The sequence below is a fragment of the Leisingera sp. F5 genome (genome assembly GCF_001593695.1).
In genome coordinates this window covers 168,580-216,109 of sequence record NZ_LUKH01000008.1, presented here as the reverse complement: position 1 = coordinate 216,109, position 47,530 = coordinate 168,580, and the positions used below count along the sequence as shown (strand labels likewise).

The 47,530-nt window shown below is 62.3% G+C and carries 47 protein-coding genes and 1 pseudogene (1 of these 48 cut by a window edge); 24 read left to right on the top strand and 24 right to left on the bottom strand.

The window, feature by feature from the left end; genetic code table 11:
• The 4 genes from A2I95_RS07425 to A2I95_RS07410 form a co-directional block, all read left to right on the top strand.
• Positions 1 to 1,007: aminomethyltransferase family protein (locus A2I95_RS07425; protein ID WP_291729150.1), on the top strand; the 1,007-nt coding region annotated here is incomplete at its 5' end.
• A 71-nt stretch (positions 1,008 to 1,078) separates the two neighbouring features.
• Positions 1,079 to 1,690 carry a dimethylamine monooxygenase subunit DmmA family protein gene (locus tag A2I95_RS07420; protein WP_291729149.1) on the top strand — a complete coding sequence of 204 codons (612 nt, stop codon included), beginning with the start codon at positions 1,079 to 1,081 and terminating at the stop codon, positions 1,688 to 1,690.
• A complete protein-coding gene (locus A2I95_RS07415; protein WP_291729148.1) occupies positions 1,687 to 2,652 on the top strand; it encodes a PDR/VanB family oxidoreductase in 966 nt (321 codons plus the stop codon). Before A2I95_RS07420 ends, A2I95_RS07415 begins: the two co-directional genes overlap by 4 nt.
• 11 nt (positions 2,653 to 2,663) lie before the next feature.
• Positions 2,664 to 3,707 carry a DUF3445 domain-containing protein gene (locus A2I95_RS07410; protein WP_291729147.1) on the top strand — a complete coding sequence of 348 codons (1,044 nt, stop codon included), beginning with the start codon at positions 2,664 to 2,666 and terminating at the stop codon, positions 3,705 to 3,707.
• Between the two features lie 299 nt (positions 3,708 to 4,006).
• On the opposite strand, the gene A2I95_RS07405 is transcribed toward A2I95_RS07410, so the two are convergent.
• The 7 genes from A2I95_RS07405 to A2I95_RS07375 all read right to left on the bottom strand — a co-directional run bounded on the left by A2I95_RS07405 (position 4,007) and on the right by A2I95_RS07375 (position 10,131).
• Positions 4,007 to 4,663, bottom strand: a complete 657-nt coding sequence (locus A2I95_RS07405) for an XRE family transcriptional regulator (RefSeq protein WP_291729146.1) — start codon at positions 4,661 to 4,663, stop codon at positions 4,007 to 4,009.
• A gap of 241 nt (positions 4,664 to 4,904) precedes the next feature.
• Complete coding sequence (locus A2I95_RS07400) at positions 4,905 to 5,450, bottom strand: tetratricopeptide repeat-containing protein (protein ID WP_291729145.1); 546 nt, start codon at positions 5,448 to 5,450, stop codon at positions 4,905 to 4,907.
• Between the two features lie 13 nt (positions 5,451 to 5,463).
• On the bottom strand, positions 5,464 to 6,171 hold the full coding sequence (locus A2I95_RS07395; protein ID WP_291729144.1) for an ABC transporter ATP-binding protein: 708 nt from the start codon (positions 6,169 to 6,171) through the stop codon (positions 5,464 to 5,466).
• Positions 6,161 to 6,928 carry an ABC transporter ATP-binding protein gene (locus A2I95_RS07390; RefSeq protein ID WP_291729143.1) on the bottom strand — a complete coding sequence of 256 codons (768 nt, stop codon included), beginning with the start codon at positions 6,926 to 6,928 and terminating at the stop codon, positions 6,161 to 6,163. Before A2I95_RS07390 ends, A2I95_RS07395 begins: the two co-directional genes overlap by 11 nt.
• Complete coding sequence (locus A2I95_RS07385; RefSeq protein ID WP_291729142.1) at positions 6,925 to 7,905, bottom strand: branched-chain amino acid ABC transporter permease; 981 nt, start codon at positions 7,903 to 7,905, stop codon at positions 6,925 to 6,927. Before A2I95_RS07385 ends, A2I95_RS07390 begins: the two co-directional genes overlap by 4 nt.
• Positions 7,898 to 8,767 (bottom strand): branched-chain amino acid ABC transporter permease, encoded by an 870-nt coding sequence (locus A2I95_RS07380; protein ID WP_291729141.1) that lies wholly within the window; start codon positions 8,765 to 8,767, stop codon positions 7,898 to 7,900. The genes A2I95_RS07385 and A2I95_RS07380 overlap by 8 nt, the downstream gene beginning before the upstream one ends.
• Before the next feature lie 74 nt (positions 8,768 to 8,841).
• Positions 8,842 to 10,131, bottom strand: a complete 1,290-nt coding sequence (locus A2I95_RS07375; protein WP_291729140.1) for an ABC transporter substrate-binding protein — start codon at positions 10,129 to 10,131, stop codon at positions 8,842 to 8,844.
• A 480-nt stretch (positions 10,132 to 10,611) separates the two neighbouring features.
• Between A2I95_RS07375 and A2I95_RS07370 the strand changes: the two genes are divergently transcribed.
• The gene (locus tag A2I95_RS07370) at positions 10,612 to 11,337 is read left to right on the top strand and encodes a FadR/GntR family transcriptional regulator (protein ID WP_291729139.1); all 726 of its coding nucleotides are present in this window, start codon (positions 10,612 to 10,614) and stop codon (positions 11,335 to 11,337) included.
• Between the two features lie 21 nt (positions 11,338 to 11,358).
• On the opposite strand, the gene A2I95_RS07365 is transcribed toward A2I95_RS07370, so the two are convergent.
• Complete coding sequence (locus A2I95_RS07365; RefSeq protein ID WP_291729138.1) at positions 11,359 to 12,660, bottom strand: ABC transporter substrate-binding protein; 1,302 nt, start codon at positions 12,658 to 12,660, stop codon at positions 11,359 to 11,361.
• A 163-nt stretch (positions 12,661 to 12,823) separates the two neighbouring features.
• On the opposite strand from A2I95_RS07365, the gene A2I95_RS07360 reads away from it, so the two are divergent.
• The 3 genes from A2I95_RS07360 (at position 12,824) to A2I95_RS07350 (ending at position 16,019) form a co-directional block, all read left to right on the top strand.
• Positions 12,824 to 14,170, top strand: a complete 1,347-nt coding sequence (locus A2I95_RS07360) for an NAD(P)/FAD-dependent oxidoreductase (RefSeq protein WP_291729137.1) — start codon at positions 12,824 to 12,826, stop codon at positions 14,168 to 14,170.
• 105 nt (positions 14,171 to 14,275) lie between these two features.
• The gene (locus A2I95_RS07355) at positions 14,276 to 15,280 is read left to right on the top strand and encodes a GlxA family transcriptional regulator (protein ID WP_291729161.1); all 1,005 of its coding nucleotides are present in this window, start codon (positions 14,276 to 14,278) and stop codon (positions 15,278 to 15,280) included.
• A gap of 7 nt (positions 15,281 to 15,287) precedes the next feature.
• Entirely contained in the window at positions 15,288 to 16,019 is a 732-nt protein-coding gene (locus A2I95_RS07350; protein WP_291729136.1) for a type 1 glutamine amidotransferase, read from the top strand.
• Here A2I95_RS07350 and A2I95_RS07345 read toward each other — a convergent pair.
• Positions 16,007 to 16,996, bottom strand: a complete 990-nt coding sequence (locus A2I95_RS07345; protein WP_291729135.1) for a sterol desaturase family protein — start codon at positions 16,994 to 16,996, stop codon at positions 16,007 to 16,009. The two genes, A2I95_RS07350 and A2I95_RS07345, sit on opposite strands and share 13 nt — an antisense overlap.
• 99 nt (positions 16,997 to 17,095) lie before the next feature.
• On the opposite strand from A2I95_RS07345, the gene A2I95_RS07340 reads away from it, so the two are divergent.
• Entirely contained in the window at positions 17,096 to 18,040 is a 945-nt protein-coding gene (locus A2I95_RS07340; protein ID WP_291729134.1) for a LysR family transcriptional regulator, read from the top strand.
• 35 nt (positions 18,041 to 18,075) lie between these two features.
• Here the strand turns inward: A2I95_RS07340 and A2I95_RS07335 are convergent, their stop codons facing one another.
• The 5 genes from A2I95_RS07335 to hpaR all read right to left on the bottom strand — a co-directional run bounded on the left by A2I95_RS07335 (position 18,076) and on the right by hpaR (position 23,939).
• Positions 18,076 to 18,657: a sarcosine oxidase, gamma subunit gene (locus A2I95_RS07335; protein WP_291729133.1), complete on the bottom strand. Its 582-nt coding sequence runs from the start codon at positions 18,655 to 18,657 to the stop codon at positions 18,076 to 18,078.
• The gene (locus tag A2I95_RS07330) at positions 18,650 to 21,661 is read right to left on the bottom strand and encodes a sarcosine oxidase subunit alpha family protein (RefSeq protein WP_291729160.1); all 3,012 of its coding nucleotides are present in this window, start codon (positions 21,659 to 21,661) and stop codon (positions 18,650 to 18,652) included. Before A2I95_RS07330 ends, A2I95_RS07335 begins: the two co-directional genes overlap by 8 nt.
• Positions 21,662 to 21,672: 11 nt before the next feature.
• A complete protein-coding gene (locus tag A2I95_RS07325; protein WP_291729132.1) occupies positions 21,673 to 21,960 on the bottom strand; it encodes a sarcosine oxidase subunit delta in 288 nt (95 codons plus the stop codon).
• A gap of 15 nt (positions 21,961 to 21,975) precedes the next feature.
• The gene (locus A2I95_RS07320; RefSeq protein ID WP_291729131.1) at positions 21,976 to 23,226 is read right to left on the bottom strand and encodes a sarcosine oxidase subunit beta family protein; all 1,251 of its coding nucleotides are present in this window, start codon (positions 23,224 to 23,226) and stop codon (positions 21,976 to 21,978) included.
• A 272-nt stretch (positions 23,227 to 23,498) separates the two neighbouring features.
• The gene (gene hpaR, locus A2I95_RS07315) at positions 23,499 to 23,939 is read right to left on the bottom strand and encodes a homoprotocatechuate degradation operon regulator HpaR (RefSeq protein ID WP_291729130.1); all 441 of its coding nucleotides are present in this window, start codon (positions 23,937 to 23,939) and stop codon (positions 23,499 to 23,501) included.
• A 114-nt stretch (positions 23,940 to 24,053) separates the two neighbouring features.
• Between hpaR and A2I95_RS07310 the strand changes: the two genes are divergently transcribed.
• The 7 genes from A2I95_RS07310 (at position 24,054) to A2I95_RS07280 (ending at position 30,975) form a co-directional block, all read left to right on the top strand.
• The gene (locus A2I95_RS07310; RefSeq protein WP_291729129.1) at positions 24,054 to 24,446 is read left to right on the top strand and encodes a 5-carboxymethyl-2-hydroxymuconate isomerase; all 393 of its coding nucleotides are present in this window, start codon (positions 24,054 to 24,056) and stop codon (positions 24,444 to 24,446) included.
• Entirely contained in the window at positions 24,446 to 25,957 is a 1,512-nt protein-coding gene (hpaE, locus tag A2I95_RS07305) for a 5-carboxymethyl-2-hydroxymuconate semialdehyde dehydrogenase (RefSeq protein ID WP_291729128.1), read from the top strand. Before A2I95_RS07310 ends, hpaE begins: the two co-directional genes overlap by 1 nt.
• Before the next feature lie 87 nt (positions 25,958 to 26,044).
• Complete coding sequence (gene hpaD, locus A2I95_RS07300) at positions 26,045 to 27,025, top strand: 3,4-dihydroxyphenylacetate 2,3-dioxygenase (RefSeq protein ID WP_291729127.1); 981 nt, start codon at positions 26,045 to 26,047, stop codon at positions 27,023 to 27,025.
• A gap of 102 nt (positions 27,026 to 27,127) precedes the next feature.
• Positions 27,128 to 28,540 (top strand): pyridoxal-dependent decarboxylase, encoded by a 1,413-nt coding sequence (locus A2I95_RS07295; RefSeq protein WP_291729126.1) that lies wholly within the window; start codon positions 27,128 to 27,130, stop codon positions 28,538 to 28,540.
• Positions 28,540 to 29,391 carry a fumarylacetoacetate hydrolase family protein gene (locus A2I95_RS07290; RefSeq protein WP_291729125.1) on the top strand — a complete coding sequence of 284 codons (852 nt, stop codon included), beginning with the start codon at positions 28,540 to 28,542 and terminating at the stop codon, positions 29,389 to 29,391. The genes A2I95_RS07295 and A2I95_RS07290 overlap by 1 nt, the downstream gene beginning before the upstream one ends.
• A complete protein-coding gene (gene hpaH / locus A2I95_RS07285; protein ID WP_291729124.1) occupies positions 29,388 to 30,188 on the top strand; it encodes a 2-oxo-hept-4-ene-1,7-dioate hydratase in 801 nt (266 codons plus the stop codon). The genes A2I95_RS07290 and hpaH overlap by 4 nt, the downstream gene beginning before the upstream one ends.
• Before the next feature lie 16 nt (positions 30,189 to 30,204).
• Complete coding sequence (locus A2I95_RS07280) at positions 30,205 to 30,975, top strand: HpcH/HpaI aldolase/citrate lyase family protein (protein WP_291729123.1); 771 nt, start codon at positions 30,205 to 30,207, stop codon at positions 30,973 to 30,975.
• Positions 30,976 to 31,162: 187 nt separating this feature from the next.
• Here A2I95_RS07280 and A2I95_RS07275 read toward each other — a convergent pair whose 3' ends face one another.
• The 4 genes from A2I95_RS07275 to A2I95_RS07260 form a co-directional block, all read right to left on the bottom strand.
• The gene (locus A2I95_RS07275; RefSeq protein ID WP_291729122.1) at positions 31,163 to 32,812 is read right to left on the bottom strand and encodes a DUF4139 domain-containing protein; all 1,650 of its coding nucleotides are present in this window, start codon (positions 32,810 to 32,812) and stop codon (positions 31,163 to 31,165) included.
• A gap of 103 nt (positions 32,813 to 32,915) precedes the next feature.
• Positions 32,916 to 33,263: a hypothetical protein gene (locus A2I95_RS07270; protein ID WP_291729121.1), complete on the bottom strand. Its 348-nt coding sequence runs from the start codon at positions 33,261 to 33,263 to the stop codon at positions 32,916 to 32,918.
• A gap of 133 nt (positions 33,264 to 33,396) precedes the next feature.
• Positions 33,397 to 34,419: an aspartate-semialdehyde dehydrogenase gene (locus A2I95_RS07265; RefSeq protein ID WP_291729120.1), complete on the bottom strand. Its 1,023-nt coding sequence runs from the start codon at positions 34,417 to 34,419 to the stop codon at positions 33,397 to 33,399.
• Between the two features lie 82 nt (positions 34,420 to 34,501).
• Positions 34,502 to 35,674 (bottom strand): MFS transporter, encoded by a 1,173-nt coding sequence (locus tag A2I95_RS07260; protein ID WP_291729119.1) that lies wholly within the window; start codon positions 35,672 to 35,674, stop codon positions 34,502 to 34,504.
• Positions 35,675 to 35,803: 129 nt separating this feature from the next.
• Here A2I95_RS07260 and A2I95_RS07255 point away from each other — a divergent pair, with 129 nt between their 5' ends.
• Positions 35,804 to 36,967 (top strand): DUF3095 domain-containing protein, encoded by a 1,164-nt coding sequence (locus tag A2I95_RS07255; protein ID WP_291729118.1) that lies wholly within the window; start codon positions 35,804 to 35,806, stop codon positions 36,965 to 36,967.
• A 3-nt stretch (positions 36,968 to 36,970) separates the two neighbouring features.
• On the opposite strand, the gene A2I95_RS07250 is transcribed toward A2I95_RS07255, so the two are convergent.
• On the bottom strand, positions 36,971 to 37,621 hold the full coding sequence (locus A2I95_RS07250; RefSeq protein ID WP_027256676.1) for a carbonic anhydrase: 651 nt from the start codon (positions 37,619 to 37,621) through the stop codon (positions 36,971 to 36,973).
• Between the two features lie 177 nt (positions 37,622 to 37,798).
• Here A2I95_RS07250 and A2I95_RS07245 point away from each other — a divergent pair, with 177 nt between their 5' ends.
• The 3 genes from A2I95_RS07245 to A2I95_RS07235 all read left to right on the top strand — a co-directional run bounded on the left by A2I95_RS07245 (position 37,799) and on the right by A2I95_RS07235 (position 40,455).
• Entirely contained in the window at positions 37,799 to 38,158 is a 360-nt protein-coding gene (locus A2I95_RS07245) for a hypothetical protein (protein WP_291729159.1), read from the top strand.
• Between the two features lie 85 nt (positions 38,159 to 38,243).
• On the top strand, positions 38,244 to 39,626 hold the full coding sequence (locus A2I95_RS07240) for a M17 family metallopeptidase (protein ID WP_291729117.1): 1,383 nt from the start codon (positions 38,244 to 38,246) through the stop codon (positions 39,624 to 39,626).
• Positions 39,627 to 39,630: 4 nt separating this feature from the next.
• Positions 39,631 to 40,455 (top strand): NlpC/P60 family protein, encoded by an 825-nt coding sequence (locus tag A2I95_RS07235; protein WP_291729116.1) that lies wholly within the window; start codon positions 39,631 to 39,633, stop codon positions 40,453 to 40,455.
• A 94-nt stretch (positions 40,456 to 40,549) separates the two neighbouring features.
• Here A2I95_RS07235 and A2I95_RS07230 read toward each other — a convergent pair whose 3' ends face one another.
• The 3 genes and pseudogenes from A2I95_RS07230 to A2I95_RS07220 form a co-directional block, all read right to left on the bottom strand.
• Positions 40,550 to 40,894, bottom strand: coding sequence for a DUF2794 domain-containing protein (locus A2I95_RS07230; protein WP_291729115.1), 345 nt, complete (start codon positions 40,892 to 40,894; stop codon positions 40,550 to 40,552).
• A 115-nt stretch (positions 40,895 to 41,009) separates the two neighbouring features.
• A complete protein-coding gene (locus A2I95_RS07225) occupies positions 41,010 to 41,699 on the bottom strand; it encodes a helix-turn-helix transcriptional regulator (protein ID WP_291729114.1) in 690 nt (229 codons plus the stop codon).
• Between the two features lie 73 nt (positions 41,700 to 41,772).
• Positions 41,773 to 43,268, bottom strand: a pseudogene (locus A2I95_RS07220) (DNA polymerase Y family protein).
• Positions 43,269 to 43,380: 112 nt separating this feature from the next.
• Between A2I95_RS07220 and A2I95_RS07215 the strand changes: the two are divergent.
• Positions 43,381 to 43,857 (top strand): cytochrome c, encoded by a 477-nt coding sequence (locus A2I95_RS07215; RefSeq protein WP_291729113.1) that lies wholly within the window; start codon positions 43,381 to 43,383, stop codon positions 43,855 to 43,857.
• Positions 43,858 to 43,909: 52 nt separating this feature from the next.
• Here A2I95_RS07215 and A2I95_RS07210 read toward each other — a convergent pair whose 3' ends face one another.
• The gene (locus tag A2I95_RS07210) at positions 43,910 to 44,527 is read right to left on the bottom strand and encodes a TetR/AcrR family transcriptional regulator (RefSeq protein ID WP_259988178.1); all 618 of its coding nucleotides are present in this window, start codon (positions 44,525 to 44,527) and stop codon (positions 43,910 to 43,912) included.
• A 137-nt stretch (positions 44,528 to 44,664) separates the two neighbouring features.
• Between A2I95_RS07210 and mbfA the strand changes: the two genes are divergently transcribed.
• Both mbfA and A2I95_RS07200 read left to right on the top strand, forming a co-directional pair.
• Entirely contained in the window at positions 44,665 to 45,639 is a 975-nt protein-coding gene (gene mbfA, locus A2I95_RS07205) for an iron exporter MbfA (protein ID WP_291729112.1), read from the top strand.
• A 349-nt stretch (positions 45,640 to 45,988) separates the two neighbouring features.
• Entirely contained in the window at positions 45,989 to 46,918 is a 930-nt protein-coding gene (locus A2I95_RS07200) for an AEC family transporter (RefSeq protein WP_291729111.1), read from the top strand.
• Here the strand turns inward: A2I95_RS07200 and A2I95_RS07195 are convergent.
• Entirely contained in the window at positions 46,915 to 47,256 is a 342-nt protein-coding gene (locus A2I95_RS07195) for a cupin domain-containing protein (RefSeq protein ID WP_291729110.1), read from the bottom strand. The two genes, A2I95_RS07200 and A2I95_RS07195, sit on opposite strands and share 4 nt — an antisense overlap.
• A 226-nt stretch (positions 47,257 to 47,482) precedes the next feature.
• Here A2I95_RS07195 and fghA point away from each other — a divergent pair, with 226 nt between their 5' ends.
• Positions 47,483 to 47,530: the beginning of an S-formylglutathione hydrolase gene (gene fghA / locus A2I95_RS07190; RefSeq protein ID WP_291729109.1), read on the top strand. The gene runs 786 nt beyond the window's last position; 48 of the gene's 834 nt are visible here — the first part of the coding sequence; the start codon lies at positions 47,483 to 47,485; its stop codon lies off the right edge, out of view.

The window sequence follows — 47,530 nt, the reverse complement described above, 5'->3', positions numbered from 1 at the left end:
TCCGCACCAAGGCGGGCCTGATGGACGTGTCCGGCCTCAAGAAAGTCCACGTCGTGGGTGAACACGCAGCTCAGGTCATCGACCGGGTCACCACCCGCAACGTCGAAAAGATCATGCCGGGCCGCTCTACCTACGCCTCGATCCTCAACGATCAGGGCAAATTCGTGGACGATTGCATCATCTACCGCCTATCAGTGAACAGCTGGATGGTTGTGCATGGCACCGGAACCGGCATGGAACAGCTGAACGCGGTTGCCGCAGGCAAGAATTGCTCGGTGATCTTCGACGACAACCTGCACGATATGTCGCTGCAGGGCCCCGTTGCGGTGGATTTTCTGGCCGAATACGTCCCAGGCATCCGCGATCTGGCCTACTTCGGCATCATCCAGACCAAACTATTCGGCTGTCCTGTGATGATCTCGCGCACCGGCTACACCGGCGAGCGCGGGTACGAGATTTTCTGCCAGGCCAAGGACGCGGTTCACCTGTGGGACAGCATCCTGAAAGAAGGCAAAGGCTTGGGCATCGTGCCGGTGCAGTTCTCGACGCTCGACCTGCTGCGCACCGAAAGCTACCTGCTGTTTTACCCGGGCGACAACTCCGAGACTTATCCGTTCAACGATGAGACCTGCGGCGACACCCTGTGGGAGCTGGGACTGGAGTTCACTGTTTCTCCGGGCAAGACCGGCTTCATCGGCGCCGAAAACCACTATGCCGCTGAAGGCAAGGAGCGGTTCAAGATCTACGGCGTCGTGCTGGAAGGCACCACCCCGGCGGACGAAGGCGCGGACCTGCTGCAAAACGGCGAAAAAATCGGCGTTGTCACCTACGGCATGTATTCCGAGGTCAACAAGCACAACGTGGGCATTGCCCGGATGCCGGTCGCCTGTGCCAAGCCTGGCACCGAACTGACGGTCCGCAATGGCGATGGCTCCGAGATTGCCGCCACCGCCGAAGAAATGCCCTTCTATGACAAGGACAAATCGATCCGCACCGCAAAGGGCTGATCCGGATCCCGGGCGCCCCCGCTTGGGGGCGCCTGCTTTCGTTCACCCGGACTGCAGGAAAAGCGACCCACATGTCTAAGACCGTATTCCCCCCTTCCATCAACAGCCGCCCCGTCTATGGCGAGCTTGAGGCCCGTCCCGGCAGCGGCCACCTGATGATTGCCGACGCCGAAGGCGCAGAGGCGATCCTTGACCTGGCCAAAGCCACAGACAAGGATTTCTGGGCCAAGGCCCACGTCATCTACATCCCCAAGAACACCGGCACCAAGTACAGCAGCCAGCTGGAACAGCTGGGCGCTGGCCAGTATTACGCCGGTCCCTCCTATGAAGCCGCGCAAAGCCGCATCCGCCGCGCCCTGCAGGACTGCCATATGGGCACCCAGGTCTATCTGACCGGCACCGAGAGCCTGATGGGCCAGGCCATGGCCGAGGCCACCACGGCCGGCATTCCGCATACCGCGATCCAGACTGAGCACCGCGGCTCCACTGCACGCCGCATGCAATGCGTGCACTGCAAGGGCATCACCGAGGACGTCACCACCGACCCGTTTGAATGCAGCCACTGCGGCCTCAGCCTGTTTGTGCGCGATCACTATTCGCGCCGCCTTGCGGCCTTCCAGGGAGTGCGGGTGGATGCCGAGGATCCGGGCAACATCCCCGAAAAAGTGGAGCTGTTCAAATGAGTGCTGGCACCGCAAAACTGAATGTCACCGTGGCTGAGGTCAAACCGATCAATGATCTTGTCACCCGTTTCAAATTTGTCCGCACCGGCGGCGGCGACTTGCCCACGTTCTCCGGCGGCGCCCATACCGTGGTCGAGATGCAGGATGGCGATATCACCCGGCTCAACGCCTACTCCTTGATGTCCAATCCGGCCGACCGCGGCGCCTACACCATCTCGGTCCGCCGCGACGACGAAGGCCGCGGCGGCTCCAAATTCATGCACAGCCAGGTGAAAGAGGGCATGGAGATGGTGATCTCCAATCCAGTGAACCTGTTCTCGCTGGATCTGCGCGCCAAGAAACACCTGATGCTGGCCGGCGGCATCGGCATCACGCCTTTCATGGCGCAAATGCATCAGCTCACCATGATGGGCGGCCAGTTCGAGCTGCACTATTCGGTGCGCAACGCCTCGCTTGGCACCTATGCCGAGGAGCTGGAAGCAAAATATCCGGGCAAGGTGCATATCTATCATGACGACCAGGACGAGGCGATCGACCTCAAAACCCTGATCGCCACCCAGCCACTGGGCACCCATGTGTATGTCTGCGGCCCCAAGGGCATGATCAACTGGGTGCATGGCACGGCCGAGAACATGGGATGGCCGCGCGAGGCGGTTCACTCCGAGGAGTTCCTGGCGCCGGCCTCTGGCAAGCCGTTTGAGGTAAAGCTGGCGGTTTCAGGCAAGGTGATCCAGGTCGGCGAACATCAGTCGCTGCTCGAAGCCATCGAAGCAGCGGGCGTCGACGCCCCCTATCTCTGCCGCGGCGGCGCCTGCGGCCAGTGCGAAACCAATGTCGTCGGTTATGATGGCAAGTTCCTGCACTACGACCACTGGCTGAACGACGAACAAAAGGCCGGCGGCAAACATATCATGCCCTGCGTGTCGCGCTTTGAAGGCAAGACACTGGTTCTGGACCGCTAAGGGAGAAAAAGATGACTATCCAATTCAACGACGAAACCTTCTACGGCGATTTCACCTTCAAGAACTCGGACTGGGCGATCAAACGCTTCCCCTTCCCGTTCCACGAAGACAGCTACATGTATTCCGTCAACATGGAGCCGCATAAATCCTACCGGCCAGGCTCGGTGTTCGAACGCACCTTTGATGTGGACGAGCACTATGTGGCGGAAATGAAGGACCGTGCCCGCGTGCTGGCCAACGACCCGCTGCGCTGCCAGTCGCTGCCGCATATGACGCTGGCCGGCTGGGATCTGGTCGAGCTGATCATGGAAGCCAAGGCGGCCGAATACCCGGATCTGTTCGAACTGCACAAGGACGGCAACCGCTGGCGCTGGGTGAACAAGCCGCTGGGCATCGACGATACCTTCACCTTCCTGGATGAAAGCACCCTGCCCTACGGGCCGATGGAGTACATCACCCGCCAGACCCAGGGCGATTTTGCTGTGCTGGACCAGCGCGACGACAACCTGTGGATGGATGCCGGCATGGTCACCACCCAGGCGGACTGGAGCCTCGATTTCGACATCGGCATGAACTTCTTTGAATGGCACGCACCGGTGCCCAAGGCGAATGAAATGGGCATCTTCGTGCGTGCGCTGAAGTTCCTTTTGAACATTCAGCAGGGCCAGCCGGCCCGGCGCCTGAATTGGACCATGACCGTCAATCCGCTTCTCGACACCTCCCCTGAGAACTACCACAAATGGGGCGTGATGAAGCAGGATCTGACGATGGAGAACATCGGCGAAAAGCAGCATCTGCGGGTCGAGCTGCAGACCTTTTTCCGCCTGCCCCGGTCCAACGCGCTGGTGTTCCCGATCCGCTGCTACCTGATCCGGTTTGAGGATCTGGTCACAGTGCCGAAATGGGCCCGCCGTCTGCACCGGGTGATCCGCGACCTGCCGGAGGAGCTGGCAACTTACAAGGGCTTCATCGACAACCGCCCGCTGATGGTGGAATACCTGTCGCAGTTCGACGATGGCAGCCCGACCTCGGATGGTATCTGGGCAGACGACTGATTCCGAAGGAACCCGGCGGGCCGCCCCTACCCCCTGTCATTAAGGCCCGCTTCACTGACTGCCGCCGCCTCTGGCCCGGCAGTTTTTTTTGAACCAGGGCACTCCCGCCCCAGCAAAAGACGGCAGGCACAGCCTGCCCTCTTTACAGCGTTGGGCCAGGCAGCGCGCTTCGCGCGCTGCGGGTGAAAAGCGGCAAGCCAGACGCCAAACGCAACAGCGCCGCGCTAGGCGCGGCGCTTGGCCCAACTGGAAAGGGGCATCTTCAGATGTTCCGGCACAGGCGGGAGGTCCGCCGCCGGTCAGCTTGACTGCGGATAAGAAATGATCGACAGATAGCGCGCAGGCAGTTTGATCAGCTGTTCCGGCCCATGCGGCGCGTCAGCGTCAAAAAACAGCGTGTCCCCGGGCTTCAGCGGAAAAACCTTGTCGCCATGCCGGTAATCCACCTCACCTTCCAGCATATAGAGCATTTCAACACCATCATGCTGGAAGGTCGGGAAGACATCCGACTTCTCGGTCAGGGAGATCATGTAAGGCTCCACCAAAACACCGGAGGCATTGGCGCCCAGATGCCCCAGCAACTGATACTGATGCCCCGCCCGCGTACCAGCACGTTCGGTTTCGACGCCTTCGCCCGATCTGGTATGCACCGCCTCGCGGGTTTCCTCGAAACGGCGAAAGAAAGACGTGATCGGCACGCTCAGCGCGTTGGCCAGCAGCTGCAGCGTGGTCAGCGACGGCGATGTATTACCGTTCTCGATCTTAGAGAGCATCCCGATCGACAGGCCGGTCAATGTGGCCAGGTCGGCCACCGTGATGCCCTGCTGGCGCCGGAACGACCGGACCTCGCGGCCAATGGCCACTTCGAGAACTTTTTCCGCGCCGTCGCGGACCCGGTGCGGATCTTGAGAAAGGTTATTTGCCACTGTGTCGCTATCGTCTTTGGGTTTAGCCACTGTGTTATCTTCCTTATGGACGGCTTCTGACAAGCGCGCAGCGGGCGATACGTAAAATCTTTTCTGGACGCAAGAAACCACGCGAAAATTATTTTACTGGCATTACCACTTTTTCCCAAGCCCTCACCGCCACAGGAAAGAAATTTGTTGCCGTGCCGCCAGCCCGGCAGGAGCGCAGACAAAGAAACCCGGACCATCTGGCCCGGGTTTCTGAATGCCGGCATTATTGACTTGGGTACATTCAGTCATCCAGCAGCAGCAAACAGGCGCCAAGAACCTTGCGCGTGCCGTCAAATACCACTGGTTTTTCGCCGCGCCAGCGGCTGGCATGGCGGTGGCCGACCGGCCAGCCGGAGGTCAGGCTGCGCAGGGTCTCACCAGTCTCCGCTGCGATCCGGCCCACCCGGGTTTTCAAATTGGCATGAAAAGTATCCCGGTGCAGTGCTTCCATCCGCAAATGAAACAGCGATGACCGGCTGCGCGGTGCGATCTGCATGGCGTCCACCTGCTCCGCCGCCCTGGCCCAGATCGCCAATGCACGGGCCTGCAGTTTTTCCGCCTCTTCCAGCGCACCGGCCCTGAAGTGCAGCCTTGCCAGATTGGCAGGCGGCGCTGCGCGGCGCAGATCATTTGCCGGCAAAGCAACCAGCGCCAGCAAATCTGCTAGCCGGAACAGCCGCATCGCCTTGCGCGGGCGGTTCTGTCCGGCCTCAGCCAGCGCCCGCTCCATCAGCCGCTCCCAGATCAGGTCGGCACGGGACCAGCCGGCCTCGCGCGCCAACCGCATTTCCGCGTCCCGCTTAAAGCCCCAGATACGCGGCGCGGACGTGTTCGTTTCCGTGAAGCTCATCTGCAGGTCCCTCCATTGCTGCATTCCCCGTTTCCAGAACATAGGCATAATCGGCCATCTCCAGCGCCAGCTCGGCGTTCTGCTCGACCAAAACCACGGATAATCCGTTGGCATTGATCTCTTCGATGATCCGGGCGATTTCCTCGACAATCACCGGCGCCAGCCCCATTGACGGCTCATCCATCAGCAAAAGCCGCGGCTTGGACATCAGTGCGCGCCCGATTGCCAGCATTTGCTGCTCACCGCCCGACATGGTCTTCGCCATCTGGGTGCGCCGCTCGCGCAGCCGCGGAAAGCGTTTAAAGACATCTTCCAGATCCTCCTCCACCCCATCCGCATCCTTGCGCAGAAACGCCCCGGTGCGCAGGTTCTCCTCCACTGTCATATCCGGGAAGATCCGCCGCCCCTCCGGCACATGGGCAATGCCGTTTGCCACCACTTTATGCGCCGGCAGGTGGTCGATGCGATTGCCCTCGAAAGTGATCTCGCCCGCGGTGATCGGCAGCATCCCCGACATTGCCCGCAGGGTGGTGGTCTTGCCCGCCCCGTTGCCACCGATGATAGTGACGATCTTGCCCTCCGGTACCGCAATCGAGATGTTCCGGATCGTGTTGATCTTGCCGTAGTTGACGGCGATGCTCTTCATCTCAAGCAACATGGCGCGCGCCTCCCAGATAGGCCTCGATCACCGCCGGATGGTTGCGGATCTCCTGCGGGCCGCCTTCGGCCAGGAACTTGCCAAAGCTCATGCAGGTGATGTTGTCGCACAGCCCCATGATCGCCTGCATGTCATGCTCGACAATCAGGATGGTGATGCCATCCGCCTTCAGCCGCTCCATCAGATCCATCATCTGCCGGGTCTCTTCCGGGTTCATGCCGGTGAACGGCTCATCCAGCAGGATCACATCCGGATGGCTGGCATAGGCCACCGCCATGCCCAGCGCCCGCTGGTGACCATGACTCAAGTCTCCCGCGCGCTCGTGCATCACATGATCCAGGCCGAAGAACTCCAGTGCTTCCTTGGCGCGCGCCTTAGCGCCGCTGCGGTCCTCCTTGTCCCAGCCGATGATCGCGGCAAAGATATTCGGGCGGAACGGCATATGGGTGCCGACCAGCGCATTCTCCAGCACCGTCAGTTCGGCAAACAGCGTCGAGTGCTGGAAGGTCCGCACCACCCCGCGCCGGGCCACCTCATGCATCTGCAGGCCGGAGATATCCTCACCCCGCAGCAGCACCTGCCCCTCTGTCGGCTTGTAGAAGCCCGAGATCATGTTGAAGGTCGTGGTCTTGCCCGCCCCGTTGGGGCCGATCAGGCCGTGGATCGTGCCATGCGCCACCTTGAACGACAGGCTGTCCACCGCCGTCAGGCCGCCAAACCGCATGGTCAAGTCTTTGACTTCCAGAAAATCCGTCATTCTGCCGGGCTCCGTTCCGGCGCGCCGCCTGCGGCACGTCTTTGAGTGAATTTCTGCACGATGCTTTCCAAGCCATTTGGCAGGAACAGGATCGACAGGATCATGATGGCGCCATAGATCAGCGGCCGCATCTGCTCGAGGCCGAGTTCTCTTAGTACAATCTCGTTGACAACGGTCAGCACCACGCAGCCCAGGATCGGCCCATAGAACGTGGCGGTGCCGCCAACGATCGCCCAGGTCAGCACATAGACCATCAGGTCTATATCAAAGGCATTGGGACTAATGGTGCCAATGTAATGCGCCAGCAATGCGCCGGAAATCCCGGCAAAACCCGAAGCAATGGCAAAGGCCAGCGTCCGGTAGGCCCGCACATTCACGCCAGAAGCCTGCGCCAGCTTGTCCTGCCAGTGAACGGCATGGAAGGTGAGGCCGACGGGCGACTTCTCGATCCGCCACAGGATCCACAGACAGACCGCCACAACGGCACTCGCGAAATAGTAGTAGGAGGTCGGCTCGAAGAAATCGAATTGGTAGAACCCGACCGAGAAATCCGGCATCGGGTCGATCCCCTTGATCCCCTTGGCGCCGCCAAACGGATCCCGGAACCGCTTCCACAACAGGCGGATGATTTCCCCCGCCGCGAACGATCCGATCAGGAAATAGAACCCTTTCATCCGGAACAGCGGGAACGACAGAAGCACCGCAATCAGCGCCGCAATCACCCCGCCCAGCAGCATCGAAACCGGCACATAAACGCCAAGTTTTTTGGTCAGCAGGGCCGAGGAATAAGCCCCCACCCCCATGATTACCACATGGCCCAGCGACCATTCGCCAGTCAGAGTCAGCAACCGGTAGCTGGCCACCAGCAGCACGTTGATCGTCAGGAACACCAGGATTTCCTGCTGCGAGAAGCTGAGCCCATGCGGCAGGGCAATCAGCGCGGCCAACGCCGCGACCCAAATCAGGAACTTAGGCACGGTCGGCACTCCCAAACAGGCCGGTCGGCTTCACGATCAGCACAACCAGCATCAGCGACAGCCCGACGATGTCAGCCAGCACGCCGTCATAGAAAGTGGTCACAAAGGTATGCACCAGCGCGTAAGCCACCGAGGCGACGATGGCCCCCTCCAGCGACCCGACCCCGCCGACGATGATGACGATAAAGGCAGTGACAATAACCGAATGGCCCATATGCGGGTTGACCGAAACCAGCGGCGCGGTCAACGCCCCGGCAATCCCGGCCAGACCGGCGCCGATGAACATGGCAATCCGCGCGGTCATGGTGATTGAAATCCCCTGCAGCGCCGCGGCTTCAGGATCCTGGGCTGATGCGCGCAGCGCCCAGCCGAATTTGGTCCGCTTCAAAAAGTACCAAAGCACCGACAGCAGCACGATTGCGGCGATGATCACATAAAGCCGCCCCACTGGCAGCCGCACCTTCTCCGTGAACACGATGACTTCTTGCGTCACTGGCGGGATATGCACCATCCGCACGCCGAACCCCATCACCGCCAGCGCCTGCAGGATCATCAGAAACCCGATCGAAGCGACCAGCCCGCCCAGTGGATTGTCCTTCAAAGGCCTGAACAGCGCCTTTTCCATCAGCAGGCCCAGACAACCGACAAACAACAGGCCAATGGCAACTGCGACAAAGAACGGCACGTGCAGCTCTGCATAGAGCGCCACAATCGCATAGGCGCCCGCCATGAACAGTTCGCCATGGGCAAAGTTGATCACCCCCATGACACCAAAAATCAGCACAAGCCCCACAGCAACAAGGGAAATATAGCTCGCAGCATACACGGCGTTAAGGCCGGTCTGCGCCAGAAGGTCCAGCATCGGATTGTCTCTTTATTCAATCGGTCTGCGGTGCGGGGAATTGGCCCGCACCGCGGGATGGCCTGGCTGAAAGGTCAGCTGCGCTGATCCCACATCTGATCATAGGCCTGCATGTGCTTGATCAGCAGATCACCGTGTTTCGCATACCAGTCAGGAATCGAGCGGAAATCCTTGATCCTGGCCTTACCGCTTTCGATCGCCACCACCGGCCAGTCGCCGACCAGCGCGTTGTCGATGCCGAACAGCTCAGTCCCCCACCAATCCGCGTCACCAAAGGCATGCTTGCCCTTGCCCTCTTTCATCGCCGCTGCCACCGCATCCGGGCTAGCCGATCCAGCTTTCTCTGCTGCAGCCTTCCACAGATCCATGATCGAGGCATATTCCCAGCTCACCGCGCCCCATTGGCCCGGGTGGCGGGTATTGAACTCCTCATAAAACCCGTTCGGATCAGTAAAATTGATGTTGTCGCCATTCAGCGCCGGATCGTCAAAATCCGGGAACTGGAAGACGAAACCTTCCATGAACTCTTCAGACGTTTTGGCGATCATCTGGTCATAGAAATCCGCGGTGCAAGAGATGATCTGCCCCTTGAACCCCTGCTGGAACAGCTGCTCGGCAATCGGATGCACATAGTCGCTGTAGCAGGTGTCGAGGCAGACGATATCCGGGTTCTTGCTGATCAGCCGGGTCACCACCGGTGCAAAATCCGTGGTTGCCGGGTCAAACAGCAGCGGCGCGTCCAGCATCTCGATCCCTGCCGCCTCAAAGGCCGCCAGATAGGTCGCGATCGAGGGCAGGCCAAGCGCATCGTCCTGCGCGCACATCACCGCTGTCTTCAGCTCCGGCTTGTTCTCGGCCAGCCACTCCACACCGGTCACATTGTAGATCGGGTGCACCTCAGCCGGTGCAATCAGCGTGTTTGTTTCGGGTGACAAGTCTGACGGCAGCAGGGTCGAGAACAGCATGCCGGTCTTGTCCGCCACCGGCTGCACACCGGGCCAGGTGTCACCGCCCAGCATCATGATAAAGCTCACACCGTCCTCGCGGATCAGCTTGGTGGCCCCGGTGCGCGCCTTGGCCGGATCGTATTCGTTGTCATAGGCTACGAACTCGACGTCATAGCTGCCATCGCCCAGCTTGATGCCGCCCGCGGCATTCACCCGCTCGGCCCAGATCTGGCAACCGTCCAGCCCGAGCTTGCCCCAGGCTGCAACTGCGCCGGTTAATGGCGCCAGAAAGCCGATCCTGATGGTATTGCCCGCCGCCAGTGACGCGGCCGGCAGCCCGGTACTCATCGCGGTGACCGCTGTCGACTTGAGGAACGTCCTCCGGGTCAGCCCCGATTTCACGATCTTGGAAATCATTTTCTTCTCCCATGTCGGACCCGCCTGTTTTTGCGGCGGTGTGTTCTGCGGGATGCGGTCCCTGTCACTGGCGTCCCTTGATTTCAGCTCAACACGACTGAACCAGTTGGGACAAATTGGCCCCACCCAGAACCAAGGCTAGCAGCGAGTCGGTTCACCGCAAAGAAATTTTCTTTCATGTCGCGAACCAAAAAGGCACCAATACAAGACCACTCACTTGGATATGCGGCAAAATTCACCCACAAAACGACACAAAAACATGATCTTGCGGCACATGTTATCCAAACGCCCGCGCAACCAATTTAAGAACCAATTTTTTCCAACTTTCTTGCCGCCGGGCAGAAGAATCGTTAGCCTTAAGACCAATCCCAGCTGTGTCAGACGGTTGCATTGAGGCCGTCAAAGCGGGTAATTGCACATCTGTCACAGCGATCAGGTGCAGGGGATTCCCCCGCCCCTCCGGCCCGGAAAAAACAGACCATGAGCTCAGCGGAAGACACCACCTCGCAAATCCTGACCACCCATTCGGTTGGCGCCACGGTGCAAGTCGTGATCGACACGCTGTTTGCCCGCATCAAGGCAGGCACCTACCCGGTCGATACCCGCCTGCCGTCCGAACGCACGCTGGCCTCGGAGCTGGGTGTTGCCCGCAACACCGTGCGCGAAGCCTTGGACGTGCTGACAGGCCAGGACGTGATCCATCGCCGCCCCGGGTCCGGCAGTTTTGTCAAATTCCGCTCTGATCCCAAACCCGAAACATCTTATTCTTCACTGGCCAAAGAGGTTTCGCCGCTGGATCATTTGGTGGTACGCGGCATTCTGGAGCCAGAACTGGTGCGCCTTGCAGTGATCAACATGACCCCGCGCCAGATCGAGGAGCTGGACCAGATCCTCTCCCGCGTCGAGGCCGTGCGCACTGATCCGGGGGAATTCATCGAGGCGGAGGAAGATCTCTACCGCAAGATTGCCGAGGGCACCGGCAACCCCCTGCTGCACTCCTGCTATGAGTTGACAATCGAGGCCTGCCGCCTGTCCTACCGCACTGCGCTGCGCCGCCGCCACCTGACGCCGCAGCGGATGCAGGAATACCAGAAACGCTACAACACGCTGTTCAACGCCATCGCCTCACGCGATGTGGAATCCGCGATGGAATTTATCAAACTGCATTTGATCGACGAGCAGAATCTGCTGCTGAAGGAGGTCTGAGCCCGGCCGGGCCCCGCCCGCTCAGCCCTTCACTGCGCGTGAGCTGACCTCGCTGCCAGGCGCATCGCTTTCCAGCCGCTGGTGCCACAGCTGCCCCAATGCCGCCATTTCGGATTTCAGCAAAGCGGAATGCTGCGCCAGCCAGCCGGGGATCGACTTGAAACCGGCAATCCGCGCCTTGCCTTCCTGGATGGTCACGACAGGCCAATCACCGACCAAGGCATTGGAAATACCGAAAATATCCTCACCCCACCATTCCGCATGGCCAAACGCGTGAGTGACATGGCCCAACTGTTTCATCGCTGCCAGTACCGATGGAGGTTCGACAGAACCAGCCTTCTCCACCGCGCTGTGCCAGATGTCGAGGATCGCCACATACTCCCAGCTTACCGCCGACCAGCTGCCTGGAAAGCGGCGGTTGTATTCCTTGTAGAACACATGCGGGCGGTTAAAGAAAAACGCCTTTTCCCGCAGCAGCGGATCGTCAAAATCCGGAAACTGGAAAACCACGCCCTCCATGAATTCGGGCGACGTCCGCTCCACCAGCTGATCATAGCCATCCATGGTGCAGCTGATGATCTGCCCCTTAAACCCTTTGGCATAGGCATATTCCGTCATCGCATGCACCATCGGCGCATAAGACGAACACCAGCACAGGATATCTGCGCCGCTCTCCAGCATCGGGCCTACCACCGGCCCCGGATCGCTGGCACCGGGATCATACTCCACCTCGCGCAGGATCGTTTTGCCTGCGGCCTTAAACGCTGCGCGGTAAACCGCCCGCGACGGCTTCCCAAGCAGATCTGCCTGGCTGCATAAAGCCACGGTTTTCAAACCCGGCTTGTTTTCCGCCAGCCAGGCCACGCCAGTCACGTTCTGGATCGGGTGCGCTTCGCTTGGCGCGATCAGATAGGGCGTATCGGGCGACAAATCGGATGGCAGCAGCGTCGAGGTCAGTACCTTGTTGCGCATCAGAAAATCGCGCACCGGCGCAAAGGTATCGCCGCCCAGCATCAGCATCAGCTTGACCTTATGCTTCTGCACCAGTTCCACCGCGCCCTCCAACGAGCGTTCCGGGTCATAGCCGCAATCATAGGAATGGATGCGGATCGGGTAGCGGCGGCCGCCAATCAGCACCCCGCCGGCCTTGTTCAGGCCGTCTTCCCAGATCCGGCAACCGTTCAATCCAGGCAGCCCCCAGCTCTCCACCGGGCCCGAAAGCGGGCCAAGAAAGCCGATATTCACTGATTCTGTCATTCCCACCGACAGCCGCGGCAGCGCCGCGCGGGCCGTCAGCTGGTGTACAAAACTGGTCGTCTTCATGGCTTGAATCCTAACAACAATTCTCTTCCCCGCCAGTCCAATCAGTGAAAAATCTTATTCCTTCAGTGAAAATATGTTGACTCTGCGGTGCAATTTTGGACCTAATTGGATCAGACCAAAAGAACCAAATGTAAATATTGGTCCGTACCAATGGGAGAGCCACATGACCAAGAAACGAATTGCCATCATCGGCGCCGGCCCCTCCGGCCTGGCTCAGCTGCGCGCATTCCAATCCGCCGCCAACAAAGGCGAAGAAATCCCGGAGATCGTCTGCTTTGAAAAGCAGGACAACTGGGGCGGGCTGTGGAACTACACCTGGCGCACTGGGCTGGATGATAACGGCGAACCGGTGCATTGCTCGATGTATCGCTACCTGTGGTCCAACGGCCCCAAGGAAGGCCTGGAATTTGCCGACTATTCCTTTGAAGAGCACTTCGGCAAGCAGATCGCATCCTACCCGCCGCGCGCCGTGCTGTTCGACTATATCGAAGGCCGGGTGAAAAAGGCCGACGTGCGCAAATGGATCCGCTTCAACTCGCCGATCCGCTGGGTCGAGTACAACGAGGATGCGGGCAATTTCACCGTCACTGTCCACGATCACGCCAAGGACAGCACCTACAAGGAAGATTTCGACCATGTGATCTGCGCCTCGGGCCATTTCTCGACCCCGAACGTGCCGTTCTACCCGGGTTTTGACACCTTCAACGGCCGCGTCCTGCACGCCCATGACTTCCGCGACGCCCGTGAGTTCAAGGGCAAGGACATCCTGATCCTCGGCGCCTCCTACTCGGCCGAAGACATCGGCTCCCAGTGCTGGAAATACGGCGCCAAATCAATCACCACCTCCTACCGCTCTGCTCCGATGGGCTTCAAATGGCCGGACAACTGGGACGAAGTGCCGGCGCTGGAGTCGGTCAACGGCAACACCGCAACGTTCGCGAACGGCACCCAAAAGGAAGTTGACGCAATCATCCTTTGCACCGGCTACAAGCATTTCTTCAGCTTTCTGCCCGACGATTTGCGCCTGAAAACCGCCAACCGCCTTGCCTCGGCTGATCTGTATAAGGGCGTGGTTTTTGCCAATAACCCCAAGATGTTCTATCTGGGCATGCAGGATCAGTGGTTCACCTTCAACATGTTCGACGCCCAGGCCTGGTGGGTCCGCGACGCGATCATGGGCAAGATCGAAATCCCCGCGGACAAGGACACCCTGCTGGCCGACGTGAAGGAGCGTGAAGCGCGCGAAGAGGCCTCGGATGACGTCAAGTACGCGATCAAGTACCAAGGCGACTATGTGCTGGAACTGATCGAAGAGACGGATTACCCGACCTTCGACGTGGCCGGCGCCTGCCAGGCGTTCTATGAATGGAAGGGCCACAAGGCCCAGGACATCATGGCCTTCCGCAACAACTCCTACAAATCGGTTATCACCGGCACCATGGCGCCTGTCCACCACACCCCGTGGAAAGACGCTCTGGATGACTCGCTTGAGGCCTACCTGCAGAACTAGGATCTGCTTGCTTTGGCAGATCCGCCTGCGCCGTTTTCCTTCCTGGGCGGCGCAGGCACCTTTCGCCGCTGTGCGAATCTCTCTTCGCAAGCTAATATCCACCTTATGCAGCGCGATAACACCATGACACTTGGCTTCCTGATTTTTCCGGGCTTTCCAATGGCCTGCCTAACCTCGGCGATCGAACCTTTGCGGGCCGCAAATGAAATTGCCGGCACTGAAACCTTTCACTGGAAACTGGTCTCGGAAACCGGCGCCGGCGTGAATGCCTCTGCCAATGTGGCCTTTCAGCCTGACTGCGCCCTGGATCAGGCCGAGGACATCGACACGCTGTTTCTGCTGTCCAGTCCGCAAGGCAAGTTTGAAGACCCCAAGGGCTCCAACGGCAAGCTGCGCCACCTGGCCCGCCACGGCACCACCATGGGTGCGGTTTCCGGCGGGGTGTTCCCGCTCGCCCGTTCCGGCCTGCTCGACGGGCACAGCTGCTCGGTCCACTGGTGCTACAAGGCTGCCTTCAGCGCGGAATTCCCATCGCTTGCCACCGTCGACGATGTCATCGTTCTGGACCGCCGCCGCTTTACCGCCAGCGGCGCTGCGGCAATGTTCGATCTTTCGCTCAAACTGATCGAGCAGACCATGGGCGACGCGGTGATGACCGAGGTTGCCTGCTGGTTCCAGCACCCGATGGTCCGGGCCGAGGGCGTGCGACAGAAGATCCCCGCCTTCAAGACCGACAGCACCGCCGACAGCCTGCCGCCGCCGGTGGCCAAGGCGGTGGAGCTTTTTGCCGACAACCTGGAGCATCCGGTGTCGATCCGCGACGCTGCCAGCGAAATCGGCGTCTCTCCGCGGCAGTTGGAACGCAGCTTCAAATCCGCCACCGGGCAAAGCCCGGCAATCTATTACCGCACACTGCGAATGAACGCGGCCCGGCAGCTGGTGATGTACTCCCGGGATTCCATCACCTCGATCGCCAATGCAGTTGGCTATGCCACTTCCTCAACCCTATCGCAGCACTACCGCGACAGTTTTGGCGTCACCCCGCAGGAAGAGCGCCGCAAGGTGAACCTGTTCCGGGTCCAGGACAACCGTCCAATTCCGTCAGCATGAGGCCGAAATGCGTTTTCTGGTTTTTCAGCACCTCAATTGCGAGCACCCCGGATCTTTCCGCGGCATGATGCGCGAAGCGGGCATTGACTGGACAACGATTGAGCTGGACCAAGACCAACCTATCCCGGACCGGGAACAGCTAGCCGCTTTTGACGCCTTGTGGGTCATGGGCGGTCCAATGGATGTCTGGGACGTAGCCGAGCACCCTTGGCTTGCTGCTGAAAAGCAGGCCATACGCTTTTGGGTACAAGAATTGCAGAAACCTTACCTCGGCCTGTGCCTTGGACATCAGCTTTTGGCAGATGCGCTTGGCGGCACTTGCGGCCCCTTGCGCCCAACGGCTGATGTCGGTGTGACACAGGTTGAACTGACCCCATCCGGATTGATGGATCCCTTGCTCAAGAGCCTGCCGAACAGCCTTCCGGTTCTGCAATGGCATGGCGTTGAAGTTGCACAACCACCCGAGAGCGCAACTGTTCTTGCCAGTTCTCCCAAGTGCGCGGTCGAAGCCATGCGCATCAATTCGAATGCCTGGTCAATGCAATTCCATATTGAAGCCGAAGCAGACACCATCAGGAACTGGCACGCGATTCCGGCCTACCGCAACGCACTTGTTGCAGCTTTGGGCGAAGACGGGGTGGACAGGTTCCAATCCAGATTTGATACCATCCAAGGCGCTATGCATGAAAACGCCCGCCAAGTGTTTACGAACTTCTTGGACACCGTTCAGCCCGGCTGATCAGCCATAATCTGTTTACGTCTCTCCTTCATAACCGCATCCGCCTCCACCGTGCCATCATGGAACGAGCCGAAAACCTTATCCCAGGGAACCTCAAGCGAGCCATAGTTGCACTCGAAATACCGGTGATGCATCTGGTGGTGAAAGGCACCCAGATTCAGCCGGTTCTTGTTCTTCATCAGCAAGCCCTCGAACCCTGTATGGGTGGTTGCCGCAGTCAGCGCGTTGAATTGCAGATGATACAGGATATGCACTGGATGCGCCGCCGCCACCCAATGGATCAGCACCGAACCGAGGAAGATCAGATGCTCCACCGGATGCATCGACATGCCGGACCAGGGGCCGACGTTGATGTTGCGGTGATGCAGCGCATGAACGTGTTTGTAGAAGAACGGCACATGCAGTAGCCGGTGAATCCAGTAGAAGTAGAAACTCTCCCAGATCGGGATCAGCCAGAACAGCGCAATGAACCACAGCGGGTTTGCGGCCCAGGTGATCACCGGCGCATATCCATTGGCCATCGCCCAGAACATCAGCACCTCATAAGCGGTCCAGAAAAACACGCCGCTGGTCATCGTCCAGAACATGTTATCCCGGATTTGCCCGCCTAAGGTGAATTGGCGGCCGTTCTTCATCAGCGGACGCGGGTCGTACTTCAGCCGCTTCCCTTGCGCCGTGAAGCCGTAGAAATAGAGATGCAGCAGCCCGGCCACGCCGCCCATCAGCACCAGATTGCGCAGATACATCGGCACAATCCAGTTGAGCGACAGGCTCTGGCTCTCCTCCAGCGGCGGCTGAAACCAGTAGAAAGAGATCAGCGCAATCGCCGCGATGATCAGCTTTTCAGAGATCAAGAACCAGCCGTTCAGCCACCATTTCAGCGCCGCAACGGGGCGCGGCGGCCATTGAAACAACGGCGAGGTCTGCAGCGGCAGCGCCGGCAGGTGGTTCCAGCCTTTCAAGCCCTGGTCGCTCATCGTCATCCCTCCCTTCTGGGTCACCTCAGCCTGGCGCGAATTTTCATCTTTGAAAAACAGATTATTTCGGTAATCTTCATCTGAAATTCCGAGGAAGAGATGCCCGTTACGCTCAAATCCATGCGCTATTTCACCGCGTCCTTGCAGCACGGCAGCATCAGCCGCGCCGCAGAGGAGCTGAATGTGGCGGCATCCGCCGTTTCCGCCGCGATCGACCATATTGAGGCGCAGTTTCAGCTTCAGCTCATCACCCGCCACCGCGCCCGCGGCATTGAACCCACCCGCGCAGGCCGCGAAATGACCCGCAAGTTCACCCGCTTGCTGGAGGACTACGACACCCTTCTGGCCGAAGGCGCCGAGCTGAAGCAGGACTTCACCGGCAGCTTCCGCCTGGGCTACTACGCACCCGTCGCTCCCGGTTTCCTGCCGCAGATCCTCGCGCCTTTTCTGGCGCCCCGGCATCAGGTCACGCTGGAGCTGGAGGAGTGCCACAACGATGCCGCCCAGGCGGGCCTGCAGGACGGGCGCTATGACGCGATCCTGTTTGTCCCCGACGGAAGCCATCCGCAAATAGATTACGAGGTGCTGCTGCAGGCGCCGCCCTACGCGCTGCTCCATCCCAGCCATCCGCTGGCCCAGAATGAGGTTCTCAGCCTCGCCAACCTGGCCGCGGAACCGCTGATCGCTCTGAACCGTCCGATGGTGACTGATTATCAGCTGCGCCTGTTTGCCAGCCTTGGGCGCCGGCCGGAGACCATAGTGCAAGCCAACACCACCGAAATGGTGCGCGCCATGGTGGCGGCCGGCCACGGCTGTGCCATTCTGAACATGCGCCCGGCCACCGGCCTCAGCTATGGCGGCCAGCCGTTGGTTACCCGCCCTATCGCTGACGGCGGCACGCCGTTGCCGCTGGCGGTGGGCTACAACCGCACCAACCCGCGCCACATCACCAGCGCATTCGTCCAAGCCTGCAAGGACTGGGCTGCCAGCCCCGCCGCAGCGGAGTTTCTGGTGCTGCCGCCAAAGGAAACAGGCGCCCCCTAAGCGGGTGCGCCTGCCAAATTCCCCAATCTAGAGTCTCAAATCGCTGATTGCGCAGCAGCTACCAGCGCGTGATGCAGCGACCCCGCAGAACTCCGCGGCCCCACGATGGAATAGCGCTGCCCGGGCTCGCGGCACAGCAGGAAAACGCCCAGATGCTCCATTGAGGTGCGGGTGGCCTCGCCCGCTTTGCCCGTGCGGATATTGGCGTTGCACAGCCGCTCCAGCACATCAAAGCAGCGGCTGCCTTCCATGTCGAAACGGCACCAGCCGTCGGTTTGCTCCACCACAGAGCCCGCATCGCCAACCGCTTCTTTCAGCTCAGCCGCCAGCAGCTCATGGCTGTCATGCGGCGCCGAGACCATCCACAGATCCGGCCCCATCCACCAAGCGGCAAAGTCGCCGCTGGCGGCCCAGCCCGCGACCTCAGGCAGCGCCCCGCCCAGGTAGGACGCAGCCGCGGATTTCACCGCGTCTTCGTTGCCCTGGCGCGCGGCCAGGGAGGCCAGCGTCCGGTCCGTTACTTCCCGGATCAGCAGCCCGGCAAAGGCATCCACCTGCGGTTCATGCCTGCCCAGCGGAGAGATGGCTTTCAGGCCATGATTATCGAACTTACCCACGGAGACGCTCCCCTTCCGGATCCACAAAATGCGCGCTGACAACTTCGACCCGGGTTTCCTTGCCTTCCAGCGGGTTGACCGCGCGGATCACCTCGCCCTTGCGCGCATCGCCGCTTTTCAGGAACCCGATCCCGATCGCGCAGCCCAGCACAGGCGAATAGGCGGCTGAGGTGATATAGCCCTGATCAGTGGCGGCGCTGACCTCGCCATCCGCATTCATCAGGTGCGACCCGGCCGGCACCGGATCAGATGCATTCACCGGCTTGAAACCAACCAGTTTAAGCGCGTCCTCCCGGTTCATGCCCTCGCGTTCGCTCAAGGTGTTGCCGATACAGTCCTTCTTCTTGCTGACCATCCGGCCCATGCCGAGGTTCAACGCGGAAGTGGTCCCGTTCAGCTCGTTGCCTGCTGCATGACCCTTCTCGATCCGCATGACGCCCAGCGCCTCGGTGCCGTAAGGCACAGCACCGAACTCCTCGCCCGCTTCCATCAGCTTTCGGATCATCGCATCGCCATACCGGGTCGGAACCGCGATTTCATAGGCCAGCTCGCCCGAGAAGGAGATCCGGAACAACCGCGCCCGGCAACCGCCCGCCACGGTGACTTCACCGCAGCCCATGAACGGGAACGCCTCGTTCGAGATGTCGAACTCGGGGTCCACAACCTTTTGCAGCAGTTTGCGGGCATTCGGACCCGCCACCGCGAACTGCGCCCAGGCCTCGGTGGTCGAGATCAGCTGCACATCCAGATCCGGGAACAGGCACTGGCGCGCAAATTCCATGTTGCGATAGACCAGAACTGCGTTGGCGGTGGTGGTGGTCACCACGAAATGATCCTCGGCAAAGCGCGCGGCGGTGCCGTCGTCATAGGCAATGCCATCCTCGCGCAGCATCAGACCATAGCGGACCTTGCCCACCGGCAGCTTGGCAAAGGCATTGGCATACATCTTGTTCAGAAACGCCGCCGCATCCTTGCCCTGCACGTCGATCTTGCCCAGCGTGGTCACATCGCAGATCCCGACCGAATTGCGGGTCTGCAGCACCTCGCGGTCGACCGACTGGCGCCAATGGGTTTCGCCCGCCTTGGGGAACCACTGCGCCCGCAGCCACTGGCCCACCTCGACAAATACCGCGCCCTGCTCCTCAGCCCATTTGTGGCTGGGGGTCTTGCGAGTGGGGCGGAACTCCTCGCCGACCGAGCGGCCGGCCATCACGCCAAAGGACACCGGCGTATAGGGCGGGCGGAACATGGTGGTGCCGACCTCGGGGATCTGCTTGCCCGCCAGTTCGGCCATGATTGCCAGACCGCCCATGTTGGAGGTCTTGCCCTGGTCGGTGGCCATGCCAAGAGTGGTGTAGCGCTTCAGATGCTCGACCGAGCGGAAGTTCTCCTGATGCGCCAGTTTCACGTCCTTGACGGTGACGTCGTTCTGCTGGTCCAGCCAGGCGCGGCCCTTGCCTTCCTTGACGTACCAGAAGGGGGTCACATTGACGGGGGCGTCTTCGGCCTCCGGCAAATCAGCAGCTTTCGCCGTGATCCCCAGCTCCGAAAGTGCAGCCACCGCGCCCTCGGCACCGGCGCGCAGGGCGGCAGCGGTGGAGAAATCGCCATTGGCAGCACCGGCCACGGACATATTTTGCGGCAGTGTCCCCGCGGGGACAAAGGCAGCAATGTCTTCGCGCCAGGCCGGGCGGCCGCGCTGATGACAGGTCAGATGCACATTCGGATTCCAGCCGCCCGACACCGCCAGCGCACCGCAAGGCACGTCGCGGGTGGCGCCATTGGCCAGACGCAGCCGCGCCATTTCCAGGCCCAGCCGGCCTTTGGTGTCGATCACCTGGGCACCAGCAAACAGCTCTGCCCCTTCAACCTTGGGCGCATCGGCGCGGGTGTCGATCACCGCGGCCACATTCACGCCTTTGGCGATCAGGTCCGCAGCAGTGCGGTGGCCGTCGTCATTGTTGGTGAAGACCGCAACACTCTGGTCCGGTGTCACTGCCCAGCGGTTGGCATAGGCACGCACCGCACCCGCCAGCATCACGCCGGGACGGTCGTTGTTCTCAAACGCGATCGGCCGCTCGGTGGCACCTGCCGCAAGCATGGCCCGCTTGGAATAGATCCGCCACAGGATCTGCCGCGGCTTGTCCGCCTCCGGCGCCAGCACGTGGTCTGCGGTGCGCTCCACCGCGCCATAGATGCCATGATCATAGGCACCAATGATCGAGGTGCGCGGCATCACCCGCACGTTCGGCATCGACGCCAGCTCCGCCTGCACCTGTTCGACCCAGGCCGCACCGGTCAGATCACCAATGCCAAAGGTCTCAGCATTCAGGCGCCCGCCCAGCAGAAAATCCTCATCGGCAATGATCACCTGCGCACCAGCCCGACCCGCGGTCAGCGCTGCCATCAGGCCGGTGGGACCAGCGCCGATCACCAGCAAATCGCAATGCAGGAAGCCCTTGTCATAAGCGTCCGGGTCATCCTCGAAACTGATGCTGCCCAGACCCGCCGCCTTGCGGATGATCGGCTCGTAAATCTTCTCCCAGAACGCGGCCGGCCACATGAAGGTCTTGTAATAGAAACCCGCCGTCAGGAAGTTCGAGAACCGGTCGTTGATCGCCATGAAGTCATGCTGCAGCGACGGCCAGCGGTTCTGCGAATTTGCCTCCAGCCCCTCATACAGCTCTGCCGTGGTGGCACGGGTGTTCGGCTCCTGCCGCCCGCCGCTGCGCAACTCGACCAGCGCGTTCGGCTCCTCGGAACCAGAGGTCAGCACGCCGCGCGGACGGTGGTATTTAAAGGACCGGCCCATCAGCCGCACGCCATTGGCCAGCAGGGCCGAGGCCAGCGTATCGCCCTCAAACCCCTTGTAGCGCTTGCCGTCAAAGGAGAAGGTCAGCGTCTTGCTGCCCTTGATCAGCCCGCCATCCAGGCGGTTGACCTGCACGCCTTTGCGGGCGCCGGTGCTGCCGTCTGCCTGAAAGGCCACGCGGCCGGCATTCATTAGTGCATCAGTCATTTGCTGCGCCCCCTTGCCCGGGCCACATCGCGGGCCAGTTCGACAGTCAGGATTTCATGGGTCACGGTATTGCGGGTCACCACCAGCCAGGAGCGGTCGCCCTGCTCGTGGAACCACAGCTCGCGGTGCTCGCCCGCCGGGTTGTCGCGCAGGTACAGGTAGTCGTGAAACTGCTCTGCCGCGTCATCACTCTCCCAGTCGGGACGGTCGATCAGAGTCGCGTCGCCCAGATAGGTGAACTCCTGCGAATCTCGCGGCCCGAGGATGGGATGGTTGATAATCATCGTGTGCTCCTTTCCTCAGTGCAGGTTCGGCTGGGCGCCCTGGCCCTTTTCATCGATCATGCAGCCGCGCCGGAACCGGTCGAGCCGGTAGGCCGTGGCCACCTTATGCGGGGTATCGGTCGCCAGCAGATGCGCATAGCACCAGCCCGACGCCGGGGTCGCCTTGAACCCGCCATAGCACCAGCCGCCATTGAAATAGAGACCGTCCACATGGGTCTTGTCGATGAAAGGGGAGCCGTCCATCGACATGTCCATCACGCCGCCCCAGCTGCGCAGCATCCGCACCCGGCCCAGCGCCGGGATCAGGGCCATGCCGCCTTCCATCACGTCCTCGACCACCGGCAGATTGCCTCGTTGCGCATAGGAATTGTACATGTCCAGATCGCCGCCAAAGACCAGCCCGCCCTTGTCCGACTGGCTGCAATAGAAATGACCCGCGCCAAAGGTGATCACCCCGTCCAGAACCGGCTTCAGCCCTTCAGACACAAAGGCCTGCAGCACGTGGCTCTCGATCGGCAGGCGCATGCCAGCCTTCTCCATCACCCGGCTGGAGGAGCCTGCAACGCAGCTTGCCACCTTGTTGGCGCCGATGAAGCCCTTAGTGGTTTCCACACCCAGGCATTTGCCGTTCTCGATCTTGAAGCCGGTGACTTCACAGTTCTGGATGATATCCACCCCGCGCAGGTCCGCCCCGCGGGCATAGCCCCAGGCCACCGCATCATGGCGCACCGTACCGCCGCGGCGGTGCAACAAGCCGCCCTTGATCGGGAAGCGCGCGTTGTTGAAGTTCAGGAACGGATACATCGCCCGTACGCCGTCCACATCCAGCAGCTCCGCGTCCGATCCGTTCAGGATCATCGCATTGCCCCGGCGCCGCGCCGCGTCGCGCTGCGCATCCGAATGCACCAGGTTCAGAATGCCGCGCTGGCTGACCATGGCGTTGTAGTTGAAGTCCTGCTCCAGCCCTTCCCACAGCTTCAGCGACAGCTCGTAGAACGGCTCGTTGCCGTCCAGCAGGTAGTTGGAACGGATGATCGTGGTGTTGCGGCCCACGTTGCCGCCGCCGATCCAGCCCTTCTCGATCACCGCAACATTGGTGATGCCGTGTTCCTTGGCCAGGTAATAAGCGGTCGCCAGCCCGTGGCCGCCGCCGCCGATGATCACCACATCGTAGCTTTTCTTGGGTTCCGGATCGCGCCAGGTCGGGCGCCATCCCTTGTGGCCCGTCAGGGCCTCCTTGATCACTTTCAGGCCGGAGTACCGCATGATGTCCTCATCAACTGTCCCCGGCAGATTGAGTGAGAAATGCGGCACATCACAGGGGGATTTCGGACATCGACAGCGCTATATGCGTCATTGGCGGAAAATCACCTTTGCATACGCAGCATCAAGCATGTTGACAGGGCGGCTACTTTCAAGCGTATATAATTGATAGTAAATAAAAATTACAGGTCACCATGATCTTATTGCTCGAACGCGCCAACTGGCCCGTTTACGTCACGCACTCCGGCATCCGCGCCAAATGCGGCAAAGCCGACTCACTCGGACAGTTCGATCTGGTCCAGCTCGTTCAGCAGGTCCAGCAGCGCCTCATACCGCTCCACACCCATCTTCCGGCGCGTCTGCTCCATCAGCTCCAGGCTGGCCTCCAGATTATCGGCAATGACCCTCTCCCCTGCAGCCGCAATCCGCACCACTTGGCGGCGGCGGTCTTCCTGGTCGCGCTGCCGGCTGATCAGCTGCTTCTCTTCCAGCTTCTGCAGGATCCGCGTCAGGCTGGGCAGCAGCAGGCAGGCCTTGTCGGCGATCTGGGTCGGATCTATCGGCCCGCTCTCCTGCACCACCCGCAGGACACGCCATTGCTGTTCGGTCAGCCCCGCGCCGCTCAGCAGCGCACGGATCGGTCCCATCACACGCTCCCGCGCCCTAAGAAGGGCAATCGGCAGCGAGCGGTCGGTGGAGGGCATCATCCTGGTCATGCCCGATTATCACCCCGCTTCCGGCTAAACGCAATTGCCGCTTGGGTTTCTTCTGCTTGACTCACGGCACTATAATTGCTACACATGTTAAGTAATTTAGGAAAGGTACCGGACATGCCGCACATCGCGCTGGACTACTCGGCCAATATGGAGGCGCGCACAGACATCGCTGCGTTGTGCCGCCATCTGCGACAGGCCGCAGCGGAGACCGGCGTGTTCCCCCTGGCGGGCCTCCGGGTGCGCGCCTTTGCGGCCAGCCACGTCTCGATTGCTGACGGCGATCCGCAGCACGGCTATATCGACATCTCCATCCGGCTGCGGGCCGGCCGCGATCTGGACACCCGTAAACGCGCCGCGCAGGCCGTGTTCGGCGCCGCCCAGGCGTTCCTTGAGACAGCCATGCAGCATCACTCCATCGCCCTGTCGCTGGAGATGCGCGACATCGATCCGGAGCTTTCTCCGAAATGCGGCACCATCCGCAACCACATGCAAAAGGCGGACCAGTGATGAGCGATCTGACCACCAATATCGAAACGCTGAACAGCCACCTGACCCGTTTCCGCGGGACCGGCATTTTGAACCTGATCGGCGGCGAAAGCCGCCTCGCCGCTTCCGGCGCTACGTTTGAAACCGCCTCGCCCGTGGATGAAAGCGTGATCTGTTCTGTTGCTAAGGGCGGTGCCGAGGACATCGACGCAGCTGCCAAGGCCGCCAAAGAGGCCTTTCCCCCTTGGCGAGACATGCCGGCGCTGGAACGCAAGAAGATCCTGCACCGCATCGCCGACCTGATCGTGGAACGCGCCGAGGAAATCGCGCTGTGTGAATGCTGGGACACCGGCCAAGCCTTGCGGTTCATGTCCAAGGCGGCGCTGCGCGGTGCAGAAAACTTCCGCTTCTTTGCAGACAAGGCCACATCCGCCCGCGATGGCCAGCAGCTGCAGTCGCCGACCCTGATGAATGTGACCACCCGGGTGCCAATCGGTCCGGTGGGCGTGATCACCCCCTGGAACACGCCCTTCATGCTGTCGACCTGGAAGATTGCCCCGGCCCTCGCCGCCGGCTGCACCGTGGTCCACAAACCGGCCGAGTTCTCCCCCCTCACCGCCCGCATCCTGGCCGAAATCGCCCATGAGGCCGGCCTGCCCGCAGGGGTCTGGAACCTGGTCAACGGATTTGGCGAGGACGCGGGCAAGGCGCTCACCGAACACCCGGATATCAAGGCCATCGCCTTTGTCGGCGAGTCCAAAACCGGCTCGATGATCATGAAGCAAGGCGCCGATACCCTGAAGCGCGTGCATTTCGAACTGGGCGGCAAGAACCCGGTGGTGGCCTTTGACGACGCCGACCTCGACCGGGCGCTGGACGCCGCGATCTTCATGATCTACTCGCTGAACGGCGAGCGCTGCACCTCCTCCTCGCGCCTGCTGGTGCAGGAGAGCATTGCCGATGATTTCGAGGCCAGACTGATCGAACGCGTGGGCAGCATCAAGGTCGGCCACCCGCTGGACCCGGCAACCGAAGTTGGACCACTGATCCACAAGGTGCATTTCGACAAGGTCACCTCCTACTTCGAGACCGCCAAACAGGACGGTGCCACCATCGCCGCCGGCGGCACCCGTGCGGGGGACAAGGGCTGGTTTGTCCGCCCCACCTTGTTCACCGGGGCAACCAACGACATGACCATCGCCCAGGAGGAAATCTTTGGCCCGGTCCTCACCGCGATCCGCTTCAAGGACGAGGATGAGGCTCTAACATTGGCCAATGATACGCAATACGGCCTCGCTGCCTACGTCTGGACCAACGACCTGAACCGCGCCCTGCGCTTCACCAACGCACTTGAGGCAGGGATGATCTGGGTGAACTCGGAAAACATCCGCCATCTGCCCACCCCCTTTGGCGGGGTCAAGGCCAGCGGCATCGGTCGCGACGGCGGCGACTGGTCGTTTGAGTTCTATATGGAACAGAAACACATCGGCTTTGCCCTGGGCCACCACAAAATCCCGCGCCTCGGCACCTGACCCCTTCTTCTGGCCCAAAATATCCCGGGGAGCGCGAGGGGCCGGCCCCTCGCTCCCGCCCGCAACTGCAAGTGAAAGGTTCAAACCATGCCCGTCCCCGCCCCGAACCTCTATCCGCCCTTCAACATCGTGCGGCTCAGCCACGTCGAATACGCCGTCACCGACCTCGCCGCCTCCCGCGCCTTCTATGTGGACACGCTGGGCCTGCAAGTGACGCATGAAGACAATAGCCGCATCTACTTGCGCGCAATGGAGGAACGCGGCCACCACTGCATCGTGCTGGTCAAGGCAGACACCGCCTCGGTCGGGGTTCTGGGCTTCAAGCTCTATGATGAACCGGACCTGGACAAGGCGGCGGAGTTCTTCGCCTCCAAGGACTTGCCCGTGGAATGGGTGGACCGCCCCCATATGGGCAAAACCTTACGCACCCGCGACCCTTGGGGCATCCCGCTGGAGTTCTACGTCAAGATGGAGCGACTGGAGCCGATCCACCAGCAGTACAGGCTCTACAAAGGGGTAAAACCGCTCCGCATCGACCATTTCAACATGTTCTCGGCGGATGTGGATGCCTCAGTCGCCTTCTACAACGAGATGGGTTTCCGCGTCACCGAATTCACCCAAGATGACGACAGCGGCAAGATCTGGGCCGCCTGGATGCACCGCAAGGGAGGCGTGCATGACGTGGCCTTCACCAATGGCCTCGGGCCCCGCCTGCACCACACCGCTTTCTGGGTGCCGACGCCATTGAACATCATCGACCTACTCGATCTGATGTCGGCCACCGGATATGTGGACAACATCGAACGCGGCCCCGGCCGCCACGGCATCTCCAACGCTTTCTTCCTCTATGTCCGCGACCCCGACGGCCACCGGATCGAGATTTACTGCTCCGACTACCAGACCGTTGATCCGGATCTGGAGCCGATCAAATGGTCACTCACCGATCCGCAGCGCCAGACCCTCTGGGGCGCCCCCGCCCCGCGCAGCTGGTTCGAGGAAGGCTCCGTCTTTGATGGGGCCACGCCGGCCCCCAGCACCTTGGACGCGCAACCGATTATTGCACCCTGACCCAACGCAGGACAGCGCTGACCTTGGGGAGGCGTGAAGCGCCTTCCCAGGGGGAAGGTCAGGCGCTGCCCGTGCCGATGGCACGGACAAAAGGAATACAAAATGAAATGGGATGAATTCTCCGAATGGGGCCGCCGGGTCGCGGACTGGACGCAGGACTACCACCTGACCGTGGGCGAGCGACCCGTCCGCGCCCAGACAGAACCCGGCGAGGTGCTACACGCCCTGCCCCAGACCCCGCCCGAGGCCGGCGAGGGGATGGAGGCAATCTTCCGCGACTTCGAGGACATCGTGATGCCCGGCATCACCCATTGGCAGCACCCGCGCTTCTTTGCCTATTTCAATTCCAACGCCGCCGCGCCCTCGGTGCTGGCGGAATTCCTCGCCTCCGCCATCGCACCGCAGTGCATGCTGTGGCAGACCTCGCCCGCCGCAACCGAGATGGAAACACGGATGATGGACTGGCTGCGCCAGGCGCTGGACCTGCCGGACCAGTTCCAGGGCGTCATTCAGGATTCTGCCTCCTCCGCCACCCTCGCTGCCGTTCTGACCATGCGGGAAAAAGCACTGAACTGGCAGGGCAACCAACAGGGTCTGTTCGGACAGAAAACGCTGCGCATCTACTGTTCCTCCGAGGTTCACACCTCCATCGACCGTGCGATCTGGGTTGCCGGCATCGGGCAGCAGAACCTGATCCGGGTGCCGATCAAGGGCGATTGGCGCGGCATGGACCCGGACGCGCTGGAGGCCGCGATCCAGGCCGACCTCGCTGCAGGCCATCAGCCCGCGGGCGTGATCCTCTGTGTTGGCGGCACTGGCGTCGGCGCCACGGACCCGGTGGATCAGGTGCTGGACGTCGCCGGGAAATACGGCCTCTACACTCATGTGGATGCAGCCTGGGCCGGCTCTGCCATGATCTGCCCCGAATACCGCCATTACTGGCCCGGGGTTGAGCGCGCCGACAGCATCGTCTTCAACCCGCACAAATGGCTCGGCGTGCAATTCGACTGCTCCGCACATTTCCTGAAGAACCCGGCTGGCCTGGTCCAAACCCTCGCCATCAGCCCTGAGTATCTGAAGACCCACGGCCACGATGGCATCGTCAATTATTCCGAATGGTCGGTGCCGCTTGGCCGCCGCTTCCGCGCGCTGAAAATCTGGTTCCTGATCCGCACCTATGGCCTCGAAGGCCTGCGCCAGCGCCTCAGGAAGCACATCAATTGGTCGAATCAACTGCACGAAAAGCTCAAGTTAGAGGCCGATTTTCAGATCATGACCCCGCCGATGTGGTCGCTTTGGTCGTTCCGTTACGCCCCCGAAGGTGCGGCAGACCTCGACGATCTGAACCTGCAGCTGGTGAACGCAATCAACGACGATGGCCGCATCTACCTGACCCAGACCCGCGTCGACGGCCAGCTGGTGATCCGCTTCCAGGCCGGCCAGTTTGAAACCACCGAAGCAGACGTGATGATGGGCTTTGACGTCATCACCGAAATCGCAAGGAGCCTGACCTGATGCGCTTTGCCACCTACACCGCGAGCGACGAAACCTTTTATGGCGCGGTGACGGACGCCGGCATGGTCGCCCTCTCGCCGCAGTTCCCGGACTGGCCCACGATGCGCGACGTGATCGCGGCGGACGGCCTGCCCGCGCTGGCACAGGCCGCTGAGGACAAACCCGTCACCCACTCGGATTTCACTTATGAAATCCCAATCCCCAACCCGGAAAAAATCATCTGTGTCGGTGTCAACTTCCCGGACCGGAACGCGGAATACAAGGACGGCTCATCCCAGCCCAAGCACATGTCCCTGTTCCCGCGCTTCCCGCGCTCTTTCACCGGTGCAGGGCGCCCGCTGATCCGCCCGCCGGAAAATCACACGCTGGATTACGAGGGCGAGGTCGCCGTGGTGATCGGCAAGGCAGGCCGACGCATCAAACCCGAAGACGCTTACGATCATATTGCGGCTCTAACACTGGCAAACGAGGGCACCATCCGCGACTGGGTCCGCCATGCTAAGTTCAATGTGACACAAGGCAAGAACTGGGACAATTCCGGCGCCATCGGCCCCTGGCTGATGCCCTTCACCGACGCCGCCCAGCTGGACGGCGCCCGCATTATCACCCGCGTGAACGGAGAGATCCGCCAGGACGACACCCTCAGCCGGATGATGTTCCCGATCCGCGAGGAAATCGCCTATATCTCCACCTTCACCACCCTGCAGCCCGGCGACGTGATTATCACCGGAACCCCCACCGGCGCAGGCGCGCGGTTCGACCCGCCGAAATACCTGAAGCCCGGCGACGTGGTCGAGATTGAGGTCGAGGGCATCGGCACCCTGCGCAACACGGTTGAGGATGAGAAATGACCCCGGGACAGCACAGGGAGGCCGCTGACAGGCTGTTCAAGGCTGAGCAGACCGGCCAGCAATGCGGGCTGCTCTCACTGGCCTACCCCGGCATGACGCTGTACGATGCCTATGCGGTGCAACAGGCTCTAATAAGTCAAAAACTGGCCTCCGGGCGCAGAAAGATCGGCTGGAAGATCGGCCTCACCAGCCGTGCGATGCAGCAGGCGCTGAACATCACCACCCCGGACAGCGGCGTGCTGCTGGACGATATGCTCTTTGAAAATGGCGCCACGGTGCCAGCCAGCCGCTTCATCCAGCCGCGCATCGAGGCCGAGATCGCCTTTGTCATGAAATCCCCCCTCGCTGGCGCCGATTGCACCCGCGCGGACGTTCTGGCCGCAACGGACTATGTGGCACCCTCGCTGGAAATCCTCGACACCCGCATCCTGCGCGCTGATCCCGATACGGGACAGGCCCGCATCATCACCGACACCATCAGCGACAACGCCGCCAATGCCGGCGTGGTGCTGGGCGCGGAACGTCATGCAGCAGACGCCCACGACCTGCGCTGGACCGGCGCCATCACTGCCCGCAACGGGATCGTAGAGGAAACCGGCCTCGGCGCGGGTGTGCTGAACGATCCCGTGACCTCGGTCCTGTGGCTCGCCCGCCGGATGGCGGAATATGGACAACAGATCGAGGCCGGGGATATCGTGCTCTCAGGCTCGTTCATCCGCCCCATCGAATGCCCGCCGGGCACAGAAATCGCCGCCGATTTTGGCCCCTTCGGCTCCGTATCCATCAACTTCGCCTGAACAAGAGGTCCAGCACATGCCCGCGCCCAAGAACAGCTTCAAACAAGCCCTTGCCGATGGTCAGCGCCAGATCGGCTGCTGGATGAGCTTTGCCGACGGACAGATCGCCGAGATCATGGGCACCTGCGGCTTTGACTGGCTGGTGATCGACGGCGAGCACGCGCCGAACGACATCCGCTCGATCCGCGACCAGCTGATGGCGCTGGCGGCCTCGCCCAGCCACCCGGTGGTGCGAGTGCCGGTTGGTGAAACCTGGATGATCAAGCAGGTTCTGGATGCCGGCGCGCAGACAGTACTGGTGCCGATCGTGGAAAGCGCCGATCAGGCCCGAGAGCTGGTCCGCGCCTGCCGCTACCCACCCACGGGCCTGCGCGGCGTCGGCGCCACTGCAGCGCGAGCAACCATGTTCGGCTCTGTCACTGAGTACATCCAGACCGCCGATCAGGAGGTGTGCCTGCTGGTGCAGGTGGAAAACCGCGCCGGGATGGCCGCGCTGGACGAGATCCTGCAAGTCGAGGGCATTGACGGCGTCTTCATCGGCCCGGCGGACCTGTCCACCGACATGGGCCATCAGGGCAACTCGGCCCACCCGGAAGTCCGCGCTGTGATTGCCGATGCGATCACAAGGATCATGGCGGCAGGTCTGGCTCCCGGCATTCTAGGCACCACGGATGAAGCCACCCAGGCCTATGCAGACATGGGTGCGCAATTTCTGGCCGTTGGCATCGACGTAATGATGCTTGCCCGCAACGCCCGCGATCTGGCCGCACGCTGGAAGGCGGAATAACACCGCCACTTGGACCTGAATTCAGGTAGCGCTCCCGTGCCCGTCCGCAGCCCTGGCTTTGCCAGCGCAGCGGCAGCGGGCTTGGGCGTGGCACCGCGCCATGCGCGGTGCCACGCCCAACGGGAGGAAGGTATCTAAATACCTGACGACGGGCGGGAGTTTTCCGCAGCGATCCGGCACGCCACTCTCAGCGCAGCACCATATCATCAGGCCAGCTGAGCGTGACGTCCAGCCGGATTGCGCGGTTCTCGCCGGCCGCGATGTCCAGATCCCAGGCCAGTATGCCACGCTGTTTCTCCACGTTTTCTTCTGTCGGGGCCGGATTGGCCGACCAATCGATTTCCAGATCCTCTTGCTGCGAGTAAGGCACCCGGTCCAGAACGCGCAGGGTCCAATCCTGGCCGGTCAGGTTCTCCACCTCGATTTCCACATGTTGCACCTGTTCATTGCTGCGCGAGATCAACCCTTGGCCGCCTTCGCTCTGCCGCAGCATATCGCGGCGAACCTGCAGGCCTTCGATCGGGCCGAATCCCGCCGCCATCTCCGCACCCGGTGCCAGCCCGGCAAACCCCTCAAAAGCAACCAGCTTGCCATCGGCAAACCGCGGCACTTCCTCCGAGGCCAGGAGCTGCTCGCCGAAACTGTTGGTGAACGTCGCCACCCTGTAGGCAGTTTCATCGCGGTTCGGCACTGCCACTGCCTTCACTTCGGCAACGGCCGTCAGAGCATCCATTTCAAGCCTAAGGAAATCGGCACCGGAGGCGACCGAAACCGGCAGGCCGAATCTGTAGGTTGCAGCCGCCCCTTCCAGATTTGCAGCCCACCCGCCTTGCGCGTCTTCAACAATGACCGGAGGCTCAATCACCGGTTCCGAATGCGCAGACATTTCCGCCACATCCAGGCCAAAGGATTTCTGCGCGCGCGGAGGCTCAGGCGTTTCAATCCGGCGCAGCCACGGGTGCAAGGCAGACGGGCTGCCCTGCCCCGATGGTTTTGCCGAAGACAGCGTCAATGCCACATCCTGCCAGTTCTCTCCGGTATCCTGAACCAGCGTAACTGCGCGTTTCAGGGTAACCTCAGGCGTTTCCCCTGTGCTGAGATGCATTTCGTAAGACGGCTGCCAGCCGATATTGCCGCCGCCGGCGGTGAAATAGCTCAGCATTACCGCGCCTTCACCTGCCTGTTCTGCCTCCACATCCACTGCAATGTACAACCGGTCCCGGTCCTCCAGCGCGATGGCCGCCAGCGCTGCGCGGGCCGCTGCCAGGTCTTCGTCCAGCGCCTCCAGGCGCAGCTCAATCCGGCGTGCCCCGGCTTCCGCTTCCACCGCAGCCTGGCTCGCCTTGCCTGCTTCCCGGGTGATCATCCGCGCAATTTCGCTCAAAGCCGATGCTTCCGCCTGGGCCAGGCCCTCATTGCCGCCAAGCTGCTGCAGGAACCCGATGGAGGCCTCTGCCGCCCGCACCCCGGCACGGGCGCCCGCAGCCTCATCCCGGACCGAGGCAACTTGGGCCTCAAGATCACGAATCCGTGCTTCGGCGGCCTCAATCTCCGGGTCGTCCGCATCCCGCGGCGGCACGTAATCCTCGCGCAGCAAGGTGGCGATGCGGCGGGCGCCGGTGATTTCAACCTGCAAGGTCTCCAGCAGCGCAGACTTCGGCACATTCTGCAGGATCAGCCGGTGCCGCCCTTCAGGCAGCGTAACCGCAGCGCGCCGCGTCACCTCGGCAAGGCCGGGATAGAGTGTCACTTCGGACACCCGGCTGCTGACGGAAAGGGTATCGGCCGCAGCAACGGATGCCGCAGCCTGAACAAACGAACAAACGGCAAAAGCCATCAAGGAAATTCTCATTGGCATCTCTCAATCAATCAAGATGGCGGGCCGGAACTGCCCGCCTGATGCCAAACCTATCCTTCAGTCTGCGGCGTGGCCAGCACGCTCAGGCACCATGAGCGGCGGCCTGCTGCGGCTGTGACGGGCCAAAGCGCAGCTCCAATTCATCTGTGTCGATCCCCAGATCTTCGCAGGAGGAGACTGCCGCCAGCCTCAACGCGTCATAGACCCACAGATCCCCTTCACGCATCCGCAGGCAGATGCCCTTGCGGCGCAGGCCCCGGCACAGGGTGAACCAGTCGCCGGACGCTGCGAAATCCGCCGCCAGCTGCTGCCGCAACTCTGCCGCGGATGCGCAGTTCAGCTTGGGATGCAACGGAACAGCCGCCACAGTGCCAAATGGCTGAGTTGCGGAAACCGGGGCGGCTTGGCTGAAATCCTGCAGTGCGATCATAGGTTTGATCCTCTTGGTCTGGTGTTTCTTCTGTCTTCCTCAACCTACCGGAGCTGGCCGCCCCGAGGCAGCCGTGCAAAAGAAAAGGGGCCGCCTCTTCCGAAGCAGCCCCCTCACCAAAAGGATATAAGGCTTAGCCTTTCTTCAGAACCTCGCGGCCCAGAAGCTCGGCAATCTGCACTGCGTTCAGGGCTGCGCCCTTGCGCAGGTTGTCGCTGACGCACCACAGGTTCAGGCCGTTGTCGATGGTCGAGTCCTGGCGGATCCGGCTGATGAAAGTGGCGAAATCACCCACACATTCGATCGGGGTCACGTAGCCGCCGGCTTCGCGCTTGTCGATCACCATGACGCCGGGCGCCTCGCGCAGGATGTCGCGGGCTTCGTCCTCGTCCAGGAACTCTTCGAACTCGATATTCACGGCTTCCGAGTGGCCGACAAACACCGGCACGCGGACGCAGGTCGCGGTGACCTTGATCGCCGGATCGACGATCTTCTTGGTCTCCACCACCATCTTCCACTCTTCCTTGGTGGTGCCGTCTTCCATGAAGACGTCGATCTGCGGGATGACGTTAAAAGCGATCTGCTTCTGAAACTTGTTCGGCGGCACATCAGTGGTCGGATTATAGATCGACTTGGTCTGATCCCACAGCTCGTCGGCGCCCTCTTTGCCCGCGCCTGACACCGACTGATAGGTCGAGACGACGACGCGCTTGATCCTGGCGCGGTCGTGCAGCGGCTTCAGCGCCACAACCATCTGTGCGGTCGAGCAGTTGGGGTTGGCGATGATATTCTTCTTGGCATAGTCGTGGATCGCCTGCGGGTTCACTTCCGGCACGATCAGCGGGATGTCCGGATCGTAGCGGTAGAGCGACGAGTTATCGATCACGGTGCAGCCCGCCGCGGCGGCCTTGGGCGCATAATCCTTGGTCGCGGCAGAGCCCACGGCAAACAGCGCCATGTCCCAGCCGGTGAAATCAAAGGTATCCAGATCCTGGGTCTTGAGTGTCTTATCGCCAAAGCTGACTTCAGTGCCGAGAGATTTGCGGCTGGCCAATACAGCGATCTCATCCACAGGGAACTGGCGCTCGGCCAGGATGTTCAGCATTTCGCGGCCCACGTTGCCAGTGGCGCCAACGACGACGATGCGGTAACCCATTTGTCTGTTTCTCCAGTAATACCCGGCCCCATGGCCGGCGCCGGAGTGATAAAGGTTCCGGGACCAAGTTAAAAGTCCCGGATCAGTCCATGCTGTCACGGCTGAGCAGATAAACTGCGCATCCTGCCGCAAGACAGACCAAAAAGAAGGTGAAAATCCCCGTGTAGGGCAAGGATGGGTCCGTCCCGGCCATATTCGCATGAATACGGCCGGTAGCGAATTGCATGATTCCCACCCCGCCGATGCCGAAGAAATTCAGCAATGTGACCCCGCGTCCGGCCAGATGCGGCGGCACAAAGGCGCGGCCATGCGCCATGATCACCGGAAAAGAGGCGCCGAAGAATCCGACCGCCGCCATCAGCACGACCGGCATCCAGACTGGCGTGCCTGCCGCCAGAATCAATCCGCCCAATGCCAGACATGCCAGAATGTTGCCGCCCAGAATCACCCATTTGCGGGACCCCAGCACCCGGTCCAGCGGCCCATAAGCAAAAGTGCCGGCAATCATCGCCGCGCCCATCACCAGCGTTGCAAGCCCCACGGCTTGGGTGCTGAGGCCATAGAGGTCATTCAGATAAGGCCCGATCCACAGCCCCCGCAGCGCCCCCGACGGCGCATAGGCCACCAGCATCAGAGGGAAAATCGCCCACATTACCGGCATTTTCAGCAGGTCCAGTACCGATCCCTTGTGCTCGCCCTCCGGCTTGTCCGGGTCAGCGACAGTCAGAAAGATCCCTGTCGCAACCACCACGGAAACCACTGCCAGCCCCGCCAGCGTCTGCCGCCAGCCGAACAGATCCACCGCCAGTGCGGTCGGGTAGGACGCCACCAGATTGCCCGCCGACCCCACCCCCAGCATCAGGGCGGCAAGGGTGGCAAAACGGGCGGGCGGGTACTGGCGCGCAAAGATATAGTAAGAGGCCATCAGCACCGGCGAACAGCCGATACCGATCAGGAACATCGCAATGCTCACATGCAAGGGCGCGCTGGCCGCGGCAAACACTGCCGCCCCGCCGCCGCCGCCCAGCAGCAGCAGCAGCGCCGCGGTTCGGCGCGGCCCTGCATGGTCCAATGCCCAGCCCACCGGCAGCTGCATTGCGGCAAAAGACAGGAACCACATGCCCGAGGCAAAGGCGAGATCATCCGGCGCCGCCCCGATATCCTGCGCCAGCACGCTGGACAGCACCGCCAGGAAAGCACGGAAAAACTGGCTCAGCACGTAAGCCAGGCACAATAAGATCAATCCTGCCTGCATTTCCCGTCCCCCGGTTGGCCGTTTCCGCGGCACAGCTTGCATGTTTGGTCCCGGCACACAATTCGTTTAGGTAGAAACGGCAGGTCGCAGGAATGGGATACTGGGACGGGAAACTGGGGTGGGAACGGAATGACGACAGACACTTTCTATTCCAGCCTGCCAAGCACCCGGTCCTTTGACAGCCTTGCCGCGCCAGAGGCCTTTGCGCCGCTGCCGCCGGACTGGCACCTGTGCTGCACCGATATCGTGAATTCCACCGGGCTGGTGGCTGCGGGGCGCTACAAAACCGTCAACATGATCGGCGCCGCGGTGATCGCCGCCATGCGCAACGCGCTTGAGGGCGAGGCCTTCCCCTATATCTTCGGCGGTGACGGCGCCTCTTTTGCGGTGCCGCCCCGGCACAAGGACACCGCCAAAGAGGTGCTGGCGGGTCTGCGCAGCTGGACCGAAGCGGAATACGGCGTCAGCCTGCGGGCTGCGATGCTGCCGATGGGCTGGGTCCGCGCCGAGGGGCTGGACGTCCGGATTGCCCGCTATGCCGTGTCGGATCACGCGGATTTCGCCATGTTCAACGGCGGCGGCCTGGCCTGGGCCGAGGCACAGATGAAGGCCGGCGCCTTTGAAGTGCCCGCCGCCCCGCAGGCCGAACCCCCCGACCTCAGCGGCCTGTCCTGCCGCTGGAGCAACACTCCGGCGCGCAACGGCATTATCCTGTCGGTGGTTGCCCAGCCCGCTCCGGGCACCAGCCCGCGGGCCTTTGCCCGGCTTTCGGCAGAATTGCTGGATCTGGCCTCCGAACTTGCGGAAGACGGCCACCCGGTGCCCGATGGCGGTCCTAAACTGCGCTTTCCGCCCTCCGGCCTGACCCTGGAAGCCCGGGCGTCCCGCGGAAAATTGCCGGTGATTTTACGGAAGCTTTATCTTGTCTCACACAGCCTCTTTGCCGGGCTGATCTTCACCTTGAAACGCCCCGTGGGCGCCTTTGACCCGGTGCATTACCTGTCGGTTCTCAAAGCCCATTCCGACTTTCGCAAATTTGATGACGGGCTGAAGATGACACTGGACTGCACCCCGGCCATCAGCACCCGGATCCGCGACCGCCTGCAGCAGGCTGCCGGGGCCGGGCTGGTGCATTTCGGCCTGCATGAACAGGACGCCGCAATGGTCACCTGCATCGTGCCCTCGCCGGTGGAGGACGACCACATCCACTTTGTCGATGGCGCCGATGGCGGCTATACGCAAGCAGCCGCCAATCTGGCAGCTGCTTTTGGTGCCGGCAAAAACCCGGCATGACGGTCAGACAGGCGCAAACACGCCCGTCTTGGGATCATAACATTCCAGACCGCCTTCGCCGATATCGGTCCACAAGCCATGCAGGCTCAGCTGTCCGGCCTTCACCGACGATTCGATAAAGGGAAAGGTCATCAGGTTTTCCAATGAGGCAACAACAGCTTGGCGCTCGAACTGGCGCGCTTGCAGCTCCGGATCCTCAATTCCTGAAACGCCTTCGAACTTGGGCTTCAGAATATCCATCCAACGGCCGACAAAGCTGGTCTTTTCTTCCAGCTGCGGCGCGTTGCCTTTGCACATGTCGATACAGCCCTGAACGCCGCCGCACTGCGAATGGCCCAGGACGATCAGATGCGAGACCTTCAGCGCGGTCACCGCGTATTCCACCGCCGCCGAGGTGCCGTGGTGGTCGCCATCAGGGGCAAACGGCGGCACCAGGTTGGCAATATTGCGGTGAATAAAGAACTCGCCCTGGTCGGCGCCGAAGATCGACGTCACATGCACCCGGCTGTCGCAACAGGATATCACCATGGCCCGCGGGCGCTGGCCCTCAGTCGCCAAGCGGCGGTACCAGCCCTGGTTTTCCTCATAAGATGTGGCCTTCCAGCCGTGATAGCGGGTCACCAGATAACTGGGGAGAGGTTTGGCAAAGTCCATTGTCGAATCCTCCGATCGTTGCACGTTGCCGGACGTGTTACCCTGCATTGTCCGCAAATTCGAGCGATTTGAGCCTCCTGCAGAAACCTTTTGAAAACTTGTGGGCTTCAAATTGGCAGTTGTGCCGTGGGGGTACATAGAATTTGGGTGAACGTGGTGGCCAATATACTAACAGTAATGCGCTCGGAAACAGTGCGCTTGGATCCAGACAAACTCTCCGCGCTGTATGAGCAGCTCGGCGAAACCGGTGCCGAAGATGTCGTGTGCCGGGCGGTTGAAGAAATGGCGGTGCGCCTGACGCATTGCGAGCGCCTGTGGCGGCAGAATGACATGATGAACCTGCGCAAAAGCGCCCGGTCGCTGATTGCGATTGCCGATCAGATCGGCATGACAGCGCTGGCAGCCATTGCCAGGGATGCGACCGTAGCCATTGATGCCGAGGACGCTCCGGCGGTAGCCGCGATCCTGTTCCGGCTGATGCGGGTGGGCGAACGCTCGCTGACCGCAGTCTGGGATCAGCAGGATATGACGATCTGATATTTCCGCGGCCTGCAGGGCTTGCAGGCGGCGCTGCGGCGGCTACTCTGGCGGATCATTACTGATCCGCAACCGGAGTATGCCCATGCCGCCCGTCTTTGCCGCGCCCAGCCGGGACGCCTGTCCTGTGCATGTTATCGCAAGCGACATTTTTGACAGCTGGCTTTCGAGTCAGCCGCAGCGCGTTCAAACCTGGGTTTCGGCCCAGGGCTTTACCGGCGCCTGCGGCCAGGCCTTGGCAGTGCCGGCGACGGATGGCACATTTGAGATGGCCCTGGCCGGCTATGGCAGCGCCGCCACGCGCGCGCGCCGCCGTTTCGTGCTGGCCGAGGCCGCCGCGAAACTGCCCGCCGGGACCTACCGGATCGCCTCCGGCCTGCCGGAAGACGCTGCCGCCACCGAAACACTGGGCTGGCTGCTGATGACCTACCGCTTTGACCGGTATAAGAAAAGCGCGGCACAGACCGCTTCGCTGGTTGCGCCGGAAGGTTTGGATGCAAGCGCCGTAGAATCACTGGCTGCCGCCGAATGCCTGACCCGCGATCTGATCAACACGCCTGCCTCTGACATGGGTCCGCAAGAGCTTCAGACTGCTGCCGAAGCCCTGGCCGAGGAGTTCGGCGCCGGCTGTTCTGTGATCACCGGCGAGGATCTGCTGCAGCAGAACTTCCCGCTCATCCACACCGTGGGCCGCGCATCGGACCGCGCGCCGCGGCTGATCGATATCGGTTGGGGCACGTCCGGCCCCCGGCTCACCCTGGTGGGCAAGGGCGTCTGTTTCGACACCGGCGGGCTGAACCTCAAACCCGGTAACAGCATGGCGCTGATGAAAAAGGACATGGGCGGTGCCGCCAATGTACTGGGGCTGGCGCGGATGATCATGGCCGCTGGCCTGAACCTGCGGCTGCGGGTGCTTATTCCGGCAGTGGAGAATGCGGTGTCCGGCCCCGCCTTCCGACCCGGCGATGTGCTGACGTCCCGCAAGGGGCTGACGGTAGAGAACAACAACACCGACGCCGAGGGCCGCCTGGTGCTGGCCGACGCATTGGCACTGGCGGCCGAAGACACGCCGGATCTGCTGATCTCCATGGCCACCCTCACCGGGGCTGCCCGTGTGGCTGTCGGCCCGGATCTGTCGCCCTTCTATACCGACCACGATGCAGATGCCGCCGCGCTGGCGGCCAGTGCGGCGCGCACCGCCGACCCGGTCTGGCGAATGCCTTTTTATGACCCTTACGAGACAATGATCGAACCCGGCATCGCCGATCTCGACAATGCGCCCTCCGGCGGTTTTGCAGGGTCGATCACCGCCGCGCTGTTCCTGCGCCGCTTTGCCGGGGACACCCGCTACATGCATTTCGACATCTACGGCTGGACCCCCAGCGCCGCCCCCGGGCGGCCCAAGGGCGGTGCCCTGCAGGGCACCCGCGCACTGTTTGCCGCCCTGCCGGACATGCTGGAGCTTTAACGGCATGACCGACCGCCGCCGTACTCCCATGAACACCCGCGTCGCCGCCGCGCATCTGGCGGATGTTCCCGCTGGCTTGGAACCGATTGAAGGCACCGCTGCCCGCATCGGAGTACCCGTTGCAGACCTCTTGCGCGCGCCGGACGGCGTCCGCGACCGCCAGCTTGTCTATGGCGAGCCGGTGACTGTCTACGAGGACCGGGAGGGCTGGTCTTTCTTGCAAGCAGCCAAGGATGCTTACGTCGGCTATGTGCCCAGCGCGGCCCTGACAGCGCCCTTTGACGCCACCCATTGGGTCAGCGCCTCGGCCACCCATGCCTATTCCGATGATGATTTCAAATCGCCAGAAACCCATGCCCTCAGCCACGGCAGCCGGGTGCAGGTCCTGGGCGGCACCGGGCGATTTCTGCAAACCAACCTGGGGTTCATCCCCGCCCGCCACCTGTCGCCGCTGGGCGCCCATGCTGCTGATCCGGTGGCCGTGGCCGAATTGTTCCTCGGCACGCCCTACCTCTGGGGCGGCAACAGCCGGTTCGGCATCGACTGCTCCGGCCTGATGCAAGCCGCTCTGCTTGCCTGCGGCACCGCCTGCCCCGGCGACAGCGATATGCAGGAGGCAGAGCTGGGAGAGGCGGTCACATCCAAAGACTATCAGCGCGGCGACCTGCTGTTCTGGAAAGGCCATGTGGCCATGGTGCGGGATGCGGGCACCCTGATCCACGCCAATGCCCACGATATGGCTGTGGCGATCGAACCCATCGGCGTGGCAATCGAACGGATCGCAGCCCAGGGCGACGGCCCGGTCACCGCACACAAACGGCTGGCGTGACCCGCATCAGCCGCCCCAGGCGGCAAAAATCTTGCGAAGATTTTTAACCGGAAAATTTGAATTTTCCGATCCCGGCCCCGCTGCAACCCGAAGGTTATTCAACGGATCGGATCAGCTTGCGCTCAAGCACCCGCAAAACGGTTTTCAGATCCGCCCCGCGCTTCAGAATATGCCCGTCCATCCCCACCACCGAATACTGCCCTTGCCGCACCCGCAGCTTGGGGCGCTTTTCGATCCGGTAAAGCGGATGCTCTGCCGTGCGCCGGAAAACCGAAAACACCGCCAAATCCCGCAGGGAGGCAATTCCGTAATCGCGCCATTCCCCGGCGGCAACCATTCGCCCATAGAGGGATAGAATGACCGACAGTTCCCGCCGGTCAAACGCGACTTGCTGAGGGTAGGGAGATCCGGGAAAAGGCTGCACCTGATCAAAGCTCATAGTTTAAAGGTTGCGCCGTTTCCGGGGCAAATCAAGGTCTATCCCCTTCGAATTTTCGTGTGATGCAGAAGGCGCACAGGCTCTGCCCCCTGTTTCCAGGCCGCTCCAGCCTGCCTCAGGCCGCCACCAGCCCGCCGCAGCTGAGGCCCAGAATCTGCTCCAGCGCGCGCGCTCCAGGCGTCGTCAGCACCAACCCGCGCTTGTGCCGGTGCCGCTTGACCCAGCCGCTGTCCAGCGCGTGATCCAAGATCAGCCGCCCCACCGGCCCCGCCACATGCAGCTTGCGCTCGGTCCAGTCCAGACAGGGCCGGGCAAACGGCTGGCGGCCCGGTTTCTCAGGCAGAATGACACCCAGCTTCAGCCACTCCCCGGCCGGAACAGCGCGAAAGGCGCCGTGTTCCTCCCGCAGCATCCCGCGGTCCAGAAGGGCGCGGGTCATCGCCACTGCCAAAGGCCCGGCCAGATGATCATAACAGCTGCGCACCTGTGCCAGATCCCCCGCTTTGCGCTGCTGGGCGCGGTGCAGGCTGTCCGCGGGCGCAATCGCCGCCAGCTGCTCCAGCGCATGGGCCACCTCCGGCCCTGCCAGCCGGTGGTAAACGCAACGCCCGCGTTTTTCGGCCACCACCAGCCCGGCATCCTGCAGCAGCCGCAAATGCGCCGAGGCAGTTTGCGGCGTCACCCCGGCAGCCGCCGCCAGCTCCTTGTTGGTATAGGCGCGGCCCTCCATCAGCTCGCACAGCATCTGCGTGCGGCTGGCGTCGCTGATGGCCTGGCCCAGAATGTCGAAACGCGGTGTGATCATGCCCCTATTCTACGCGCGTCCTTCAGGCAGACCCAAGCAAAACCCTTCGCCGCGCATCGAACTGTCCGGCCCGTCACGCAAAAGAACCATGACAGAACCAGCCCGGCGACAGCGCGCCGCCATGGGCGAAGAACAGCCACAGCCGTTCACCAGTGCGGGTCGCCACCACCCAGTAATCGCGCACGCCGCTGCGCCAGTTTGGATCCTCCAGCCACCATTCCGGCGCGATCCGTTCCGGACCTTCCGCCCCGGCCAGTTCCCAGTCACGGCCGCGCCAGCGGAAACGTGCGGGCACCTCTGGCAACTCCGGCGCTGCCACCAGCTCAGGCCGCCAGATCAGCAGCGGACTGCACGGTGAAGGTCTTTTCCGGGATGTGGCTCTCTGCCGGGTGGCAGCGGGTGATGGCCTCCAGCCCCAGCCGCGCGCCCAGGCGCCCGATCAGATCCTCCAGCGCTGCGCCGTCCTCCTGCCGCGCCTGCACAGCAGCGCCTGCCTGCATATGGCCCGCGGGGGTGCGGGCATGGATCGCTTCGGCCTACAGCACCTCCAGCCGCAGCATGTCGATGCCGTATCCCGCATCAATCTGTTCCAGCTTCATCTCCAGCAGCGGGCGGATGCGGTCCGGCGCGCGGCTGGCACGGGCCAGGCCCAGGGTCACGGCCTCCATCTCCTGGTCGCAGCGGTGCGCCTCCAGCTGCAGCACCCGCGCGCCCTTGCCGCGCGCCTCCAGCCGGGCGCAGAGCCGCGGCAGCATCCGGTCAATGCCTGCCAGCAGATCCTCCATCAGCCCGATCGGCTCCGGCAGGGTCAGCCGCACCGCAAAGTGATCCGGGCTGCGCGCGGGCGAGACCGGCTCCGGTGCGCTGCCCATCACCTGATCCAGCCGCAAGGCCGCCACCGGCAACGGCCCAAGCGCGCCATAAGCCTGCCCAGGCCCGGCAATCCCCCCAACAGCGGCGGCAGCGCCTGCACCTGCGGCGCCGCCCCGGGTCCAATGGCGGCGCTTGGCGCTTTGCCCCGGCGTGCGTTTCTGCGCCCGGGCCCGGGTCGCGCGGGCCTCTTGGTCAATGGCATCGCCCGAACGGTCCGGCACGGCGTCCTCATCCGCGTAACGCACCAGCGCCCAGACCGCGCCCAAGGTATCCGCCAGCCCCATCTGCACGCTGAGGCCCATCTCAGCGCAATCGCGCCCCGCCGTCTCCATCAGCGCCGCCTCGCAAATGCGCGCAACCGGTAAGGTCAAGGATCAGTCCGTCCTCCCCGGCCTCGGCCACCCAGGGGCTGAACTTGCCCGCCCAGCGCCTGAGCGCCGCCAGGAACGCCGCCTCGGCGGCCCGGTTGCGCGGCCGCACCACCAGCGCCGCACACATCGCATGGGCATCGCGCAACGGCTGGCCCGGCTGCAAACCTTCCGCCGACGCCGCCATATTTAACGCGGAAATAACCTGGGTGTTCGACACTTCCCCGGCAACGGCCAGCGGCCCGGCACTGCCGCCGCGCTCTGCCCGCATGATACGCTCCGCCCCAAGGCGCGGAAACCAAAGCGATAAGATGCGGCGACGGGGCATGGACAGATCGGGCAGCGGGGGCCGGAAGGCGGCAGATTACAGGAGTTCCACAGTATATGTTCTTATTTTGTTCCCGTCATGTGATTCGGTCAATCCGCCCGGGGGCCGCGTGATGACCATCCGCCTGCTCAAAACCATGGCCTTCTTGGCCATCCTCGCAGCTCTTGCCATTGGCACCGCTGCTCCGGTCACAGCCAGGGACGGCGCCAGCAAGCACGTGACACGCAGAATGGCCCTGATGACCTCGCAAAAAGCGGCGATGGACGTGCTGGCCGGCATGATGGCCGGGCGCACATATTTTGACCGGGACAAGGCCCGCACAGCCCGGCGGCAGCTGATCAGATCCACCGGCACAATCCGCAAGCATTTCAAGAAGCCGCAGCTGGATCCACGCTCCCATGCGCGGCCCTTGATCTGGCACGCCTGGAAGGATTTCAAAGCCCGTGCAGACACCGCCGAAACGGCAGCCAGGAACCTCAGCACCCGCTCCCTGCCCGCCCTGCGCCGCACCCTGCCCAGCCTGATGCAAAGCTGCCTCAGCTGCCACGAGGCCTACCGCAACACGCCCAACAGCTTTACCACGCACTGAGGATGATCCGCAGGCATTAACCGGCACGCTCTGACCGGCACGTCCGCAGCCGTCAGGTGCCGAACCGCGCCATAAAGGTCTCGATTGCCCCGGCGATCACCCGCTCACGTTCGGCCTCGGTAAAATGCTCGTCGATATTGAACAGGAAACGCAGGAAAATGTCCGCCTTGCACAGCTCAATGAATTGCGCGGCAGCCAGGTCCGCATCCGGAATTGCCAGCTCGCCCCGCTCTGCGGCGATCTTCAGGTAATCGCGGATCTGCCCGTGCAAAACCATCGGGCCGCTTTCATAGAACATCGGCCCCAGCTCAGGGAAACGGTCGGCCTCGGCCACAAAGATGCGAAACAACTGCAGGCTCAGACCGCCTATCAGAACCGCGTGAACATGTTCCGCCGCCACCCGCAGCACCTCGCGCGGGCCGCAACTGCCCGCCGCCAGATCAAGCGACGCTTCAGACTGCTGCACGCAGACCGAACGCACCACTTCCATGAACAGCACCCGCTTGTCGGGGAAATAGCTGTACAGCGTCGCCTTGGACACGCCGGCCGCCTTGGCAATGTTGTCAACACTCGCGCCCTCAAACCCGTCAGCCAGGAACACCTCGCGGGCCCCTGCCAGGACCTGATCGAATTTCCGGCCTGTACGCAGGACGCTGGCTTGCTGGTTCATGCGGGTTCCTTTGGCTGCCTGCGGGTCTGGGCCTAGTGTAGCCTCTGCTGCCGCATTGCAACAGCATAACCCGCGCCGTATTGCAGTCCGTCGCGGAAGCGTTATGTTTAGAATTATTCTAAATTGAGGGGCGGCAGATGCGTTTTTTCACCCAGCGCAAACAGTTTGCGGAGCTGACCGGGCAGGAGATCCTAGCCCTCGCAATCTCCTCCGAGGAAGACGATGCCCGCATCTACCGTGGCTATGCCGAAAGACTTCGCGCCGAATTTTCGGGATCAGCTGCGATGTTTGACGGCATGGCCGCCGAGGAGGACGACCACCGCGCCCGGCTGATTGCCCTGCACGAGGCACGCTTCGGACCGGCAATCCCGCTGATCCGGCGCGAGCATGTAGCCGGCTACTATGCCCGCCGCCCGGTGTGGCTGATGGAAAACCTCAGCCTCGACCGCATCCGCGACGAGGCCCGCGCGATGGAGCGCGACGCCGAACGCTTCTACACCGCTGCTGCCGCCCGTACCCAGGACGCCGCCACCCGCAAGCTTCTGGGCGATCTGGCCGCAGCTGAGGCCACCCATCAGGCCCGCGCAGGCGAATTGCAAGACGCGCATCTGGACACGGATACGCGCCAAGACGAGGACCGCGCCGCCCACCGCCAGTTCGTGCTGACCTGGGTGCAGCCGGGGCTGGCCGGGCTGATGGACGGCTCGGTCTCCACCCTAGCGCCGATCTTTGCCACCGCCTTTGCCACCCAGGACACTTGGACCACCTTCCTCGTCGGCATGGCGGCCTCGGTCGGAGCCGGCATCTCGATGGGTTTCACCGAGGCGGCCTCGGATGACGGCGAACTGTCAGGCCGCGGCTCCCCCATCAAACGCGGCCTCGCTTCCGGCATCATGACCACTGTGGGCGGGCTGGGCCACGCTCTGCCCTATCTGATCCCGGACTTCTGGACCGCCACCACACTCGCCTTGCTGATCGTCTTTGTGGAACTGTGGGCCATTGCCTGGATCCAGAACCGCTTCATGCAAACCCCGTTCTGGCGCGCCACCATGCAAGTGGTGCTGGGCGGCGCCCTGGTACTCGGCGCCGGCGCGCTGATCGGCAGCGGCTAGGCACGGCAACGGGAACACTCCCGCCCGCTCCGGGACAGCCACAGGCTGCCCCTCCCCGGTTGGGCCCGGCAGCGCTGGCGCGCTGCGGGGGGCGTACGCGCCGCACAGGACTTTCGTGGGTCAAGGGCGGCAGTGCCGTCGCACCTTGGCGCGGTTCACCCTTGAGGCAGGAAAGTCCGGTCTCACAATTGGTCTGGCGCTCTCAGCAGAAACCCCCGCCCCGAGCGCAGCACGGGGCCACGCCCAACTGCGAAAGGCATTCCGAAGGATGCCCATGAGCAGGCGGGAGCACACCCCTTCTGGCAAAAAACAGCCTTTGCCAATTGGTCAGCTCTTGTTACCAATCCCCATGGCCGAGATCTTCTTCCGCACCCTGCCGTTCTTTGCAATCATCGGCCTCGGCTACTGGGCCGGGCGCAGCCGGTTTTTCACCGAGGAGGCCACCGGCTATCTCACCCGCTTTGTGTTCTACTTTCCGCTGTCGGCGATGATATTCGGCTTTGCCGCCAACCTGTCGTTTGCAGAAGTCTTCGACCCCACGCTGATCCTCGGCTATCTGGCCGGCACCCTCGCGGTCTATCTGCTGGTAACTGCGGCGGCCGTAATCCGCGGTCTGGACGTGCCCACCGCGGCAGTTGAGGCGCAATGCGCCGCGATCGGCAATGTGGGCTTCCTCGGCCTGCCGATGATGGCGATCCTGTTCGGGCCTGCCTCAGTGGCGCCGATGATGGTGGTGCTGAGCGTCGATCTGGTGGTGTTTTCCTCGCTGATCGTGATCCTGATCAACGCAGGCCGCGGCCAAGGGCTTGGGACTGCTACCCTGAAACTGGTCGGGCTGGGTCTGCTGAAGAACCCGATGATCCTGTCCATCACCGCGGGCCTCGCCTGGTCGGCCTCGGCGTTGCCGATCCCTGAACCGGTAAACGACTTTCTCACCATCCTCGGCGGCGCTGCCACGCCCGGCGCGCTGTTTGCCATCGGCGCATCCCTCGCCTCGAAATCGGCGGAGCGGGTGCAGATTTCCGGCTGGCTCAGCTTTGCCAAGCTGGTGCTGCATCCGGCCTGCGTTGCCATCGCGGTATTGTGGCTGATTCCCGCCGCGCCGTTTTCCGCCGCTGTCGCCATCGCCGCCGCCTCGCTGCCGGTCGCGGGCAATGTCTACATGCTGGCGCAGCATTACGGCGTGGCCCCGCACCGGGCCTCCGCCGCCATCTTCATCTCCACCGTGCTGTCGATTGTCACCGTGCCGGCGGTGATCGCTTGGGTCTCTGGCCCCTAAAGCCGGATCACATAATCCTTGCGGGTGGTCTCAATCACCTCCCAGGTGCCGCTGAAGCCGGGCCGCAGGATGAAACTGTCGCCCGCCGCCAGCGGATACTCGGTGCCGTCATCGCTGGTTATGACCGAACGCCCCTCCAGGATCCGGCAGTATTCCCACTCGTCGTAGGAAATCCGCCACTTGCCCGGCGTCGACTGCCAGATGCCGCAGTAAAGCCCGTCACGTTCCTCCGCATTCCAGGTGGTGAACACCGGATCACCGGCAATCACCTTCTCCGGCGCCGGGCGCTCCACCTCCGCCTCCGCGGCCTCCGCTGTCAGTCTCAGAAAATCGCTCATGCCTCACGCTCCCTCTTGCCTTGGCGGCGGACTGTCCCGGTTTTCGCCACCGCTGTCCAGCACACTCCTGCGCAAATGCGGCAGCCTCCACACGGCCAAAGCCCCGCATGTTTGCGAAATCGCAAGCCTTGTGCCGCAAAAACCGGCATTGCTGCCGCCCATCCGCTGGACCCTGAGGCCAACTGCGGATAGCGATAGAGCTAACAGAATTTGAGGAGCCTCACCCATGGAAACCGTTTCCGAGAACCGTGCCTTTGGCGGCACCCAGGGCGTT

Bases quoted from the DNA above. Each gene is read 5' to 3' on its own strand.
- hpaH (WP_291729124.1), top strand. From the start codon at position 29,388: ATGACCCCGGGACAGCACAGGGAGGCCGCTGACAGGCTGTTCAAGGCT.
- A2I95_RS07255 (WP_291729118.1), top strand. From the start codon at position 35,804: ATGACGACAGACACTTTCTATTCCAGCCTGCCAAGCACCCGGTCCTTT.
- A2I95_RS07360 (WP_291729137.1), top strand. From the start codon at position 12,824: ATGACCAAGAAACGAATTGCCATCATCGGCGCCGGCCCCTCCGGCCTG.
- A2I95_RS07325 (WP_291729132.1), bottom strand. From the start codon at position 21,960: ATGATTATCAACCATCCCATCCTCGGGCCGCGAGATTCGCAGGAGTTC.
- A2I95_RS07295 (WP_291729126.1), top strand. From the start codon at position 27,128: ATGAAATGGGATGAATTCTCCGAATGGGGCCGCCGGGTCGCGGACTGG.
- A2I95_RS07390 (WP_291729143.1), bottom strand. From the start codon at position 6,928: ATGACGGATTTTCTGGAAGTCAAAGACTTGACCATGCGGTTTGGCGGC.
- A2I95_RS07265 (WP_291729120.1), bottom strand. From the start codon at position 34,419: ATGGGTTACCGCATCGTCGTCGTTGGCGCCACTGGCAACGTGGGCCGC.
- A2I95_RS07210 (WP_259988178.1), bottom strand. From the start codon at position 44,527: ATGAACCAGCAAGCCAGCGTCCTGCGTACAGGCCGGAAATTCGATCAG.
- hpaR (WP_291729130.1), bottom strand. From the start codon at position 23,939: ATGACCAGGATGATGCCCTCCACCGACCGCTCGCTGCCGATTGCCCTT.
- A2I95_RS07320 (WP_291729131.1), bottom strand. From the start codon at position 23,226: ATGCGGTACTCCGGCCTGAAAGTGATCAAGGAGGCCCTGACGGGCCAC.
- A2I95_RS07340 (WP_291729134.1), top strand. From the start codon at position 17,096: ATGCCCGTTACGCTCAAATCCATGCGCTATTTCACCGCGTCCTTGCAG.
- A2I95_RS07355 (WP_291729161.1), top strand. From the start codon at position 14,276: ATGCAGCGCGATAACACCATGACACTTGGCTTCCTGATTTTTCCGGGC.
- A2I95_RS07260 (WP_291729119.1), bottom strand. From the start codon at position 35,674: ATGCAGGCAGGATTGATCTTATTGTGCCTGGCTTACGTGCTGAGCCAG.
- A2I95_RS07395 (WP_291729144.1), bottom strand. From the start codon at position 6,171: ATGTTGCTTGAGATGAAGAGCATCGCCGTCAACTACGGCAAGATCAAC.
- A2I95_RS07225 (WP_291729114.1), bottom strand. From the start codon at position 41,699: ATGATCACACCGCGTTTCGACATTCTGGGCCAGGCCATCAGCGACGCC.
- A2I95_RS07290 (WP_291729125.1), top strand. From the start codon at position 28,540: ATGCGCTTTGCCACCTACACCGCGAGCGACGAAACCTTTTATGGCGCG.
- A2I95_RS07275 (WP_291729122.1), bottom strand. From the start codon at position 32,812: ATGGCTTTTGCCGTTTGTTCGTTTGTTCAGGCTGCGGCATCCGTTGCT.
- mbfA (WP_291729112.1), top strand. From the start codon at position 44,665: ATGCGTTTTTTCACCCAGCGCAAACAGTTTGCGGAGCTGACCGGGCAG.
- A2I95_RS07280 (WP_291729123.1), top strand. From the start codon at position 30,205: ATGCCCGCGCCCAAGAACAGCTTCAAACAAGCCCTTGCCGATGGTCAG.
- A2I95_RS07330 (WP_291729160.1), bottom strand. From the start codon at position 21,661: ATGAATGCCGGCCGCGTGGCCTTTCAGGCAGACGGCAGCACCGGCGCC.
- A2I95_RS07250 (WP_027256676.1), bottom strand. From the start codon at position 37,621: ATGGACTTTGCCAAACCTCTCCCCAGTTATCTGGTGACCCGCTATCAC.
- A2I95_RS07350 (WP_291729136.1), top strand. From the start codon at position 15,288: ATGCGTTTTCTGGTTTTTCAGCACCTCAATTGCGAGCACCCCGGATCT.
- hpaD (WP_291729127.1), top strand. From the start codon at position 26,045: ATGCCCGTCCCCGCCCCGAACCTCTATCCGCCCTTCAACATCGTGCGG.
- A2I95_RS07195 (WP_291729110.1), bottom strand. From the start codon at position 47,256: ATGAGCGATTTTCTGAGACTGACAGCGGAGGCCGCGGAGGCGGAGGTG.
- A2I95_RS07420 (WP_291729149.1), top strand. From the start codon at position 1,079: ATGTCTAAGACCGTATTCCCCCCTTCCATCAACAGCCGCCCCGTCTAT.
- A2I95_RS07235 (WP_291729116.1), top strand. From the start codon at position 39,631: ATGACCGACCGCCGCCGTACTCCCATGAACACCCGCGTCGCCGCCGCG.
- A2I95_RS07365 (WP_291729138.1), bottom strand. From the start codon at position 12,660: ATGAAGACGACCAGTTTTGTACACCAGCTGACGGCCCGCGCGGCGCTG.
- A2I95_RS07400 (WP_291729145.1), bottom strand. From the start codon at position 5,450: ATGCGGTTGGCGCGCGAGGCCGGCTGGTCCCGTGCCGACCTGATCTGG.
- A2I95_RS07200 (WP_291729111.1), top strand. From the start codon at position 45,989: ATGGCCGAGATCTTCTTCCGCACCCTGCCGTTCTTTGCAATCATCGGC.
- A2I95_RS07415 (WP_291729148.1), top strand. From the start codon at position 1,687: ATGAGTGCTGGCACCGCAAAACTGAATGTCACCGTGGCTGAGGTCAAA.
- A2I95_RS07375 (WP_291729140.1), bottom strand. From the start codon at position 10,131: ATGATTTCCAAGATCGTGAAATCGGGGCTGACCCGGAGGACGTTCCTC.
- A2I95_RS07240 (WP_291729117.1), top strand. From the start codon at position 38,244: ATGCCGCCCGTCTTTGCCGCGCCCAGCCGGGACGCCTGTCCTGTGCAT.
- A2I95_RS07345 (WP_291729135.1), bottom strand. From the start codon at position 16,996: ATGAGCGACCAGGGCTTGAAAGGCTGGAACCACCTGCCGGCGCTGCCG.
- A2I95_RS07310 (WP_291729129.1), top strand. From the start codon at position 24,054: ATGCCGCACATCGCGCTGGACTACTCGGCCAATATGGAGGCGCGCACA.
- A2I95_RS07230 (WP_291729115.1), bottom strand. From the start codon at position 40,894: ATGAGCTTTGATCAGGTGCAGCCTTTTCCCGGATCTCCCTACCCTCAG.
- A2I95_RS07380 (WP_291729141.1), bottom strand. From the start codon at position 8,767: ATGCTGGACCTTCTGGCGCAGACCGGCCTTAACGCCGTGTATGCTGCG.
- A2I95_RS07270 (WP_291729121.1), bottom strand. From the start codon at position 33,263: ATGATCGCACTGCAGGATTTCAGCCAAGCCGCCCCGGTTTCCGCAACT.
- A2I95_RS07370 (WP_291729139.1), top strand. From the start codon at position 10,612: ATGAGCTCAGCGGAAGACACCACCTCGCAAATCCTGACCACCCATTCG.
- A2I95_RS07215 (WP_291729113.1), top strand. From the start codon at position 43,381: ATGACCATCCGCCTGCTCAAAACCATGGCCTTCTTGGCCATCCTCGCA.
- A2I95_RS07245 (WP_291729159.1), top strand. From the start codon at position 37,799: ATGCGCTCGGAAACAGTGCGCTTGGATCCAGACAAACTCTCCGCGCTG.
- A2I95_RS07410 (WP_291729147.1), top strand. From the start codon at position 2,664: ATGACTATCCAATTCAACGACGAAACCTTCTACGGCGATTTCACCTTC.
- hpaE (WP_291729128.1), top strand. From the start codon at position 24,446: ATGAGCGATCTGACCACCAATATCGAAACGCTGAACAGCCACCTGACC.